The 50,453-nt window shown below is 30.7% G+C and carries 58 protein-coding genes and 2 tRNA genes; 40 read left to right on the top strand and 20 right to left on the bottom strand.

Annotation, left to right across the window (positions count from 1 at the left end):
* A partial coding sequence (locus AC3ATN_RS06505) for a hypothetical protein (protein WP_487532458.1) occupies positions 1–267 on the bottom strand: 267 nt, incomplete at its 3' end.
* A 166-nt stretch (positions 268–433) separates the two neighbouring features.
* Here AC3ATN_RS06505 and AC3ATN_RS06510 point away from each other — a divergent pair.
* Positions 434–1,162 carry a ThuA domain-containing protein gene (locus AC3ATN_RS06510; RefSeq protein ID WP_487532459.1) on the top strand — a complete coding sequence of 243 codons (729 nt, stop codon included), beginning with the start codon at positions 434–436 and terminating at the stop codon, positions 1,160–1,162.
* A 1-nt stretch (position 1,163) separates the two neighbouring features.
* On the opposite strand, the gene AC3ATN_RS06515 is transcribed toward AC3ATN_RS06510, so the two are convergent.
* The 4 genes from AC3ATN_RS06515 to AC3ATN_RS06530 form a co-directional block, all read right to left on the bottom strand.
* The gene (locus AC3ATN_RS06515) at positions 1,164–2,168 is read right to left on the bottom strand and encodes an NADP-dependent oxidoreductase (RefSeq protein WP_487532460.1); all 1,005 of its coding nucleotides are present in this window, start codon (positions 2,166–2,168) and stop codon (positions 1,164–1,166) included.
* An 8-nt stretch (positions 2,169–2,176) separates the two neighbouring features.
* Positions 2,177–3,061, bottom strand: coding sequence for a DUF1295 domain-containing protein (locus AC3ATN_RS06520; protein ID WP_487532461.1), 885 nt, complete (start codon positions 3,059–3,061; stop codon positions 2,177–2,179).
* Positions 3,062–3,126: 65 nt separating this feature from the next.
* A complete protein-coding gene (locus AC3ATN_RS06525; protein ID WP_487532462.1) occupies positions 3,127–4,242 on the bottom strand; it encodes a pyridoxal phosphate-dependent aminotransferase in 1,116 nt (371 codons plus the stop codon).
* Positions 4,243–4,253: 11 nt separating this feature from the next.
* Complete coding sequence (locus AC3ATN_RS06530; RefSeq protein ID WP_487532463.1) at positions 4,254–5,867, bottom strand: amidohydrolase; 1,614 nt, start codon at positions 5,865–5,867, stop codon at positions 4,254–4,256.
* Positions 5,868–5,988: 121 nt separating this feature from the next.
* Between AC3ATN_RS06530 and AC3ATN_RS06535 the strand changes: the two genes are divergently transcribed.
* Together AC3ATN_RS06535 and AC3ATN_RS06540 are read left to right on the top strand one after the other, a co-directional pair.
* Complete coding sequence (locus AC3ATN_RS06535) at positions 5,989–6,726, top strand: DUF6503 family protein (protein WP_487532464.1); 738 nt, start codon at positions 5,989–5,991, stop codon at positions 6,724–6,726.
* Between the two features lie 4 nt (positions 6,727–6,730).
* Positions 6,731–7,753 carry a polysaccharide deacetylase family protein gene (locus tag AC3ATN_RS06540; RefSeq protein ID WP_487532465.1) on the top strand — a complete coding sequence of 341 codons (1,023 nt, stop codon included), beginning with the start codon at positions 6,731–6,733 and terminating at the stop codon, positions 7,751–7,753.
* 8 nt (positions 7,754–7,761) lie between these two features.
* Here the strand turns inward: AC3ATN_RS06540 and AC3ATN_RS06545 are convergent, their stop codons facing one another.
* Positions 7,762–8,370, bottom strand: coding sequence for an alpha-ketoglutarate-dependent dioxygenase AlkB family protein (locus AC3ATN_RS06545; protein ID WP_487532466.1), 609 nt, complete (start codon positions 8,368–8,370; stop codon positions 7,762–7,764).
* A gap of 131 nt (positions 8,371–8,501) precedes the next feature.
* Between AC3ATN_RS06545 and hutH the strand changes: the two genes are divergently transcribed.
* The 9 genes from hutH (at position 8,502) to AC3ATN_RS06590 (ending at position 17,629) form a co-directional block, all read left to right on the top strand.
* Positions 8,502–10,001, top strand: coding sequence for a histidine ammonia-lyase (gene hutH, locus AC3ATN_RS06550; RefSeq protein ID WP_487532467.1), 1,500 nt, complete (start codon positions 8,502–8,504; stop codon positions 9,999–10,001).
* Positions 9,998–11,998 carry a urocanate hydratase gene (hutU, locus tag AC3ATN_RS06555; protein ID WP_487532468.1) on the top strand — a complete coding sequence of 667 codons (2,001 nt, stop codon included), beginning with the start codon at positions 9,998–10,000 and terminating at the stop codon, positions 11,996–11,998. Before hutH ends, hutU begins: the two co-directional genes overlap by 4 nt.
* A complete protein-coding gene (hutI, locus tag AC3ATN_RS06560) occupies positions 11,995–13,233 on the top strand; it encodes an imidazolonepropionase (protein ID WP_487532469.1) in 1,239 nt (412 codons plus the stop codon). Before hutU ends, hutI begins: the two co-directional genes overlap by 4 nt.
* 3 nt (positions 13,234–13,236) lie before the next feature.
* Positions 13,237–14,196, top strand: a complete 960-nt coding sequence (gene hutG, locus AC3ATN_RS06565) for a formimidoylglutamase (RefSeq protein ID WP_487532470.1) — start codon at positions 13,237–13,239, stop codon at positions 14,194–14,196.
* Positions 14,197–14,255: 59 nt separating this feature from the next.
* Positions 14,256–14,948: a hypothetical protein gene (locus AC3ATN_RS06570; RefSeq protein ID WP_487532471.1), complete on the top strand. Its 693-nt coding sequence runs from the start codon at positions 14,256–14,258 to the stop codon at positions 14,946–14,948.
* A gap of 111 nt (positions 14,949–15,059) precedes the next feature.
* The gene (locus AC3ATN_RS06575) at positions 15,060–15,497 is read left to right on the top strand and encodes a RidA family protein (RefSeq protein ID WP_487532472.1); all 438 of its coding nucleotides are present in this window, start codon (positions 15,060–15,062) and stop codon (positions 15,495–15,497) included.
* A 2-nt stretch (positions 15,498–15,499) separates the two neighbouring features.
* A complete protein-coding gene (locus AC3ATN_RS06580) occupies positions 15,500–15,961 on the top strand; it encodes a VOC family protein (RefSeq protein WP_487532473.1) in 462 nt (153 codons plus the stop codon).
* Between the two features lie 374 nt (positions 15,962–16,335).
* Positions 16,336–16,869, top strand: coding sequence for an NADPH-dependent FMN reductase (locus tag AC3ATN_RS06585; RefSeq protein ID WP_487532474.1), 534 nt, complete (start codon positions 16,336–16,338; stop codon positions 16,867–16,869).
* Between the two features lies 1 nt (position 16,870).
* Positions 16,871–17,629: a pirin family protein gene (locus tag AC3ATN_RS06590; protein ID WP_487532475.1), complete on the top strand. Its 759-nt coding sequence runs from the start codon at positions 16,871–16,873 to the stop codon at positions 17,627–17,629.
* Here the strand turns inward: AC3ATN_RS06590 and AC3ATN_RS06595 are convergent.
* Positions 17,619–17,987 (bottom strand): DoxX family protein, encoded by a 369-nt coding sequence (locus AC3ATN_RS06595; protein WP_487532476.1) that lies wholly within the window; start codon positions 17,985–17,987, stop codon positions 17,619–17,621. The two genes, AC3ATN_RS06590 and AC3ATN_RS06595, sit on opposite strands and share 11 nt — an antisense overlap.
* A gap of 105 nt (positions 17,988–18,092) precedes the next feature.
* Here AC3ATN_RS06595 and AC3ATN_RS06600 point away from each other — a divergent pair, with 105 nt between their 5' ends.
* Both AC3ATN_RS06600 and AC3ATN_RS06605 read left to right on the top strand, forming a co-directional pair.
* On the top strand, positions 18,093–18,599 hold the full coding sequence (locus AC3ATN_RS06600) for a nuclear transport factor 2 family protein (protein ID WP_487532477.1): 507 nt from the start codon (positions 18,093–18,095) through the stop codon (positions 18,597–18,599).
* Between the two features lie 68 nt (positions 18,600–18,667).
* The gene (locus AC3ATN_RS06605) at positions 18,668–20,908 is read left to right on the top strand and encodes an aminotransferase class III-fold pyridoxal phosphate-dependent enzyme (protein ID WP_487532478.1); all 2,241 of its coding nucleotides are present in this window, start codon (positions 18,668–18,670) and stop codon (positions 20,906–20,908) included.
* Here the strand turns inward: AC3ATN_RS06605 and AC3ATN_RS06610 are convergent.
* From AC3ATN_RS06610 to AC3ATN_RS06620, 3 genes are read right to left on the bottom strand one after another with little or no spacing between them, the layout of a single operon-like run.
* Positions 20,901–21,458, bottom strand: coding sequence for a nitroreductase family protein (locus tag AC3ATN_RS06610; protein WP_487532479.1), 558 nt, complete (start codon positions 21,456–21,458; stop codon positions 20,901–20,903). The genes AC3ATN_RS06605 and AC3ATN_RS06610 overlap by 8 nt on opposite strands.
* A 3-nt stretch (positions 21,459–21,461) precedes the next feature.
* On the bottom strand, positions 21,462–23,276 hold the full coding sequence (locus AC3ATN_RS06615; RefSeq protein ID WP_487532480.1) for a SulP family inorganic anion transporter: 1,815 nt from the start codon (positions 23,274–23,276) through the stop codon (positions 21,462–21,464).
* Between the two features lie 3 nt (positions 23,277–23,279).
* Entirely contained in the window at positions 23,280–23,915 is a 636-nt protein-coding gene (locus tag AC3ATN_RS06620; RefSeq protein WP_487532481.1) for a carbonic anhydrase family protein, read from the bottom strand.
* Between the two features lie 190 nt (positions 23,916–24,105).
* Here AC3ATN_RS06620 and AC3ATN_RS06625 point away from each other — a divergent pair, with 190 nt between their 5' ends.
* Together AC3ATN_RS06625 and AC3ATN_RS06630 are read left to right on the top strand one after the other, a co-directional pair.
* Positions 24,106–24,354 (top strand): hypothetical protein, encoded by a 249-nt coding sequence (locus AC3ATN_RS06625; RefSeq protein WP_487532482.1) that lies wholly within the window; start codon positions 24,106–24,108, stop codon positions 24,352–24,354.
* A gap of 247 nt (positions 24,355–24,601) precedes the next feature.
* Positions 24,602–24,673, top strand: a tRNA-Arg gene (locus tag AC3ATN_RS06630).
* 135 nt (positions 24,674–24,808) lie between these two features.
* Here AC3ATN_RS06630 and AC3ATN_RS06635 read toward each other — a convergent pair.
* Together AC3ATN_RS06635 and AC3ATN_RS06640 are read right to left on the bottom strand one after the other, a co-directional pair.
* Positions 24,809–25,393 (bottom strand): nuclear transport factor 2 family protein, encoded by a 585-nt coding sequence (locus tag AC3ATN_RS06635; RefSeq protein ID WP_487532483.1) that lies wholly within the window; start codon positions 25,391–25,393, stop codon positions 24,809–24,811.
* A gap of 123 nt (positions 25,394–25,516) precedes the next feature.
* Positions 25,517–26,293 (bottom strand): 2OG-Fe(II) oxygenase, encoded by a 777-nt coding sequence (locus AC3ATN_RS06640; protein ID WP_487532484.1) that lies wholly within the window; start codon positions 26,291–26,293, stop codon positions 25,517–25,519.
* Positions 26,294–26,366: 73 nt separating this feature from the next.
* Here AC3ATN_RS06640 and AC3ATN_RS06645 point away from each other — a divergent pair, with 73 nt between their 5' ends.
* The 6 genes from AC3ATN_RS06645 (at position 26,367) to AC3ATN_RS06670 (ending at position 29,468) form a co-directional block, all read left to right on the top strand.
* Complete coding sequence (locus tag AC3ATN_RS06645) at positions 26,367–26,978, top strand: class I SAM-dependent methyltransferase (protein WP_487532485.1); 612 nt, start codon at positions 26,367–26,369, stop codon at positions 26,976–26,978.
* Positions 26,979–26,988: 10 nt separating this feature from the next.
* Positions 26,989–27,234, top strand: coding sequence for a 4a-hydroxytetrahydrobiopterin dehydratase (locus tag AC3ATN_RS06650; RefSeq protein ID WP_487532486.1), 246 nt, complete (start codon positions 26,989–26,991; stop codon positions 27,232–27,234).
* Positions 27,231–27,899 carry an SGNH/GDSL hydrolase family protein gene (locus AC3ATN_RS06655; RefSeq protein WP_487532487.1) on the top strand — a complete coding sequence of 223 codons (669 nt, stop codon included), beginning with the start codon at positions 27,231–27,233 and terminating at the stop codon, positions 27,897–27,899. The genes AC3ATN_RS06650 and AC3ATN_RS06655 overlap by 4 nt, the downstream gene beginning before the upstream one ends.
* A 9-nt stretch (positions 27,900–27,908) precedes the next feature.
* A complete protein-coding gene (locus AC3ATN_RS06660; protein ID WP_487532488.1) occupies positions 27,909–28,157 on the top strand; it encodes a hypothetical protein in 249 nt (82 codons plus the stop codon).
* The gene (locus AC3ATN_RS06665; protein ID WP_487532489.1) at positions 28,147–28,698 is read left to right on the top strand and encodes a CAP family protein; all 552 of its coding nucleotides are present in this window, start codon (positions 28,147–28,149) and stop codon (positions 28,696–28,698) included. Before AC3ATN_RS06660 ends, AC3ATN_RS06665 begins: the two co-directional genes overlap by 11 nt.
* 140 nt (positions 28,699–28,838) lie before the next feature.
* Positions 28,839–29,468, top strand: a complete 630-nt coding sequence (locus AC3ATN_RS06670) for a recombinase family protein (RefSeq protein WP_487532490.1) — start codon at positions 28,839–28,841, stop codon at positions 29,466–29,468.
* Between the two features lie 25 nt (positions 29,469–29,493).
* Here the strand turns inward: AC3ATN_RS06670 and AC3ATN_RS06675 are convergent, their stop codons facing one another.
* The 3 genes from AC3ATN_RS06675 to AC3ATN_RS06685 form a co-directional block, all read right to left on the bottom strand.
* Positions 29,494–29,781 (bottom strand): TIGR03643 family protein, encoded by a 288-nt coding sequence (locus tag AC3ATN_RS06675; protein WP_487532491.1) that lies wholly within the window; start codon positions 29,779–29,781, stop codon positions 29,494–29,496.
* Between the two features lie 302 nt (positions 29,782–30,083).
* Positions 30,084–30,287, bottom strand: coding sequence for a hypothetical protein (locus AC3ATN_RS06680; protein WP_487532492.1), 204 nt, complete (start codon positions 30,285–30,287; stop codon positions 30,084–30,086).
* 24 nt (positions 30,288–30,311) lie between these two features.
* Positions 30,312–30,572, bottom strand: coding sequence for a YkoF family thiamine/hydroxymethylpyrimidine-binding protein (locus AC3ATN_RS06685; RefSeq protein ID WP_487532493.1), 261 nt, complete (start codon positions 30,570–30,572; stop codon positions 30,312–30,314).
* A 327-nt stretch (positions 30,573–30,899) separates the two neighbouring features.
* Here AC3ATN_RS06685 and AC3ATN_RS06690 point away from each other — a divergent pair, with 327 nt between their 5' ends.
* The 3 genes from AC3ATN_RS06690 to AC3ATN_RS06700 all read left to right on the top strand — a co-directional run bounded on the left by AC3ATN_RS06690 (position 30,900) and on the right by AC3ATN_RS06700 (position 34,412).
* Positions 30,900–31,574 carry a DUF2490 domain-containing protein gene (locus AC3ATN_RS06690; protein ID WP_487532494.1) on the top strand — a complete coding sequence of 225 codons (675 nt, stop codon included), beginning with the start codon at positions 30,900–30,902 and terminating at the stop codon, positions 31,572–31,574.
* A gap of 858 nt (positions 31,575–32,432) precedes the next feature.
* Positions 32,433–32,624 carry a cold-shock protein gene (locus tag AC3ATN_RS06695; protein ID WP_487532495.1) on the top strand — a complete coding sequence of 64 codons (192 nt, stop codon included), beginning with the start codon at positions 32,433–32,435 and terminating at the stop codon, positions 32,622–32,624.
* Between the two features lie 186 nt (positions 32,625–32,810).
* Complete coding sequence (locus AC3ATN_RS06700) at positions 32,811–34,412, top strand: GMC family oxidoreductase (protein WP_487532496.1); 1,602 nt, start codon at positions 32,811–32,813, stop codon at positions 34,410–34,412.
* A gap of 359 nt (positions 34,413–34,771) precedes the next feature.
* Here the strand turns inward: AC3ATN_RS06700 and AC3ATN_RS06705 are convergent, their stop codons facing one another.
* On the bottom strand, positions 34,772–35,377 hold the full coding sequence (locus tag AC3ATN_RS06705) for an IMPACT family protein (RefSeq protein WP_487532497.1): 606 nt from the start codon (positions 35,375–35,377) through the stop codon (positions 34,772–34,774).
* A 95-nt stretch (positions 35,378–35,472) separates the two neighbouring features.
* Here AC3ATN_RS06705 and AC3ATN_RS06710 point away from each other — a divergent pair, with 95 nt between their 5' ends.
* The 4 genes from AC3ATN_RS06710 to AC3ATN_RS06725 all read left to right on the top strand — a co-directional run bounded on the left by AC3ATN_RS06710 (position 35,473) and on the right by AC3ATN_RS06725 (position 38,835).
* Positions 35,473–35,829 carry a DUF2237 family protein gene (locus AC3ATN_RS06710; protein ID WP_487532498.1) on the top strand — a complete coding sequence of 119 codons (357 nt, stop codon included), beginning with the start codon at positions 35,473–35,475 and terminating at the stop codon, positions 35,827–35,829.
* A gap of 104 nt (positions 35,830–35,933) precedes the next feature.
* Entirely contained in the window at positions 35,934–36,104 is a 171-nt protein-coding gene (locus AC3ATN_RS06715) for a hypothetical protein (protein WP_487532499.1), read from the top strand.
* Between the two features lie 645 nt (positions 36,105–36,749).
* Entirely contained in the window at positions 36,750–37,421 is a 672-nt protein-coding gene (locus tag AC3ATN_RS06720) for a hypothetical protein (RefSeq protein WP_487532500.1), read from the top strand.
* Between the two features lie 4 nt (positions 37,422–37,425).
* Positions 37,426–38,835, top strand: a complete 1,410-nt coding sequence (locus AC3ATN_RS06725; protein ID WP_487532501.1) for a BspA family leucine-rich repeat surface protein — start codon at positions 37,426–37,428, stop codon at positions 38,833–38,835.
* Positions 38,836–38,972: 137 nt separating this feature from the next.
* On the opposite strand, the gene AC3ATN_RS06730 is transcribed toward AC3ATN_RS06725, so the two are convergent.
* Complete coding sequence (locus tag AC3ATN_RS06730) at positions 38,973–41,180, bottom strand: CRTAC1 family protein (RefSeq protein WP_487532502.1); 2,208 nt, start codon at positions 41,178–41,180, stop codon at positions 38,973–38,975.
* Positions 41,181–41,342: 162 nt separating this feature from the next.
* Between AC3ATN_RS06730 and AC3ATN_RS06735 the strand changes: the two genes are divergently transcribed.
* The 3 genes from AC3ATN_RS06735 to AC3ATN_RS06745 all read left to right on the top strand — a co-directional run bounded on the left by AC3ATN_RS06735 (position 41,343) and on the right by AC3ATN_RS06745 (position 43,205).
* On the top strand, positions 41,343–41,765 hold the full coding sequence (locus AC3ATN_RS06735) for a hypothetical protein (RefSeq protein WP_487532503.1): 423 nt from the start codon (positions 41,343–41,345) through the stop codon (positions 41,763–41,765).
* A gap of 199 nt (positions 41,766–41,964) precedes the next feature.
* On the top strand, positions 41,965–42,633 hold the full coding sequence (locus tag AC3ATN_RS06740) for a Tat (twin-arginine translocation) pathway signal sequence containing protein (protein ID WP_487532504.1): 669 nt from the start codon (positions 41,965–41,967) through the stop codon (positions 42,631–42,633).
* 167 nt (positions 42,634–42,800) lie between these two features.
* Complete coding sequence (locus tag AC3ATN_RS06745) at positions 42,801–43,205, top strand: MerC domain-containing protein (RefSeq protein WP_487532505.1); 405 nt, start codon at positions 42,801–42,803, stop codon at positions 43,203–43,205.
* A gap of 316 nt (positions 43,206–43,521) precedes the next feature.
* Here the strand turns inward: AC3ATN_RS06745 and AC3ATN_RS06750 are convergent, their stop codons facing one another.
* A complete protein-coding gene (locus tag AC3ATN_RS06750) occupies positions 43,522–43,830 on the bottom strand; it encodes a hypothetical protein (RefSeq protein WP_487532507.1) in 309 nt (102 codons plus the stop codon).
* 153 nt (positions 43,831–43,983) lie between these two features.
* Here AC3ATN_RS06750 and AC3ATN_RS06755 point away from each other — a divergent pair, with 153 nt between their 5' ends.
* The 6 genes from AC3ATN_RS06755 (at position 43,984) to AC3ATN_RS06780 (ending at position 48,507) form a co-directional block, all read left to right on the top strand.
* Positions 43,984–45,609, top strand: a complete 1,626-nt coding sequence (locus AC3ATN_RS06755; RefSeq protein ID WP_487532508.1) for a SulP family inorganic anion transporter — start codon at positions 43,984–43,986, stop codon at positions 45,607–45,609.
* A gap of 100 nt (positions 45,610–45,709) precedes the next feature.
* Complete coding sequence (locus tag AC3ATN_RS06760; RefSeq protein WP_487532509.1) at positions 45,710–45,943, top strand: hypothetical protein; 234 nt, start codon at positions 45,710–45,712, stop codon at positions 45,941–45,943.
* Between the two features lie 178 nt (positions 45,944–46,121).
* On the top strand, positions 46,122–46,643 hold the full coding sequence (locus AC3ATN_RS06765) for a DsrE family protein (protein ID WP_487532510.1): 522 nt from the start codon (positions 46,122–46,124) through the stop codon (positions 46,641–46,643).
* 41 nt (positions 46,644–46,684) lie between these two features.
* Entirely contained in the window at positions 46,685–46,900 is a 216-nt protein-coding gene (locus AC3ATN_RS06770; protein ID WP_487532511.1) for a Kazal-type serine protease inhibitor domain-containing protein, read from the top strand.
* Positions 46,901–47,126: 226 nt separating this feature from the next.
* Positions 47,127–48,362 (top strand): M14 family metallopeptidase, encoded by a 1,236-nt coding sequence (locus AC3ATN_RS06775; protein ID WP_487532512.1) that lies wholly within the window; start codon positions 47,127–47,129, stop codon positions 48,360–48,362.
* Positions 48,363–48,378: 16 nt separating this feature from the next.
* Positions 48,379–48,507, top strand: a complete 129-nt coding sequence (locus tag AC3ATN_RS06780; protein ID WP_487532516.1) for a hypothetical protein — start codon at positions 48,379–48,381, stop codon at positions 48,505–48,507.
* 69 nt (positions 48,508–48,576) lie between these two features.
* On the opposite strand, the gene AC3ATN_RS06785 is transcribed toward AC3ATN_RS06780, so the two are convergent.
* Entirely contained in the window at positions 48,577–48,720 is a 144-nt protein-coding gene (locus tag AC3ATN_RS06785) for a hypothetical protein (protein ID WP_487532513.1), read from the bottom strand.
* Between the two features lie 59 nt (positions 48,721–48,779).
* Between AC3ATN_RS06785 and AC3ATN_RS06790 the strand changes: the two genes are divergently transcribed.
* A complete protein-coding gene (locus AC3ATN_RS06790) occupies positions 48,780–49,175 on the top strand; it encodes a hypothetical protein (protein ID WP_487532514.1) in 396 nt (131 codons plus the stop codon).
* 86 nt (positions 49,176–49,261) lie between these two features.
* On the opposite strand, the gene AC3ATN_RS06795 is transcribed toward AC3ATN_RS06790, so the two are convergent.
* Positions 49,262–49,336: transfer RNA gene (locus AC3ATN_RS06795), tRNA-Val, on the bottom strand.
* Between the two features lie 312 nt (positions 49,337–49,648).
* Here AC3ATN_RS06795 and AC3ATN_RS06800 point away from each other — a divergent pair.
* On the top strand, positions 49,649–50,272 hold the full coding sequence (locus AC3ATN_RS06800; RefSeq protein WP_487532515.1) for a BspA family leucine-rich repeat surface protein: 624 nt from the start codon (positions 49,649–49,651) through the stop codon (positions 50,270–50,272).
* Positions 50,273–50,453: the final 181 nt, after the last annotated feature.

Consider the following 50,453-nt stretch of genomic DNA (forward strand, 5'->3'; position numbering starts at 1 on the left):
ACTTGTTCCTGTATTATTTCCTCCACCGTCTGTAGTATTGGAACTTGTTCCTGTATTATTTCCTCCACCGTCTGAAGTCGAAGAGGTTGTGGTACTGCTATCTGTGGATGTTGTATCTGTAGATTGTTGAGTTATTGCTGTAAAAGTGGATACACCTAATTCCTTAAAAGAAGAATGTTTTGTAAGCGGAATTTCTACATTTGAAATCTTATCATTTGACCAAGCAAAACTCGTTAAAAGAACGAATAAATAAAGTATTTTTTTCATGTGTAATTTTTAAATTTTCAGATAAGATTTGGGCATAGTTATACAATATAACATAAATTAAAAACATGAACATCATTTAAACACTGAATTTATACTTGCTGCTTACAACTACCTGTGTGTGAGATTAAATAGCTAAATTTAAAAAAGCTAAATCAAACATAAAATCATGAAGATCATAATCTTAACCTTACTTTTTCTTCATACAGCTCTGTTTTCTCAAATAATAAAACCTGATAAAAAAATACTTATTTATTCCTACACCAAGGGATATGTTCATGAAGATGCGATTAAAAAAGGAGCTTTATTGATTGGAGAAATTGCTAAAAATAACGAGTTTAATGTGGAACATTCTAAAACTCAAGAAACCTTCAAGGCTGACGAATTATTAGATTATGATGCGATAATTTTTTTATGCACAACACTCGATGTTCTAAATGATGAACAACAAAAAAAAATGATAGAATTTATTCAGGCAGGAAAAGGGTTTGTTGGCGTTCATGCTGCAGCAGATACTGAATATGATTGGCCATGGTATGGAAGATTAGTTGGTGCATATTTTATTAGTCACCCCAAAGGAACTCCAAAGGCAACAATTAAAACAACCTCTAACAATCCATTTTTCACCTCTCATCTCGAAAGAAAATGGGAAATTAATGACGAATGGTATAATTACAATTTCAGGAATTCAAATATAATTCCACTTTTGATGTTGGATGAAAAAACATATGAAGGAGGTCAAAATGGAGAAAATCATCCCATTACTTGGTATCATGAATTTGAGGGAGGTAGATCATTCTATACTGGACTCGGACACAAGGGAGAAATATACGAAGACATACGATTTGAAAAACTTTTAGAAAAAGGCATACTATATGCAATGGAAGGAATAAAATAAACTATTCTTTTATTTTTAAAATTAGTTTTCCCATTTTATCTCCAGAAAATAACCTTAGAAAGGTTTCTCTAAAATTTTCAATACCATCAAAAATATCCTCTTTATAAAATAGTTTGTCCTCCATAATCCAGATAGCCATTTGTTTCATTGCCTCGGAGTATTTTGGCGCGAAGTCAAGAACAACCATCCCTTTCATTGAAGCTCGATTAACAAGAAGTGATAAATAGTTTTTAGGACCTTCTATACTTGATTCAGAGTTGTATTGAGAAATGGCTCCACAAATAACAACTCTTGCTTTTTTTCTTAAAAAAGCCAAAGCGGAGTCTAAGATCTCCCCTCCCACATTATCAAAATAAACGTCAATTCCTTTTGGACAATGTTTTTTTATCTCCTTAAATACATTTTCATTTTTGTAATCAATAGCCCCGTCAAAACCCAGTTTTTCAATTAAATAATCACATTTAGTTTTTCCACCAGCAATTCCGATAACTCTACATCCTTTAATTTTTGCAATTTGACCAACTACACTTCCAACAGCTCCAGCAGCTCCGGAAACTAAAACTACATCTCCTTCTTTAACTTCTCCAACTTCCAATATTCCAAAGTAGGCAGTCATTCCTGGCATTCCAAGAGCTCCTATGTAATAAGATAGAGGGGCTTTTTCAGAGTCTACCTTGTAAAAATTTTCCCCTTTTGTTATACAATAATTTTGAACACCTCCCCAGCCAGTAACATAGTCTCCTTTTTCAAATACTGTTTTTCCTTTCGTTTTAACAACTCTTCCTACCGAACCTGCTCTCATTACATCCCCCAATTCAACTGGAGGAATATACGAACGTGTTTGGTTCATCCATCCTCTCATTGCGGGGTCTAAGGAAATATACTCCTGTTCTATCAACATTTCACCATCTTTCAGCTCAGGTAATTTAGACTCCACAAGCTGCCAAGTTTCATTGTCTGGTGTCCCAGTGGGTCTCTTTTTTAAAATCTGCTGCTTGTTTATCATATTATATTTCAATTTTTAAAAATTCTTGGGAAGAAGATTGGAGTATTCTTTTTATAATCTTGATATTTTTGACTATCCCCCCATCTAGTATCTGCAATTTCTTCTAATAAATTTACTCCACTAATTTTATTTAAAAGTAAATAAACAAAAACAGGTGCAATGCATGCTAAATATTGCAGACCCGAAAAAGTAGGGATTGCAATTATTGTAACTCCTAACCATAAAATTAATTCTCCAAAATAATTAGGGTGTCTAGAAAATGACCACAAACCAGAGCTAATAAAGTTTCCTTTATTTTCAATATTAGTGTTAAATTTTGTCTTTTGAATGTCTGATATTACTTCAGTAAGCCATCCAATTAACCACAATAATACTCCTGGAATAAAATAATTAATGTTAGTAGGTTGATTTGAACTTACCATAACAATAACAGGTAGTAGACATATAAAAACCCATAAACCTTGCAGAATCCAAGCTATCATAAATTTGAAAAAGTTTATTTTAATTTCATCAAAACGAATATCTTTTCCTTTGCGTTTTACTCTTAAAAATAAAAAAGTACTTAATCTCAAGGCCCATATACCTACAAGAACTAAAGGGATTAATTTTGAATAAGAAAATAGTTCGTTTTTTGTGATTAAATTATAGGCTAAAAATATCAATACTAATAAAAAGGTTAATCCACCAGTGAGATCAAAGTAATGCTCTGTTTTTAAAATAAAAGAAGGTAAAAAAATCACTATCTGAATGCCAAAAATAATACACCAACTTTTTAAAGTAATTGAACTCCAAAAATCAATACCACTAGAAATATCACCAGTAAAAAATGCTAGTGCAAGAGAAAATGAAAGCACTAAGCTTAAAAAAAGTAAAGAACTAAATGTTTTTTTCATCTACTAGGGTGAATAGCAAGCCCAATATACCTATAAAACAATCCTTGGGTCTTAATTTGTAATAATTAACTTTCTTTATAAACTTCTTTAAGAGCAGAAGTGAAAGCTTGAACCTCTTGCAGAGTTCCAACGCTAATTCTACACCAATCAAAAAATGGAGGAAATGGCCTTCCTATTCTAATACCTTTATCTAGCATTTGTTTCCCTAATTTATCAATGTGTTTTTTAGAATGAAAGAAAACAAAGTTTGTGTTTGAAGGAACATAGTTTAATCCAAGATCATCCAATGTGTCCGTAATTAATTTTCTCCCTTGTTTTATTTTATTCAATGAAAAATCGTAAAATTCTTGGTCTTCAAGAGCTTTATCTGCTCCTGCTATCGCCAAAACGTTACTCATCGCAACAACGTTTGATCGAATTTGTTTTGCCAAATGAGGGGGAGCAATCAAATAACCTATCCTAAGTCCGGCAAGTCCATAAATCTTTGAAAATGTTTTTGAAACAATAACATTTTCTCCCTGTCTAACTAGTGTGTCCATCGACGGATAATCATCTTCTTGAATAAAATCATAATATGCTTCATCACTAAAAATAATTGCTTTTTTACTAGCAGAAATACAAAAATCTTTTAACGATTGTTTTGGTATAACCGTACCTGTTGGATTATTTGGATTACATAAGAAAATTAATTTTGTGTTTTTGTTTATCTTATTATTTATTGCATTTAAATCATAGCCTTTGTTTTCTCCTACAGGAACCCAATTAATTTTAGCGCCCCATTGTTCTGCAAAAGTCATCATTGCAAGAAAAGTAGGTTGTCCAGCAATTATCTCTCCTCCTCCCTGGGTGAAAGTTAAGCCTGTTATTTTAAGACCCTCCGTTGAACCACCAGTAATTATGATACTTTCAGGATCAACACCGTGTTTTTTTGCTAGCTTAACTGCAAGTGCGTCTGAATAGGAATATGGATATCTACAGCCATGATCAAAAGCCTTAATTACTGCTTTTTGAACCATTTCTGAAGGTCCATATGGATTTTCATTTGAGCTTAACTTTATTGTTTCTAAAAATGGTCGAGGATTAAACTTCTTAATCTCCTGATTTGAAAGCATTAATTCTGGGGCCAATAAAAGTCCTCCTAAACCAACGGAAGAACGTAACCAATCTCGTCTACTTTGCATAATTTTTTATTTTAATTTTCTTTTGTTTTAAGTGTAGGGTATGAAACCCCTAGTTGCTCCAAGTAAGAATCGTACTTGGTTTCATCATAATAAAATTTTTCAAGTTCATTTCTGTATTTCCCCATTATCGCTGTGTTTAATTCAATTGGAGGGGGGTCATTAGCTGAAATCATTGGCTTGTATGTTTCTTCTTTTTTTTGGATGTTTTCAAAATAATCCTTAGCTGAGGAAAGTAAATTGGGTTGAACTAAAAAATCTAAAACTGTCATTGCTACCACTTTAGCTCCTGCTGTAGCTCCTTTGTGAGCGATAGGAGTAGCCATAGCAATAGCATTAGACCAGTGATGTCCTTGAAGTCCAGGTATGTTGGAAGGGAATCGAAGTGTAACGGTTGGGACTGTCCATGAAACATCCCCTATATCATCCGAACCACCACTAACCATGATTTTTGATGGTTTACCAATAGGGTATAATTCAGTAGCTAGTCCATTGTTGTTATTTGATTTTACCTCTTTCTGAACAGCCTTAGCTAAGGTTTGATCTTCTTCTGACCACAAAGGCAATCCAACGTCTTGGATATTTTGATACATAGTTTCAGCGATCACTTTATTAAAATGTCTTGGCCAAGCTGTGCCTAAAACTCTTGATGTAACTTTTGTATCAGTCATCATTGCAGCTCCCTGGGCAATATTATTTGCATCATTATACATTTTCATTATTCCATCGTACTTAACATCTCTCAAGTAATACCAAATAGATGCTTTTGAAGGAACGACATTTGGTTGGTCTCCAGCATCAGTGAAAATTGAATGAGATCTTTTCAGGGGGTGCAAATGTTCTCTTTTATAGTTCCATCCAACATTCATAAGTTCAGCTGCGTCTAGTGAGCTTCTACCTCTCCAGGGAGAGCCCGCCGAGTGAGCCGCTTCTCCATCAAATGTATATTCAACTGATATAAGTCCAGTTCCTGTTGCCTGACCCCAAGAAACTTGAAGATTACTGCTAACATGAGTAAAAATACACATGTCAACTCCTTTAAATAATCCATCTCTAACAAACCAAGCTTTTGAAGCGACTAACTCTTCAGCTATTCCAGGCCATAAAAGCAAAGTGCCTTTAATCCCTTCGGATTTCATTATTTTTTGCACGGATAAAGCTGCTGTAATATTAACGGGGATTCCAGAGTTATGACCTTCTCCGTGCCCTGGAGCTCCATCCACCATTGGCTTATGATATGCCACGCCAGGATATTGAGATGCTTTAGGAATACAATCAACATCACTTCCAAGCGCTATGACTGGTCCTTCACCATTTGACCACTTAGCAAACCAAGCTGTTGGGATTCCTGAAACCCCATATTCAATTTCAAAGCCATTAGATTTTAGGATATTGGTCAAGTATTTTGAAGATTCTACTTCATGAAATCCTAATTCAGCAAAACTAAAAATTTTATCAACCATAATCTGAGTTTGTTTATGGTTGTCATTAACAATAGTCTCAGCTTCGGCTTTATACTTTTTTAATTTAGATTTAGAATATTTTTTTTGAGCAGTTACATTTGATGAAATTAATAGGATTAATATCAAGTGTAAAAGATCACGAAAGGTAAAATTGTTTGTTGTCATTTTATTAGTATTAAAATCTTAGTTTATCTAAAAATATGAAAAAAACATCTAATCCCTGCATGTAATTAAAACCTCATGTTTAAATCTTAAATGATTATTTTGCATAAATATTGAGTTTTTTATGAAATATCTGTTTATACTGTTATTCTCAAGTTCGATTATTTACCTCGCTAGTTTAGATAAACTAATTGAATCTGATTTAGATAGCATAAGTCAGATAGATGGACAAGAGCTAATAAACAGGAGTATTTTATATCACGATCCAAATAGTTCTTGGGGTACATTTAATGGAATTATGAATATCACAATGACAAGACCCGATAGGCCTGAAAGAAATAGTGAAGTTGAGATTGATATAATAAAATCTTATTTCAGATCTAAAGTTGTTCAAGATAATATTACTGTTGAACAGGTTGTGGAAAATGATGTATGTAAAATATCTCTTAATGGGAAATATACTTTTTCTGAAGATGAGATAAAAAAACATAAGTTAACCTGTGGTTTTGCATTAAAAATGAGAAATTATTACACGTATCTTTATGGTCTGCCAATGAAGTTAAAGGATCCAGGAACAATTATTAATCCTAAAGTAACTACTAAAAATTTTAAAGGAAAGGAGTATTTAGTTTTAACGGTAGACTATGAAGAACCTGTTGGAAAAGATCGTTGGTATTTTTATTTTAACCCCAAATCATATGCCCTTGAAGTTTACCAGTTTTTTCATGAAGAGAGTAAAAATGACGGTGAATATATTTTGCTTTCAGAAGAAAAAGAAATAAGTGGTATTAAAATGCCAAAAATTAGATCATGGTTTTATAATGAAAAAGATAAATTTTTAGGAACAGATACCTTAAATTAATTCTATGAAAAAAATTCTTAATAATAGACTCTTTCTTCTTGTTATGGTCGGAGTTTCAATAGGTTTGAGCGTTCGGCTTTATTTTAATTTTAATGATATCCCCATTTATGATCTTAGACTTGCATTCAACTTTATATTTAACAATAAAAGCATTCCTCAATATAAAAATCTTTCTGAAAAATTGGGTTATGAGAAAAATGATAAGCTATTAATTATTCATGCGGATGATCTAGGTTTATCCAAATCGGTCAATGAGGCTTCCTTTGGAGCGTTAGATGAAGGATTTGTTAATTCTGCAAGTGTTATGATTCCTGCTCCAAACACCAAAGAGGTTGCAAATTACTTTCAGAAAAATCCACAGACTGATTTAGGTCTTCATCTAACATTTACAGCAGAATGGAAAGATTACAAGTGGTCTGGTATTAGTACAAATGATTCAATTCCTTCTTTAATAAACGATAAAGGAGATTTTTACGAAAAGAAAAAAACTTTTATAAAAAGAGGCGATCCCAAGGATGTGAAAAAAGAATTACAGGCACAAATAGATTATGCCAAATCCATTGGAATAAACCCCACCCATATTGATAGCCATGAAGGTGCCTTGTTTTTTTCACCTGAATTTTTCCAAATATATTTAGAACTAGGAGAGAAAAATAAACTTCCTGTTTTTGTGCCTCAGATTTTAGCACCTCATTTTGATAGTCGTTTTTTAAAACCAAATAATTTAGTCGTAGTAAACAAAATGTACATGGCTGAAAAAAATATTTCATTTAATGATTGGTCAAAATATTATATAGATGTTCTAAATAATCTGGATCCTGGGTTAAACGAAATAATAGTTCATCTTGGATATGATAATATAGAAATGCAGGAAATTACTTCTAAAAGAGTTGCCTATGGTTCTAAATGGAGAAATCTAGATTATGATGTTGTTTCTAGTGCTGAATTTAAAAAAGTCATAACTGAAAATGATATTAAATTAGTGACTTGGAAACAAATAAAAAATTTAATGTACCCTCTTAATTAGATGTTTTTTTAGAAAATTTTTCTGTAAGTAAGATTGATTCTTTCATTAATTTTTCTTGAAGTTTTCGGGACTTGATGAAGCCAGTTGTGCTGCATCGATCCCGACATGATCAATAAACTTCCATGCTCAAGTATAATTTTTAGCCTATCTGATTTATTGACTTTATGCTTTAAATGAAAGGCCCTCTCTTGGCCTAAAGTAATTGACCCTATTACTGGATTTAAACCTAATTCCTTTTCGTTGTCGGCATGCCACCCGTTACTGTCTTTCCCATCTCTATATAGGTTCATTAAAACAGTGTTGAATTCATTTGTATAAACATTACTGATTTTGTTTTTTAAATAAATTAGCTCTTCTGTCATGGGTTTTGACTGCATTGTGATATTAGAATAACTGTATTGATTTTTCAAAACACTATGTAAAGAAGTCAGTCTTGGTTGCATATACGTTTTTCCGAAAACTTTAATTGGATCCTGTTGCCAAGGAATCGTATTTTTAAATATCTTAAATAGTTTATTTGCTTTATTTAAGTCTAAAAAATGTGGATAATAAAATAGCTCTCCGTCAGGAATTTCAGGATTCCATACGTTTTGAGAATTAATTCTAGATTTACTCATAAGAAAAATGTTAATTTATAATTTTATAGATTGAAACTTTGTAGTTTATAAATAAATTTTGAGGAAAATAAAGTATAATTTTAATATTATAAAAACTAAAAACAACTTTTTATTTTAATAAAAAATGAAGAATGCCAAAAAATAAAGACAATAATATATCACTTGATGATATTTATTTTTTTATGAATAATCCAAATGAATTTAAATTCACTGATTTTACAAAAAAAAGAATTATTCAGAGTTATGAGCGTGTTCAAAAAATGGCTTTGAGTGAAAAGGCAGTATATGGAATAAATACTGGTTTTGGCCCACTTTGTACCACAAAAATATCAAGTGATGAAACAGAGTCTTTACAGAAGAACCTTTTACTAAGTCACTCGGTTGGAGTTGGAAACCCAATAGCACCTGAGCTTTCCAAGCTAATGTTAATCTGTAAAATTCAATCCTTATCAAAAGGCTACTCTGGAATTCGTTTAGAAATATTAGATCGACTGATTTATTTTATTCAAAATAATCTAACTCCTTTTGTTCCAGAAAAAGGATCTGTTGGGGCTTCTGGAGACCTCGCCCCACTTGCTCATTTATTTTTACCCCTAATTGGAAATGGATTCTTTTGGGATGGTAAAGAAAAGATTAATGCTGCATCCGTTTTAAAAAAACATAATCTAACTCCTTTTTCCCTTCACGCGAAAGAAGGACTTGCTCTTATTAACGGTACACAATTTATTTTAGCCCATGCTATAAAAGCAATTTCAAAGCTAACTTATCTTTTAAATTTAGCAGATCTAGCCGCAGCAATGTCGTTAGAAGGTTTCCAGGGAAGCTTGGCTCCTTTTAAAGAAGAGCTTCACGAATTAAGACCCTTTGCTGGTAACAAAAAAGTTGCAAAACGTATAAGGGGTCTGTTAAAAAATTCTCAAAACTCCGATTCACATAAAAATTGTGATCGAGTTCAAGATCCCTACTCAATTAGATGCACTCCTCAGGTACATGGAGCATCAAGAAACGCATTAAATCATGTTAAAGAATTGGTTGAAATCGAAATCAATTCTGTTACTGACAATCCAGTGATTATTGATGATAACACGTCAATATCTGGAGGCAACTTTCACGGGCAACCTTTAGCAATTGCTCTTGACTATTTAAAGGTTGCAGCAGCTGAAATAGGTAATATTTCAGACAGGAGAAGCTATTTGCTTTTAGAGGGTTTACACGGACTGCCTGTAATGCTTACAGAAAATCCTGGCCTTAATTCAGGATTCATGATCACTCAGTATACAACTGCAGCATTAGTTTCTGAGAACAAATCATTATGCTTTCCTTCATCTGCAGATAGTATTCCAACGGGAATGGGTCAAGAAGATCATGTTTCTATGGGTAGCATATCAGGCCGTAAATGTCTTGAGGTAATTGATAATCTTGAGAAAATAATTGCTATTGAATTGTTACATTCTGCACAATCATTAGAGTTTAGACGTCCAAATACATTTTCTTCAGCTATTGAAAAAACACTCTTAATTATTCGAAAAAACGTTAAAAAGTTAGAAAATGATAGGGTTTTAAGTACAGACATTGAGATAGTAACAAAGCTGATTGAAAATCAATCTTTAAATGTATATCCTGAATTATGACTTTTAAAGAAGCAATTTTACAAGGAATCCCTGAACAACTTCCAATAAGTAAATCATTTGATTCTAGTCTTAACCCTGCGCCTAAAAGAAAGCAAATTTTAAATCTAAGTGAGAAAAAGTTGGCAATTAGAAATGCCTTGAGATATTTCCCCAACAAATGGCACAAAGAGCTTAGTCTAGATTTTGCAAAAGAATTAGAAGATTTTGGAAGAATCTATATGCTTCGCTTTAAGCCAGAATACACGATTTATGCTAGACCGTTAAGTGAATATCCGGCAAAAATTGATGAAGCCAAGTCAATAATGTTAATGATTCAAAACAATTTGGATATAAATATAGCTCAACATCCTCAGGAACTTATTACCTATGGAGGTAACGGGGCGGTATTTCAAAATTGGGCTCAATATTTGTTGACCATGAGGTATTTAGCCACAATGAATAAAAATCAAACGCTACATCTTTATTCTGGACATCCTATGGGGTTATTTCCGTCCTCTAAAAAATCTCCAAAACTTATAATAACTAACGGAATGATGATTCCTAATTATTCTAAACCCGATGATTGGGAGAAATTTAACGCTTTGGGGGTGACTCAGTTTGGCCAAATGACTGCTGGATCATTTATGTATATTGGTCCTCAAGGAATAGTTCACGGAACAACTATTACTTTAATGAATGCTTTTAGGAAGGTTTTAAAAGCAAAAGAATCTGTTAAAGGGAAAATTTTTCTAACATCCGGTTTAGGGGGGATGAGTGGAGCTCAACCAAAAGCCGCAAATATAGTTGGATGTATATCAATAACTGTTGAGGTCAACTCGTCCGCTGCAAAAAAAAGATACGATCAAGGCTGGGTAGATGTTCTTATCTCCAATATTCATGAGTTGGTTGATTTTGTAAAAAAATCTCAAATTCTTAAAAATACAGTATCCATAGCATACATTGGTAATATAGTAGAGGTTTGGGAAATATTTTTAAAAAAGGATATAAAGATAACGATTGGTTCAGATCAAACCTCTCTTCACAACCCTTGGTCTGGAGGTTATTATCCAATTGGTATTAGCTATGAAAAAGCAAACAAAATGTTGAAAGACGAGCCTGTGATTTTTAAGGAAAAGGTTCAAGAAACACTAAGGCGTCATGCGCGAGCTATAAAGCTTCATGTTGAAAAAGGAACTTATTTTTTTGATTATGGAAATGCTTTTTTATTAGAAGCTTCTCGGGCTGGTGGAGATGTTTTAAATCATGATAAAACAGATTTTTGTTACCCTTCATACGTTCAAGATATTTTAGGTCCCATATGTTTTGATTATGGTTTTGGTCCATTTAGATGGGTTTGTGCATCGGGAGATCCGAAAGATTTGGAAATAACTGATACGATTGCAAAAAATATATTGTTGGGTATAAAAAAAAATGCTCCAGAAGAAATCCAAGGTCAATTAGATGATAATATTAAATGGATAGAAGATGCTCAAAATAATAAACTAGTTGTTGGGTCTCAAGCCAGAATACTGTATGCAGATGCGCTAGGTCGAATTGAAATTGCTAAAGCATTTAACACTGCCATTTCTCAGGGTAAAATAGGTCCAATTATTCTTGGCAGGGACCACCATGATGTGAGCGGTACAGATTCTCCATACAGGGAGACATCTAATATTTATGATGGTAGCAAATTTACTTCAGACATGGCTATTCATAATGTAATAGGAGATAGTTTTAGGGGTGCTACATGGGTTTCCATTCACAACGGAGGAGGAGTAGGCTGGGGTGAGGTAATTAATGGAGGTTTTGGAATGCTTCTAGATGGTTCTAAAAATTCAGAAAAAAGATTAAAAAAAATGTTATTTTTTGACGTTAATAATGGAATTGCTAGGAGAAGTTGGGCCAGAAACAGGCCTGCTATTTTTACTATAAAAAAAGAAATGGATCGATCAAAAAACCTAGATGTAATTATTCCAGAAATTGTAGACGATAAAATCTTAGATTCTTTATTTAAATGAAAATACTCTTTAAAAACATTAAAGGACTTCTTCAGACTCTTAGTGAAACTAAAAATTACTTGAAGGGTCATGAGATGAAGAATTTATCTCAAATTAGTAATGCCTATTTATTAATAAATGATGATAAAATAATTGACTTTGGTGAAATGAATGCCTGTCCAACACTACAGGTGGATAAAATCATCAATGCAAATGGGAAATACATACTACCCTCTTGGTGCGATTCTCACACCCACATTGTTTATTCTGGTTCAAGAGAAAAAGAATATGTTGATAGGATTAATGGCAAATCATACGAGGAAATTGCAAAAAATGGAGGGGGAATATTAAATTCTGCGAAAACCCTTAAAAATACTTCTTTTGATAAATTATACAACGAAAGTGCAAAACGTCTTGAAGAAATTATAAGTCTAGGAACAGGAGCTATTGAAGTTAAATCAGGCTACGGCCTTCATCTTTCCGAAGAAATAAAAATGCTTGAAGTCATTAAAAAATTAAATGAAAATTATGAAGTCTCTATTCAGCCAACATTTCTTGCAGCGCACGCAGTACCTGATGAATATAAAAACAGAAAAGAGGAGTACATAAATCAAATAGTTCGTGAATGGATCCCATCTGTTTCTGAGAAAAAATTAGCTAAGTTTATAGATGTTTTTTGTGAAAAAGGATATTTTAATCTTGAGGAAACCAGATTAATCCTTGAGGCTGGTAAAAAACACCATTTAGTCCCAAAAGTTCATGTTAATCAATTTAATTCCTTTGGAGGAGTTAAGCTTTGTAAAGAAGTTGATGCTCTAACAATTGATCATCTTGAAGTTCTAAGCAAAGATGATTTAAAGATTCTGAAAGGTAGTAGCATGATGCCTGTTGCCCTTCCTAACTGTTCTTTTTTCCTAAATATTCCTTATGCACCTGCGCGAAAAATCATTGACAATGACATTCCTTTAGCTTTGGCTTCTGATTTTAATCCTGGATCAGCTCCATCTGGAAACATGAACTTCGTGGTTTCTTTAGCGTGTTCTAAAATGGGAATGACTCCTGAAGAGGCTATCAATGCAGCCACTATAAATGGAGCATATGCTATGGGGCTTTCAAAAGAATTAGGAAGCATCACTGTTGGGAAAAAAGCTAATATTATATTAACAAAATCAATTCCTTCATTTTCCATGATTCCTTATGCTTTTGGGTCCAATTTAATTGAAGATGTTTTGATTAACGGAAAATTTATCAAGTAAACTTTGAATAAAATAGATCAATACTATCGTCCGCCTAATAAACAAATGTGGAAAGGACGCATGTCATCTCCTGATTCTCCAAATGAATACTGGCATGAACAGGTAGCCCTAAGGACTAAAAGTAATATTTCAGATTTACATGGTAGTATCGCTCTATTAGGATATGCTTGTGATGAAGGAGTTAAGAGGAACAATGGGAGGCAAGGAGCTGTGGATGGACCTAACGCCATTAGAGAACAGTTGGGAAAACTCTCATGGCATTCAAAAAAGAAAGTTTCTGACTATGGTGACGTATTATGTTATTTAAACAATCTAGAAGTCACACAAAAATTATATTCAGATATCGTTCAAGAAATAATTGAATCTGGTCAATTAACAATCGGTTTGGGCGGAGGGCACGACCTTGCATATGGACATTTCTGTGGAATACACAGAGCCATTAAAAATGGAATGAAATCTAAAATTGGCATTTTAAACTTTGATGCACATTTCGATTTAAGACCCCCTTTAGAAGGCCCAAATTCAGGGACTCCATTTTATCAAATACTAAAAGAGTTTAAAGACGACGTTAAATATCTTGCTTTAGGTATTCAGAGGCCGTCTAATCCATTATCTCTTTATAAAATTGCTTCTGAATTCAATGTAGATTTCATACCAATAGAAGATTGTAAATCAATTAATATTAGTAATGTTTGTGGAATAATTGATGATTGTTTTAAACAATGTGAATCGATTTACATAAGTATAGATCTGGATGGTTTTAGCTCGTCAAACGCACCGGGAGTAAGTGCTCCTGGACCTTTTGGTTTTTCTACGAAGTTTTTTCAACTTATTTTCGAATATTTATTAGAAACGAAAAAAGTTATAGCCATCGATGTCGTGGAGCTCAATCCAATTTATGACGTTGACTCAATCACCGCTAAACTTGCATCTCAGATAATAGATTTAGCCGTTAGTAGATGATTTTTTTTAAGTTTGAATGAAGCTTATAAAACTTTTTTTTACAATTAAAAAAATGAAATATGAAAAAATTAATAATTAGATATTTTTTAGAGTTTTGCGTCATTATTCTTGGAATATCTATCTCCTTTTATATCGAAAAACAAAATGCTTTGGATTATAAAAAAGAATTAAAAAATCAATCTCTAAAAAAATTGATAAAAAATGTAAATGAAGATTTAATAGACAGTAAGTTTAACTACGAACAACACTCTAAGGCTTCATTATCTGGGGAAATAATATTAGAAAGAGGCAAAGATTTATATAAAACAAATAAAGACTCTTTAGGTTATTATTTAACTGTAGCTGCTGTTATTAATACCGTTTTAGTTGATAACCAAGAAGAGTATAATGCTTTAAAAAATTCAGGATTAATTGAGTTAATTGATAATGATACTCTCGTGTCTTATTTACAAAGCAAATATTCACGTCATAATTTTTATAAAAAATTGGAATCAGTGATTAATGAGCTTTCTTATAAAGCTTCCAATATAGTATATGATAAAGTAACTTTAGAAAACAAAAAAAGACTTTGGGGCCAGCCAATTTATTGGTCACCCTATAAACAAAATTCAAACTATTTATCTGTTAAGGATATAAATTTAATATATCATAAAAGAGGATTTCATGAATATTATGCAAAAGTAATTAAATCAAGTATTAAGATGGATTCAATAATTATTTTAACGTTAAAAAAAGAAATTCTTTATGATTAATAAACTTGATTCGAAAGAATTCAATCAAACCAATACGAAATAGTTATATTTAAAAAATGGATGTGAATTGAATCGTGTTTATATCTTTAAAAAACTTATAACTATTTATATATGAAAAATTTTCTTTTTTACATTATTCTTTTATCAACAAGTTTTTCTTTTAGTCAAACAATTGAAAGAATAAACAGTCCCGAACATCTTGAGAAAAATTATCCTTTTTCCGAAGCCACAATTGTTAACAATGTGATCTACCTATCTGGAGAAGTTGGAACACTTCCAAATGGAAAGTTAATTGAAGGTGGAATTACTGCGGAGACAAAACAAATACTTACAAATATTAAAAATATATTAAATAAAATGGGGGCTTCAATGGATGATGTTTTTAAGTGTACATGTATGCTGTCTGACATATCAGAATGGGGAGAAATGAGTGCTGAATATGTTAAACATTTTAAAAAAGATAAGCTTCCAGCCAGAAGTGCTTTCGCAGGTAGTGGTCTAGCTCTAAATGCAAAATTGGAAATAGAATGTATGGCTCTAAAAAATTAAAAATGAAATATTATATTATACTTGTACTTTTATTACCTCTTAGCTGTATGGAAATGCCAACTAATGGGTCTGAAACGTTTAATTTATCTGGCAATCATTTTGCTATAGCGGTTAAGGATCTTAAAAAAACAGGGGATTTTTATGCAAATACTCTTAAAATAAATGAAATTGATATTTCATCGACAGGTCTTCCTCATCGATGGTTTAAATTAAATAAAGGACTGGAAATTCATTTGGTTAGCAGTGATAAAACTCTCCCTAAAAAAACTAGAAATAATCATTTAGCAATTCAAACAAATAATATTAATGTTGTCGCTTCTTACTTAAAAGGAGAAAAAATTGAATACTATGATTGGCTAGGAAATTCAAATACTATCCAGGAAAGATTTGATGGAGTTCTCCAAATTTATCTTACTGATCCAGAAGGGAATTGGATTGAAATAAATCAAAAAGCAAAATTATAGAAAATTTAAAAATACTAATTTTCACCACAAACACTATCATTATATTCTTTTTTGGCTTCTATTTATTAAAATGGGAACCAACTGTCGTTGGAGTTTTTAGAGAAATACTAATTCTTCCAGCTTTTGTAATGCAATTATGCTTAGCATTTTATATCACAGTTATGTTATTAACTAAAAAGATGAAGCCAAACATCTTTTCCGTTGTTCATTTAACTTTAACTTTATTATTAATACTTTCTTTTCAGCTATAAAGAATTATATTTTGATATTTTATAAGTTCCTGCTTGGTTAAAAAAATATACTCTTACTTTATTGAAATTAAATGATTAACTAAATAATCATACGTATTTTTGTTTAAATTAAAATTATCGGTAATGAGAAAAATTGTTGCTTTTGGTGCTAGTTCATCAAAAAAATCAATTAATAAAATGCTGGCAAATTTTGCAGCTAAACAAATTGAAGATGCTGAAGTTAATTTATTGGATCTAAATGATTTTGAAATGCCGATTTACGGTATAGATTATGAGAATGAAATTGGTATTCCTGAACAGGCCCATGAATTTAAAAATGAATTGAGTTCTGCTGATGGGATTATAATTTCTTTCGCTGAGCATAATGGAGCTTATACTGCTGCTTTCAAAAATATCTTTGATTGGATTTCAAGAGTTGAAAAAATCGTTTGGTTCAACAAGCCAATGTTTTTATTAGCGACCTCTGATGGTGCAAGAGGAGCAATTACAGTTCTTAAAATGGCTCACGATAGAATTTCAAAAGGAGGTCAATTAGATATACCTAGCTTTTCCCTTCCAAATTTTATCCAAAATTTTGATTCTAGTTTAGGTATAACAGATGAAAAATTGAAAATTGAGTTCGACTCGTGTATTAAGTCATTTAGCGAAAATTTATAATATGTCCCTAGAAATTTATCCTGTTAACAGTCAAGCAAAAGGTGATTTTAATAATGGGGAAATCTTAGAAAATAAACCAATTGGGTTTCCTGGTGATGGTGGAAAATTAAAGCCTTACTCAAATATTTTTTATTGGGCAAACGCATGGACAAGTTCAAAAAAAAGTACAATTGGGCTTCATCCACATCAAGGATTTGAAATTTGCAGTTTTGTATTAAAAGGGCAAATAAATCATTATGATACAAAGCAAAAAAAATGGATTTTGTTAAATCAAGGAGATGTTCAAATAATCAGATCTGGAAGTGGCATATCTCATGCTGAGGAATTAATGGAAAATTCTGAAATTTTTCAAATCTGGTTTGATCCTGATTTATCAAAAACACTTAAAAAAAATGCTACATATGATGATTACAAAAATGATTCATTTGAAAAATTTGAATCCAATAAAGCAACTATAAAGTTGATTAAGAATTCTAGTTCTAAGATGCAAATGGATTCGGAGGGGGTATCTATTAAAGAATATTTTATTAAAAAAGAGGCTAATAATTTTAGTATTGATGTTTTAATCGATAAAATCCATTCTTTTTTTATTTTGGAAGGAAGTATTCAAATTGAAGATAATCTTTGCTCGGCTGGGACTTTTTTTAAAGTATCAAATACAAATAAGATAGAATTCAATATTAATTCTGATGTAAAAATTTTTGAAATCATAACTCCATTGAAACTAACTCACAAAACTTACGCTAGTACTATGATTTAGAGTGCCAATAAGCCAGGCCTAGAAATAATAATTGAAATGGCGCTCTTATAATTGCAGTTTGTCTAGTTATTCCAAGCACATTTTGGGCATCTTGACTTTGAATTAAATAAATATTTGCAGGGAATACGGCAAATAAAAGAATAATGAGTCCCCAAGCAGAATACTTTCTATATTTGGTCAACAGCCCTATTCCAAAAATTACTTCAAAAAAACCACTGATGTATACTGCTTCAATTTTCCAGGGGAAAGATGAAGGCATGATCGCCATGAAATAATTAGGATTATTAAAATGCTCAATTCCAACATATGCATAAGAAATAGCCATTAAATATATTGTTGCCTTTTTTATATATCTCATTTTATAAAAATACACTTCTAATCAAGAAACAGGTATTTTATAATTAAAATATTATATTAATACTCTTTTATTGAATACTTTCGTTGGATAATTAAAAATGAAAAAATGAAAAAATTACTACTTATTGCAATAGCATTATTTGCTATTTCATGTCAAAACACTCCTGATATGAGTCTCTATAATACTAACAAGGAAATTGCTGAAAAGTGGATTAGAACATACGAATCCCCAACTAATTATGAATTATTTGAATCATTAGTTGATAAAAATATCGTTTTTCAATCTCCTCAATATGGAGTTGGAGAAGTTGGATATGACGAAATCTTAGCTCAAGCTAAATATTATATGTCTGGTTTTGAAAATGTGACATTTACTCCTAGAGCTTGGCTTCCTGGAGTTGATGAAACTACCTTAATGGCTGATGGAAGTGTTCGAGTTTATGGAACATGGAAAGGGAATAGTATCGAATCAGGAAAAACATTTTCTCTTGATGCATATCACTATTTCAATGTTAAAGATGGTAAAATTATTGAATCTGGAGATTACTTTGACGCCACAGGAATGGTTGTGGCTACGCAACCTGACCCGGTTGAAGAGGCTGCTGCTGAATAATTCATATCTTATCTAAAACTTAAACCCTGCCTATTGGCGGGGTTTTTTGTATTTAGTATATTTAAAACATGAATGATTTATTAGAATCTCATTTCGGCATAATCCCTCTTAAAGTTGAGAAATTAAATGGATATGACAGCATAAATTATTTGGTGAAAACAAACGATAATAAGTATCTATTCAAAACATATAATACCCTAGAGCTTTTGCCTTTTTTAAAGGCTGAAACCGAAGCTTTAAAGTTTTTAGATAATAATAAAATATTTAATTCGCCAATGCCAATAGAGTTTTTAGATGGCGAATATGTAAAAAAAATAACTTACAAAGGGCAAGAAATTTTGATTCGACTTTTGTCTTATATAGAAGGGGTTTTTATAGGAGAAATTAAGTCTTCAACTGAAATTACAAATTCACTCGGTATTTTATTAGCCAAATTAAATTTAAAACTTCAGTCATGGGATAATTCTGTAATTAAAAGTAAAGAGTCCGTGTGGAATTTAAATTCCTTCACAATGTGCAAGGAGTCCATTTACCTAATTGAAAAATATTCAGACAGAAACTTGGTTCACTATTTTTTTCAGCAATATGAGTTTGAGGTCATACCACATGAACAAAAATTAAGAAAATCAATAATTCATAATGATGCAAATGAATGGAATTTACTTGTTGAAAATAATTTAGTTACTGGTATAATTGATTTTGGAGATATTTCATATTCTGATTTAATAAATGAATTAGCAATAGCAATTGTTTATAATTCCTATAAAGAGTCAGATTACTTATTCTGGGCAGAAAAACTAGTAGCATCGTACAATTCTATAATCCCATTAGAAGAAATTGAAATTAAGATTCTTTATTATAAAGTTGCTTTGAGACTATGTGTTAGTGCTTGTAATTCTGCGAAAGCTAAAAATACAAATCCTGAAAACAAGTATGCAATACATAGTGAGTCAAAAATATTAAAGATGTTGAGAGAGTGGATTAAAATTAGTCCATTTCGTGCAGAAAATTTTTTTAGAAAAGCCTGTGGTTATAAGAAATTGATACCAACTGAAAAAGCTTCTTTGATATCAAGAAGAAAAGAAATTTTCAGCACTAGTATATCGCTTAGCTATAAAACTCCTATTTTGTTTAAAAAGGCTGCATTTCAATACATGTATGATGAACAAGGGAATACATTTTTAGATGCTTATAACAATATTCCTCATGTTGGACATTGTCATCCAAAAACAATTAAAGTAGGTCAAGATCAAATGTCAAAATTAAATACAAATACCAGATATTTGTATGATTCTCTTTATGATTATTCAGAAAAATTACTCGCTAAATTTCCAAAAAGTCTGAATAAAATTTTCTTAGTAAATTCTGGAAGTGAGGCTTCTGATTTAGCAATCAGAATTGCCAAATGGTATACTAAAAAAAATAAGCTAATGGTGGTTGAGCAAGGATATCATGGACATACTCAAATTGGGATTGAAATAAGTGATTATAAGTTTAATAATTCCAAGGGTATTGGGCAACAGGAACATATTTTAAAAATACCTCTTCCGGATTATAAAAACAAGATAAAGTCAGTTGATCAAATAATTCATGGATTCGATAACCAACTAAATAACAATAGGAATAACGTAGCTCTTTTTATAAGTGAAACAATTTTAGGGTGTGCTGGACAAGTTCCCCTTCCAAAAAATTTTTTAAAAAATGTTTACTCCAAAATACGAGATCAGGGTGGTGTTTGCATTGCAGATGAAGTTCAGACTGGGTTTGGTAGAAGTGGAAATCATTTTTGGGCTTTTGAAGATCAGGATGTTGTTCCTGATATGGTTATCATTGGAAAGCCTATGGCAAACGGTCATCCAATGGGTGCTGTAATAACATCAAAAAAAATAAGTGATTCTTTTGGAGAGGGCGTTGAGTTTTTTAGCTCCTTTGGAGGAAACCCTGTTTCTTGTGAAATAGCTAATACTGTTTTAGAAATTATAGAAGAAGAAGATTTGCAGTCAGAAGCAAAAGAAATAGGAGAATATTACATGAAGAAGTTGAAAAGTTTAAAAAAGGATAGTTATTTTATAGGAGAGGTCAGAGGTAAAGGTCTTTTTTTAGGTATTGAGATAATCACTAAATCTGGCAACCCTAATCCTATTCTCGCTCAAAAAATTAAAAATGGTTTAAGAGATAAATTTATTCTTGTCGGAACAGATGGAGAGTTTAACAATGTAATCAAAACCAAACCTCCCCTATGTTTTAATAAACAAAATGTTGATCAGGTTATATTAGAATTTTCTAAAATTATTAAAAAAATTAATTAAACCTTTCGATTTTATCTTCAAAATTACCAGGCGTTCTAGGTTCTATTTCAACTGAGTATTTTCCCATGTAAAAAAATCCAAGACATTTTTCACCTTCCTTTAGAGTAATATGCTCTCCTAAATAATTCATTAACGAAGGGGAGCTCCAATACGAACCAATACCTATACTACTTGACATAAGCCACAAGTTTTGGACTGCCATTGATACAGAGGCCAATTCTTCCCACTCTGGGATGGATTCCTTTGGATCTCTCTGCATACAAATAGCTATTACAACAGAGGATTTATTAATTTTTTCTTTAATTTTTTCATACCTAAACTTAGAAAAAGTTTGAGTTGTTTCTTGATATTTACCAGCTAAAAAATCACCTAACTTTTGTTTAGAGTTCTTTTTAAAAACCTTAAATCTCCAGGGCTCTGTTTTTCTGTGAGTGGGAGCCCAATTGGCAGCTTCTAAAATTTTATTTAACTCCTTTTCATTTATTGGAGATTCATTATACAGATTTGGCATTATTGACCTTCTGTTCTTAATTATTTTATAAATGTCCATTGATTAAACAACATTGTCTTTTAGCCAGACAAGGCTTTCGTCAAAATTTGAAAAAACTTGTTCAGCAGGTATCAAGTCAGGTATTATATCTATTCTCTCCATCATATACTTGGGTTGTTCAACTATATTTACAAGTAATACTTTCTTGCCAGAGTTAATCAAATCAACTAAAACATCCTCCATTGCATATAATCCTGACTGATCAATGTATGGCATTTTGTTAAGACGAATAATGACAGTTGTAGCGTTTTCAGGTATTTGCTTAGCTAATTGTTGAAAATCCGAAGTAGATCCAAAAAACAAAGGTCCTTCAATATGTTTTATAAATACATTTTTAGGAACATTTTTTTCATCGTCCCAAGGAATTTCTTCAAGAGGAATAATTGATGATCTCTGAGCGGTTAAGTCTCCAATTTTTTTCATAAACATCAAAGATGCAATTATAAGACCTATACCAACAGCATATACAAGGTTCCATACAGATGATAATACCAATACAATCAACATTATTGCAACTTCAGCTCTAGGCATGTATGGAATTGCTTTTAACCCTTTATAGTCCATCACACCAATTCCAACCGTAATCAAAATTCCAGCTAAAACTGCAGCTGGTATTAAAGAAGCAATAGGTCCTAGGGCTAATAAGATAATAAGCAATACAATTCCAGCAATCATCCCTGAAATTCTTGTTTTACCCCCTGCATTTATATTTACAACCGTTCTTATAGTTGCTCCTGCTCCTGGGATTCCACCAAAAAGAGCACCAATAGAGTTACCTATTCCCTGACCAATAAGTTCCTTATTCGGTTTGTGTTTTGTCTTTGTCATATTATCAGCTACTACCGATGTTAGAAGTGAATCAATTGCTCCCAACAAAGCAAGAGTAAGTGCAGTAAAAAAGTATGGAGTAATACTGCTCAAGTTAAATCCATAAAATATTTTAAAGTTAGGTAATGGCAGTCCGCTAGGTATTGTTTCAATTGTTCTATAGTCTAGTTTAAATACAATCGCAATTCCCGACATTACAAGAAGGGCTACAAGAGTGCTGGGAATAGCAGTCGTTATTCTTTTGAAGCCATAAATAATTATTATGGTACCTAGGGCAAGTAAAAGTTCTAAAATATTAATGTTTGTAAGTGAATTAGATAAAAACCTGATAGATCCAATTACACCTGAGGCTTCTGCTCCCGCAAGAGCTTTTGACTCTTTTAATATATCTTCTTCAGGAATATTTTGCGCTCTTTTGATTGTTTCTGTAATTTCTTCTAAAACAAGAATTCCTTCTTGCATTTCTTCATGTAATATATTGTCTAATATTAACTCTTCTGCTCTTGGCTTGAAGCTTTCAACAAATTCTTTGTCTTCGGTTGGATAATATCCAATTGCAGGTGCTATTTGTGTAAGAAGAATTATGACTCCTATTGCCGTCATAAATCCTGAAACTACTGGATATGGTATGTATTTGATATACTTACCAAACCCCACAACACCCAGGCAAATTTGTATAAGTCCAGATAATAAAAAAACTGTTAAAATCGACGGCAAAGCTTTAGACACATCTCCATCGTTTAAGGCTACAATACCCCCAATTACAACCATACTTACCGCTGTCATGGGAGCTGTAGGGCCAGAGATTTGTGTTTCAGTTCCGCCGAATAAAGCAGCAAAAAAACTTACAAAGATAGCCCCATATAATCCAGCACTAGGTCCTAATCCAGAACTAACTCCAAAAGCTAAAGCAAGTGGTAAGGCAACTATTCCTGCAGTAAGCCCACCAAAGATATCTCCCTTAATATTAGAAAAATTTAATTTATTCATTATTTAATTTTTAAAATTTACAATCCCAGTTTCTACATCATACATGGCTGAACATATCGAAACCTTATCAGAATCAATCATTTCTTTCAATATACTGCTGTGTGATTTAATATCGTTAATTGAATTATTTAAATTATTATTAGCGACAGAATTAACAAAATGAATATTGCTGGAATTCCTCATTTCCGATTGATCTGTCTTTGTTTTGTCAATGGCTGGTTTTATTTTTTGTAAAAGGTGCGTTAAATTTCCATCTTCCAATCCATCACATGCTCCTTTAACTGCACCACAAGATGTATGACCGAGAATAACTATTAATTTTACTCCTGCATACTTACATGCATATTCAATGCTACCTAAAACATCTTTGCTTATAACATTACCGGCAACACGCGCGCTAAAAATATCTCCAATTCCTTGATCAAAAATTGTTTCAACTGGTACTCTAGAATCAATACAACTTAAAACAATTGAAAATGGATACTGTCCATTTGATGTGTCAGAAATTTGAGATTTATAATCTCTTTCTACGAAGTTTTTATTTAAAAATCTCTCATTTCCTTTTTTTAAAAAGTTTAATGCTTCTGCGGAAGAAATTTGGGATTGTGATTTTTTTGTTTGAGCTTTAATATTATTCATTTGTAGGTTCTTAGTTGATTGCATTGCTAAAATAGATAAGAAAAATTAAAAAAAAATTAAAAAAAAATTAAAAATATGTTAAAATCTGTCTTGTTTTTAACTAATCTAAATATAAAATACTGATATATATTTATTTATATTGGTTCTAACCGCAATGCATTTTACATTTATATAAATTAAACTTAAAGTTATGTCTATAAGAATCGGTAATAGTTGCTCAAATTGTGATAGTATTCAATCAGATAATGTTTGTCAAATACATTCAGTCTCTGTAAATCCAACATATACATGTAATAGTTTTTCTATGAAAATATCTATAAAAAATGACGCTAGTTGCGTTACATGTGCACGTTACGAATCCCCAACATGTGCTAACCCTAAGAAAGCTGCTCCCAAAATGTCCTGTTCTCACTGGGCTCCTAGAAATGCTGTTGCTTAATATTATTAAATAAAAAGCCATGATTTGTTAAATTCTCTGGGTTTGATATTCTGAAAAAAACTTAAGACATCCCTTGTTTTACTATATCCTAGAATAAAAGTCTGGACAATTTTCGGTTTAATAGTTTCAATAGTTTTTGTTAGGCTTACATGATTTGAATGATTGGAAAAATTTAAAATGTTATTTTTCAAACAGGTTCATTCAAAATCTAATAATTACTTTTGATGGGTTTATAATAAAAAAATTAAGCCCCGTAGTTCAAAGGATAGAATAAAAGTTTCCTAAACTTTAGATACAGGTTCGATTCCTGTCGGGGCTACAAGTATTTTCCGTTACTAAAAATTCTAAGTCAAATTTGACTGACCAAGATTTAAAAGTTGAATTCATTAAAGTCTAACCAAAAAAAAACCAAGCCTCAGTAGGCTTGGTTTTTTAATTTTAAAATTATTAGCTACTATTTATCAGCTAAATATTTTTGAATCTGAACTTGCATTCCATTAACATCCATCCAGTCAGATAACTCAGCAATCTTTCCGTCTGAATTAAAGTTTAAAACTCCGTAGTACTTATTATAAACCTTAGCTCCTGACTCCGTATGAGTCCCTGACCAAGTTCCGTAAACTCTCATTCCATATGGACTAGAAGACGCTCCTTGATCTCCATCTCCTGATGAAAATGCTGAACCTGCCCAAAATGCTGGTGCGTTTGAATTTACTAACCCTTCACCTTCTGAAAAAATTATATTATCAAATTGATCAAAATAAAGTTGAAATTGTGATTTTGCATCATCATATCCAAGAATTTGATTTCCATTATATGCTGGAGGACTCCATTTTAAAGAATCTGCCATTGTAGCCATTAAATCTTCAATATTTTCTTCCTTAAAAGCTTTCCTATAAGCACTAAACGTTTCAATTTGGTTTTCAAAAATTGCCTTATCATCAGTAGAAGAAACATCCATTTTAACTTTTGTATCTACACTAGAGTTACACGATATTAAAATCAATGTTAATGTGACTAAACTAAATATTTTTTTCATTTTAAGTTTTTTTATTAAATTCAAAATTACAAATTTTAAATGAATAATAGCTTTTAAGTATTAAAAATCAATACGTTATAGTAATAAATTGTTTTTTTTTGCAATTAAATCTCCTTCAAAACTTTAAGCTGTTCTTCCAAAAAAAGTTTTTCTAGACTGCTCTGAAAGTGGGACACCCTCAATATTATTATAATTAAATGTGACTAGTATTCTTTCACCTTCAACAACCTGGGTCACCCTATGTAGTGACTTGTTTCCCTTAAAAATCATTAGATCACCCTCGAAAGCTGGCTGAACATTTGGCTCAATTTTATTGTCAAGAATATCTTCAACTAGTTGATAGTTTTCTGATCCGTCGTCACTGTAACGCATATCAGTAAAATATTGGTAATTGCCTCCTTTTTCACAGTTTTTAATTAGTAAAGTAATGGTGAAGTCAGAATTATCGAAGTGCCAGTCAAGTGCATCTCCAGACTCGTAGTAGTTAATGTTAACACTTGATAAGTCATCGCCATAAGGGTAAAGATTTGAAACTCCCAGTAAAGAAGAAAAAAACTTTTGAATTTTAGAAGAATTATATATCTGCATTAAATAGGATTTATCTGAAATTAAATCATTTGCTACGCACTTTTTAGTAGTCCTCATTATTCTATTTCTAGCACTATTAACTTCATACGATAAGTCTGTGGGTTTAACATAAACATTGTACTCTGAGCTACTATTATATGCGTCTGACTTTAATGAATTAGCCTCAACAACCATTTCTTTAAGAATTTTTTTAGATATAAAATCTTTGAAAACAAGTATTCCTTTATCCCTTAAAAGCTGTGAAAATTTATCTGTCGACGAAAAAAAAAATTCATCGTATTGTTTGCTTAATAGATCACTAAATTTTACCATTTTTAATGTTTTATCATTTAATCTAAAATTATAAAAATCTGAATTAATTATATACATTTAAAAAAATATTTATATGAAAAAAACTCCAATAGAAGTTTTTAGTAATTGGGTCGAAAGTGGTAAAGATTTAGGAATGGAAACCGGACACAGTAAGTCTGTAGATAATATGCTTGATTATGCCACCAAAAATCAAAAAAACTTCAGTTTTATTGATGCTGGATGTGGAAATGGCTGGGTGGTACGAAAAATTTCTAAAAATTCTAAATGTATATCTGCAACAGGAATCGATGGGTCTTTAAAAATGATAACTAAAGCAAAAAAATTAGATGCTTTTAATGATTATGTATGTGAAGACTTAAATAGTTGGATGCCAAAAAATAAAGTTGATATAGTTCATGCAATGGAAGTTTTTTATTATTTCGAAAGACCTGATAAATTAATCCGCTATATTTATTCTAATTGGCTAAAAAATAATGGGAGATTAATAATTGGGATAGACTTCTATTTTGAAAACACTGTTTCACATACATGGCCAGAGGATACAGGAGTTTCAATCATGAAACTATTAAAAGAAAACGAGTGGGTGAAATTTTTTAATGAAACAGGCTTCAAAGATGTAATTTCATGGAGGGTTGGTGAAAAAGAGGGTTGGAATGGAACTCTTATTATAACAGGTGTTAAATGATATAAAAATTATGAAAAATTGGATAATAAAAGACAATAAGCTTTTAAAAGAATTTAAGTTTAAAGATTTTAATGAATCTTTAATTTTTATAAATAAAATAGGTGCTGAAGCTGAGTCATTAAATCATCACCCAACAATTATTAACACGTATAACTCTGTTGTTATTGAGTTGTGGACACATACTGAAAACAAAGTAACTGAGCTTGATTATATATTAAAAGAAAAAATTGATCAAATACGTTCATCAATTTTATGATAAAAAATTATTATTGTAATTCATTATTGATTTTATTTTTATTATTGGTAAATACAGGTTGCTCTGAAAATTCTAATAAAATAAAATACCTTGCTCTAGGAGATAGCTATACAATTGGTGAGGGGGTTGAAATAGGTGAAAGATGGCCAAATCAACTGGCATTAAGGATTGGGAAGAAATACAATTCTCAGGTAGATCTTGAAATAGTAGCTAAAACAGGATTTACTTCGGCTGAATTATTAGATACAATCAGCAAAATAAATATTTCGAAAAATTATGACTTTGTTTCTCTTTTGATAGGAGTTAATAATCAGTATAAAAATTTAGACATATTACTTTTTCAAAAAGAATTAAATATTTTAATGGATAAGGCAATCAACTTTGCGAGTGGCAATAACGAAAAAGTATTTGTTTTGTCAATTCCAGATTGGGGAATTACTCCATTTGGGGTAATTAAAAAAAGAAGTAATGTAAGTGAGGAGATTGATGCCTATAATAAATTAGTTTATGAAATGAGTTCTTCTAAAGGAATTCAATATTATGATATTACAGATATCTCAAGAAAAGTTAATGAGATTGACGATTTATTAACTGGTGACAAACTCCATCCAAGTCCATTAATGTATTCCATGTGGGTTGATAAAGTCATTGATTTTTTTGATTAAAATTATAAAATGAAAAAAGTATTTTTTGGATATTTGACCACTAAAAATAAAATTATTACACGAATTATATCCTTTATTTTTATAATTTCTTCCCCTATTTTTTATTACAAAACTACCGATGGCCTTTTTGTTGAAGATGTTTTGGCTATGTACTTTTATGGTTCAAGTTTAGAGGTGTTTTATTTTTGGGGAAGCAGTTTTATTATTATAGTTTTGATTAGTGTCCTTCTTTCTAAAAATAAACAATATGAAAATTAATACTATGCTTTTTTTACTCATCCTTATTTTTAATGTTAACTGCTCAAAAGACTCAATTAGTATTGATGGTTCCTATTTATCTGAAGATGACATTACTTTAGCTTTAAAAATCCACAATGATGCAAGGTCAGATGTTGGAGTGCCAAATCTTAATTGGTCGAATAGTCTATCTGAAGATGCCTTAGAATGGGCCAAAATAATGGCTGAAAAAGAAGATATGTTTCACTCATCTAATGCTAGTAGACCTGGTCAAGGAGAAAATTTATATTATTGGTGTTGCAGTACTGGTGAAATCGAATCTTTTAGCGCTACTCCTGGAGGAGACGCATCACAGTTATGGTACAATGAAATCTCTGATTATACTTACTCAGAAATTGGATCTCCTTTAAACGCTGATGTAATGATAGGTCATTATACTCAAATGATATGGGATTCAACAACTGAGGTTGGAATGGCTCAGGCCAAAAGTAAATCGGGTAAGCTTTTTGTAGTTGCAAGATATAGCCCTCCAGGAAACTGGGTAGGAAATTTTCCATATTAATTAATGTAATAAATTATAACATATTAAAAATAGTGTATTATTATTATTATGATATAATTTATAATATATATTTATAACACTATAAAAATATTATATCTATTTTTATAGTGTTATATTTTATTATATCTTTAAAGAAAAAATTGAAGGCGGCAAAATACATTAAACTTGAAACTTCTGACCCAAACGACTCACGACAAACAATAAAACATACTCCTGATGGTTTAAGATATTTAGAAGTGGTGGATAAGTGTAGCGATAGAATTGCTTTTTTAGACAGAGAGCTTGGAAAAAATATAATCAAACTTGCATCTTCTAATGAGATTGACACTCTTTTGGTTTATACAATAAGCTTTCTAGGTAAAAATGGGCTTGATATCTTGAATACTATAAAAACACTAATCATTCTTAACATTAATATTAAGGCTGAAAAAGAAGGCTTAGAGACACTGAATGCCGACGGAAGCATCAACAATTCTATACTTACTTTGGTCAACATGATGAGTTCAATTTATGAACATGAAAAAAATATAAAAATCCAAAAACAAAAAAAAGGAATAATCTTCGCTAAACAAAAAGGGGTTTATGAATCCAACGGAGGTTATAAACCAAAACTTAGCTATTCTGGGTTTATAAATAAAGAAAAAAATAAAAATTGTTTAATAGAGTTACAAAAAGGAGAAAGTATTCGGAAATCAGCTGAACTATCTGGAGTATCCTTAGGGACTTCAGTAAAAGTTAAAAAGCTTGCTGAAGAAAATGGGGATCTATAAAAACTAAGTATATAGATTAAATCTTTTAACGTTTTGAAACTTTATTATTAGAAATTGATCTTTGACGAGAACATTTAAACCTATCGATTTCAGATTCTCTTATTTTTACATGCTTCGTTTTCCTTCCCTGAACTCTTTCTCGCCACAACCGAAAACTCTTTGGCTTTAGCTCATTTCGCATCAACTTAATAACATCTTGTTCTTTTAGTCCAAATTGAGACAAAATAGCATCAAAGGGTGTTCGATCCTCCCAAGCCATTTCAATAATTCTATCTACTTTCTCAACAGGAATTAATTTTAAATCTTTTTTCATAATAACTTGATTTTAAATACAATATTCGCCTATGATATTTTCTTATTGTTATCTAAAAAATAGGAAACGCCTACTAGAATTATTCCTAAAATGAAAAGCATCTCTTTATTCTCCAGTAAAAAGTCGAATAAAGCCAATATTATACTTATTACAACAAGTGAAGCCCCTATATACTTTGAAATATATTTCATTAAACCTTTTATTAAAACTTAATAGTTACTAGAAGTCTATAAACAACATAAACACCAATTATCGTCCATATTATTCGTCTATTTTTAATGTACCATTCCATTGTTAAAGTTTTATTTAGAGTCTCTATCAATATTCAAAATTACAGCCAATAATATAGAAACTGCAATGATTAGCAATCCAATAATAAAAAAATGATCTGAAGGCTTAGCCCCTTCTAAAAAGCCTTCCCCTAACTTTTTGTCAATCAGATAAATAAATGATCCCAGCGGAAATAATATTAGGATAAAAGCCCATTTGCTTTGAATTTTTTTCATAAATAAAAGTTACGAATTTTATAATCAAAAATCCGGCTTATAATCACTCCTATCTCCCTTGATTAATTTTAAATATAGCATTATTGATTTTTCTTGAACAAAAACATCCTTAATCTCTTTATTTAAAAGACTCATTAACTGGTCGTACTCCCCGTAAACTTGAGTACTTAATGGGTTTTCCAAAACTTTTAAGTTTAAATGTCTAAGAGATTTAATAAATTTCTTAATTACAGGAATATAGTCGTCCTTAAGAGGTATTAGAGTTATTTCAGCAGAGATATTCATTCTATTGATTTAATTAAATTATTGTTTGTTTACGAAAGTAAATAATTATGACTTTTAATATAATCCCCCAATCCTTTTTTTTGAATTTGTAAATTTTTGTTTCGATTTCAATAGAGATGTAAGTGTTGAATTTAATTCATGTTTAAATTTATTTATTTTCTCTTTATCTCTAATTTTTTTGCCTGCATTGAAAGAGTTTTAAGAAGATACTTTTTCATTGGGTTTCAATTAAATAAAAATCTAATTTAATTTTTAATTAGCACTAAATAACTTTTTCTTTTAATTTTGAGGCATATTAATTTTAACTAACAGAAATTTATTTTTGAGATGAAAAAAATAAAATTAACTTTTTATTTGTTTTTTACTGCTGGCTGTTTATTCCAGCTAAAAGCTCAAGAGCGTCAAGATAACGCCTGGAAAGCTTTGTTTACTGATTTTAGCCTAACTGCAAGTAAAACTGTTCGTTTAGAGACGCATATAAGAACAAAAAGATTTTTTACTGAGAATGATCAATATTTAATTCGACCTTCAATAATTTTTAAGCTCAATAAATATTCAAGTTTTGCAACAGGTGTGTCATATTTATCAACTAATATGCCTGATAACCGTTTAATTGAAAACAACATCTGGCAGCAGTTTAGTTTTTCGCTCCCTATTAATCAAGTTAGCTATTTTGGTTGGATTCGTCTGGAACAAAGATGGAAAAAAAGAGGAAATCTTCCTCAAGATTTTGGCTCAAGAATCCGTTTTAGATCTGGCTTTCAGATCCCAATCAGAACAAAACTATCTTCGACTCATTTAGTTGTTTTTAATGAAGTTTTTCTCTTAATTGAAAAAAACTTTCCATACCAATATGATCAAAACTGGACGTTTTTTGGTTTTCAGCAAAAATTATCAAATAAATTAAGATTATTAAGTGGCTTCCAAAGAAACTCAATTAATAAAAAAGGAGGTTTTTTACATAAAAATATTTGGTCAACTTTACTTTTTTACAAATTATAATTTTTAAAATTTTAACAAATATTAATTAAGTTAAATCATTAGCTTAAATGCAGTATGATTGTATTTTTTTATGAACTATATTCGCGAAAAAATTCTTTTATCTAATCCTATTATTTCAAAAATTTAATGAATAGTATATTAATAGTTGTCTCGCTATCTGTGTGTACCTATACAATATTGAAAATTAAAGAAATCATTGACCCTTCACTGACACTAGCATTAATGACCGTAATGTTCCTCTTAGACGGTGCAATTTTATATGGATTTCACCTTTTGGGCTCTAACAACAAAGAAATCTCGGTAGGGATATTATTTGGAACAATCATTAAAGTGCTTTTGCTTCTTTTTGATGAATCGAACGGAAAGAAGTAAAATAAAAATATTATAATTAGGGGGTATTCCAAAGATAAATTGCGAGTGCAATAAGACAAATAATGTTTATAGCCATTGCTGTGTAAAAAATTTTCTTGGATGGTTTCAACTTTGTTATTTAATTTAAAATAATAAATTATTTTATATCTCTTTTAATCAAACTACATATTTTGAAATAAACTAACGATAAATAACCATAGATTTTTCCATAATAAATAAAATAAATGGCCTGATATAAGGCCTATTGTAAGGACTTTTTGACTTTTATTACCTCCGCCAAACAGACCGATTTTTTTTACCAAAAAAAATGACCCCAAGACACTTATTACGATCCAGATGAAAAAAGCAGCATAATCAATGAGTGTAAAAAAAGAAATCATCGTCTTTAAACAAATGTTTATTTGTCAACAATTTATAATTTTTTATACATAAATCACTAACAAAATTAAAATTTATATATTTGCAGTTCAAATTAAAAATATAATAATGAATAACGGAACAGTAAAATTTTTTAACAACAATAAAGGCTTTGGATTCATCACTCCTGATTCAGGAGATAAAGATGTTTTTGTGCATGCTAACAATCTAATTGATGACATCACAGAAGGAGACAAAGTAAGTTACGAATTAGAGTCAACTGAAAAGGGACCTAGCGCAATAAATGTGAAAGTAGCATAATTGCTATAAACATACCTTTACACAAAAGCCTATCATTTATGATAGGCTTTTTTTATACCCTTACTTAAGCAATTCTTCTTCTAGCCCCTACTGGAAATTAATAATAGAAAAAGTAAAACTTGCTTAAAAAAACTTCTATTTTTATATCTTATACATATAATATTCAATTCCATATTAGGAAATAAAATGGTTAAGTACGATTACATAATTATTGGAGCTGGTTCAGCAGGGTGTGTTTTAGCAAACCGACTCTCTAAAGATTTCAAAAATCGAGTTCTGTTAATTGAGGCCGGGGGGCCCGACGATAAAATTGAGATAGGTATTCCTGCTGGGTATGCTAATCTTCATCGATCTAATGTTGACTGGGGTTTCTGGACTGAACCTCAAAAGTTCGTTAATAATAGAAAAATATATTTACCAAGAGGCAAAACTTTAGGCGGCTCAAGCTCTACAAATGCAATGGCATATGTAAGGGGGAATAAATCAGACTATGATCATTGGAAAAGTTTAGGAAATAAAGGATGGTCCTATGATGAAGTTCTTCCTTATTTTAAAAAATCAGAATATAACGAGGATATTAATAATAAATACCACGGGGAAAAAGGATTATTAAATGTCTCTTATGCAAAAGGTTTTCAGACTCCATATGCTCAAGCTTTTATTGATGGTTGTTCTGAAGTAGGAATTCCAAAAACAGATGATTATAATGGCAAACACCAAAATGGAGCTAGTCTTCTTCAGTTTACAATAAAAGATGGGAAACGCCATAGTGCTGCATCAGCTTTTTTAAAGCCTGCAATGAAAAGAGAAAATCTAAATATTCTCACGTGGGCAAGAGTTAAAAAAATATTAATAAAAGACAAAAGGGCTATTGGTGTTGAGTTTTTAAATAAAAAAGGGGAGTTCAAAAAAGAGTTTGCTCATAAAGAAGTTATCCTATCCGCTGGAACCTTTCAATCTCCTCAAATACTTATGCTTTCTGGAATTGGAGATGCTAAAAAGTTGAAAGTAAGTGGTATTAAAGTAAATAAAAATCTCAAGGGTGTTGGAAGTAATTTACAAGATCATTTAATAGTACTTGTGTCAAGTCTTTCCAAGAATCAGGAAGGCTTTAATCATCATTTAAAACCAATGAATCAATTTTTTGACATTCTAAACTATTTTATTAATAAAAAAGGTCCAATGACTTGTAGCATATTGGAAGCTGCAGCTTTTTTTTCAGTCCACAACTCTATTAATCCAAATCTTCAATTCCACTTTTCTCCTCTCCAAATTGGAAGTGATTACACAACAGATGTTTATAATCCAAAAACATACCCTAAGATAGACGGATACTCAGTTGTACCTACACTACTTAAACCAAAAAGTAGAGGATACGTTGATATTAAATCAGCAAATTTTATGGATGACCCTATAATTCAACCCAATTTTCTTTCAGATGAAGAAGATTTAAAAATCTTAGTAACCGGAACTAAAAAAGCACTAGATGTTTTAAACTCCAATGCATTCAGCCCGTTTAGAAATGAAAATAATCTACCTAAAGATAAATCTGAAAATGGAATTATAGAGCATATCAAAAAATCTTTAGAAACGGTATACCATCCAGTAGGGACAAATAAAATGGGTGACGATAAAATGGCTGTTGTAGATGCTGAATTAAAAGTTCACGGATTGTTGGGCCTCAGGGTTGTAGATGCCTCAATTATGCCAACAATAGTTTCTGGCAATACAAATGCTGCATCGATAATGATTGCGGAAAAAGCTGCAGATATGATATTAAAATCATAAAATATAATTCCTCAAAATTAATCCTCTAATTACTATTAACCAAAAATTAAATAATTCGTGGTCTTTTGCTTCACTAGAGGATTAAAATTAAGTAAAATAGTATATTAAAAATATAAAAAAGTAAACAGTTAAATATCCTCTGTAATAATTCCTAATTTTTAAATACTCTTTGTTTTCTGGGTACAGATTGAAAAATAATCCTAAAATTTCTTTTTTAAATATAGGCTTAATATTGATTTTCCAATCATTTGTTTGATAAATGATTTTTCTAAATTTACTCCTAAAAAAGGAGCTTGGAATTCCCCAAAAAAATAAAAGAATCAATAAAATTGCTTTTTTGCTCAAAAGTTGATGTTTATTTAAATCTCTATTTGTAAAAACTCAATTTCTGGGTTTTGTCTAAAATGGTTACAAACTATTAAGTTATTATTTTTGGTTGTAAATACTTTAAAAACATAATATTCGTCCATTTCTCTTCTTGATATTTCAAGGTCATATTTTTTAACTGTACGCATAACAAAATTAATTAAAGGAAACTTAAATTTAATTTGAATTGGAATAATTATTTCTTTTGTAATAATATTATTTGCCTTTATAGTCAATTTAGCACATTCTTTATATGCAGAAATCAACCCTCCAATACCTAATTTAGTTCCTCCAAAATATCTAACTACAATAATTAAAATATTAGTGAGGTCGAATGACATTATCTGACCGTATATAGGGGTTCCAGCACTATTTCTTGGCTCTCCATCATCATTTAATCGGCAGGTTTTATTTGAAATCCCTATCTGATATGCATAACAAAAATGCCCGGCAGTATGGTGTGTTTTTTTTAGGTTATTTATATGTTTTCTAACCAATTCAACTTCATGTATCGGGAATGCATAGCCAATAAACTTACTTTGTTTTTCTTTCAACAAAAACTTAGAGCTTACATTAATAGTTCGATATGTGTTTTTCATTAATTTAAATATACTGAATAGTCCTTTTTTAGTTGTAATTAATAGTTTTTATATCTTGTGATTTTAATCATAACTTTTTAATTGACTGTTTAATTATGGAACTGAACATACTTGGTCAAAATCTAACTGAATGTTGTTTGAATCCTTTAACAGGCTATTTTAGAGATGGTTCTTGCAAAACAAACAATCTAGATCTAGGAACCCATACTGTCTGTGCGATAGTTAATCAGGATTTTCTTGAATATTCTGCTTCCATGGGAAATGATCTCATGACGCCCCAACCACAATGGGATTTTTTTGGATTAAAACCAGGAGACAAGTGGTGCTTGTGTGTTTTACGATGGCTAGAAGCAGAAAAAGTGGGTAAGGCACCTCCTATTGTTTTAGAGGCTACTCATGAAAAAACATTACAATTCACTTCATTAAAATTATTGAAAAAATATGGTATTTAATAACTATCTAATCCTAAGAGTGTGTATTTTAGACTGAGTTTATTATTTTAACAAAAAGATATTTAATTTTAAAACACATAGGTATATAATTAAAAATATAAAACATGAAACAATTTATAACAAAATGGTATCCAGTAATTTTAGCTTTCGCATGTATGTTATATTCTATTGGATTTGGTATTGCTGGCATGACTGATGAAGCTCAATATTCAGCTCATTGGCCTGGAACAATTTTATTGTTTGCAATAGCAATTAGACAAAGAAGAACATCATGAGCATAAGTTTTTTTATAGTGGGAGGTGTCATTTTCTCTTTATACATATACCTTACCTTGTGGAATATTTTCTATTCTAGTAGAAAACAAAGGCAAGAGAATTATCCAAAAATTTCTAAAAATCAAGATAAGAAGTCTGAAGAAAGTTGATTACGAGTACATTTGAAATGCGAAAAAACTTAAATTACTTTAAATTTATTCAAAGTAATTTTAGATATGTTTTATATTGGGATGTACTACCAAAAAACATATATGGCTAATAACAGCCCTCCAATTAAAAACGAAAAACATCCTGTAAAGAAGCATCCTTGATAAATATCTTTTTCTCTTATCATCTCTTCGGCCATAATCAAATATAGCTCAAAAATAAATTCAAGATTATTTTAAAAGTTTAGACATATTTTTTTTGATATGTATTTTACTATTTTTTATAGTTTTTATTAATCATATAAATAAACAAGGGTGGAACAAAAAAAATAAAAATTATTCCAAAAAATACATATAGGAAATAACCTAAAATACCCGAGAAGATTAAAGCTAACAAGTATTTGTTTTTCATATAATAATATTAAAATCATTGTCCCAATTACTCGAAACTAAGGACGAAGTATTAGGATGTTTTTTATTTGTTACTTTTATAAAATATATGAAAAAAGTTCTATTTTTTTGTCTTTTGATTACATCTTTTCATGTTTATTCTCAAAAAGAATTTAGTAATGTGGTTTTAAACAGAACTTCTAATCGTAGTCCTTTTAGAGGCTTTGCTATAGGGTTTTTAGTTCAAGGCCAATTAAAATATCCGTATCCATATTATGGCCCTGAAGTTAATGGTTTGTATAATGACGGTGCTTATCATTATATGATTGATTTTTATATAAAAAAATTCTTGGTTGGCTTTCAAGTGACGGATGAGTATTTATATCTCCAAAAAAATGATTCCAATGCTGTTTGGAAGCCGAGAGGCTTTAATGGTAGTTTTACTTCGCTCACAAGAGCTTATTGGATTTCATTAGGGTACAACATTTATGATGAGTTTAATTTTAAATTAAGTATTGGTTTTAGAAATGGCCCAAAAAAGAGTTTTCTTATGACCAGTAAGTCTCCGTCTGAAATTGCTGTTGGGTTTAATTATAATGACCCCTCTAATTTACTTAATGAGCCCGGAGAGATGATGGATGGATATTCTGAAATTGATTTTTCAGCATCAATAAATTATCCTATAAAATTGTATAGAAAGATAGCTGCTGTTCCTGAGATTGGATATTCTTTTAAACACGGAGGGTTGATAACAGGCATGAGTTTTCTATTTTTAAATTAATAGTATGAAAAGATTATATTTTTTTGTTTTATTGCTTTTACTGAATGGTTGCTTTGATCGTGTTTTATCTGATGATGTTTTTGAAATTACTAAGGCAAAATCACCACCAATTATTTTACTTATTGGCAGTCCTATAATTGATATAGAATTAGGCGTTGGTTTTGTTGATCCTGGATTTACTGCTACAGATTTAGACGATGGCGATCTCACATCTTTAGTAATTGTCTCTGGAACAGTTGACACTTCAATTACTGGTGCTTACCCTATAACATATACTGTAATAGATAGTGATGGTAATTCCATTTCAATAACTAGAACTGTAGTTGTAAGTCTAGATATACCTCCTGTAATTACTTTAACAGGTTCTCCAACTATTAACATAACCCTTGGAGATGATTTTACAGATCCTGGAGCTACTGCTAAAGATAATAAAGACGGAGATCTAACTGCTTCTCTAACAACTTCTGGGACAGTAGACACATCTAATGTGGGAACATACTCTATAGTTTATTCTGTTTCTGACTCTGGGGGTAATTCAACTTCTTTAATAAGAACAGTAATTGTAGGAGAGGCGTTAATATATTTTGAAACCGGTACCTGTAAGTGTCCGTTGGCATCAATAGGCCAGACTCAAACAATAAATGGAATAGTCTATATTGTTGTTGATAATAACTCTCTAAGATCTCAAGTCACAAACGCTAATTATAATTTATGTACGACATTAGTTACTGATATGAATGGACTATTTGAAGACAATTCATCTTTCAATTCTAGTATTAGTTTTTGGGATACTTCAAATGTAATCAGTATGATTGGGATGTTTAAAAATGCAAATACCTTTAACCAAGATATTGGAGGTTGGAATACTTCAAAAGTCACTAATAACAATAGTATGTTTGAAAATGCTACTTTATTTAATCAAGACATCGGAAATTGGGATACCTCAAGTATAATAAATATGCAAAATATATTTTATAACGCTAATTCATTCAACCAAGATATTGGAGCTTGGGATACTTCAAGTGTTATGAGTTTAGGTTATATGTTTAGAAAAGCTACATCATTCAACCAAGATATTGGAAATTGGAATACTTCAAACGTGATTAATATGTATAGTCTCTTTGATGGAGCTGAATTATTTGATCAAGATATTGGGGGTTGGGATACTTCTAATGTAGCTAGTATGCGTTTTCTTTTTAGAGGAGCTACTGCCTTTAATAAAAACATTGGGGCTTGGAATACGTCTAGTTCAAATATTATGACGGGTATGTTTTTTAATGCCTCTTCCTTTAATCAAGATATTTCAAGTTGGTGTGTGAAAAACTTTGTATCTAAACCTAGGGATTTTTCAATAAACTCACCTCTTACTGAAGAGAACAGCCCCCTGTGGGGAGGGGGGACTTGTTTAGATTGATTTTTTTGTGTGTTTGCTTAATACAAATAAGTTTATTTACAGCTGAGAAATTGTTTTTTAAATAATGCTGGTCTTTGACAATTTGATATTTAAATTGATTAGGCCAATAATAAACTTTCAGAATTGAGGATTTATTATTAATGATGATTTGTTGAGTTTTTTGTAAAATTGATCTTATTATACGGCTTTAGTACTAGTTTTTTTTGTTCTTCATTGAGTTTGTATTTTTTATTTACCTCTACTTTTTTAAAAATCTGCTCTTCTGAATTTGGCCATCTTATACTTAAATTATCTATTAGTTCACTTTTACCTAATCCTATTTCAGCTTGCAAGCTATTTGAGCCAAAACTTCCACCCGTATTAATTGAATGAAATACAGTTCTCCCATCGTCTAATTCGAGCTTTATCTGTGTCCCTATTGCGCTCCGATTTGACTGAACACCTTCTAAATTAATTACAATCCAATTATTTTTTGAAATGGGGTTTTCATAGCAAATATTAGGATAATTGTCTCCTTCATAAGCTCCTCCAAGAACGGCATAAATATCTTGATCCCCGTCATTATCCAAATCTGCAAAACCTACACCATGACCTTTTTGAATATGACCAAATCCTCCGGCAGAGGTTACTTCTTCAAAGTTAATACCGTCTTGATTTCTAAACATTCTGTTTGGAACAACAGAGGTGAATTCAGGAGAACCTGTACCTATATAAAAATCTGGCAACCCGTCATTGTCAAGATCACCAAAATTACTTCCCATACCATACAAGCTAAGATCAATATTAAAAGATTTGCTCTGATCACTAAAAGTTTCATCTCCATTATTAATATATAATTTTGATTTATTTGTGAGCACCTCTTTCCCTTGAGTTTCTCTTGCAAAATCACCAGATAGATTTTGTAAGTTGCGCTTATCGTAACTCGCAACAAAAATATCATTGAATCCATCATTGTTTACATCCCAAAACCATGTTGGAAAACTGAAATTAGGACCTTCAACCCCAGCTGTTTTAGTGATATTTTTAAATTTTCCAAGATCATTTCTTAATAATAAATTTTTTCCACCCATCACAGAAATATAGAGATCTGGCCATTTATCATTATTAATATCACCAAAGACAACACCCTTTACAAAACCTTCTATGGAGCCTAAATTATAATTTGCAGATTGTTCTAAAAACCTTCCGTTTTTTTGATTTATAAATAATTCGCAGGGATGAGACAGATTTTCATCTGATTCATTTCCTATAAAAAGATCAAGAAATCCGTCATTGTTTACATCAGCCCAAGCTGCTGTTTGAGTTGGGTGAAAAGATAGTAATCCTGCTTCTTTTGTTACATCAGAAAAAGTTCCATCACCATTATTTTTTAAAAGTGAATTTGGATGACTTCCTCCCTCACCAAGCCAGGCTCCTCTCAAAATAAAAATATCAATATTTCCATCATTATTATAATCTGCATGGATACAGTTGAGCCCACTAACTATGCCTTTTAATCCAGCATTTTCAGTATTATCAATGAAACCAGTGCCTGTGTTAATAAATAGTTTGCTTTGATCAGTCATCCCATAGGAAGTAGTGAAAATATCAATTAATCCATCATTGTTGAAGTCATCGAGGCTAACTCCTCCTGACAAACCATCTTGAGCAATTCCCAAATCAATTCCTACCTCTTCAAATAAGGGGAAATCTTTTTTTTCCCGATCCCAATTTGGATAATTTATGAGATATTTTTTTGGAACATTATCTGGATACTCTCCAACGGTCATATGTGCAAGATTTAATAACCATTTGTATTTTTCACTGGGGAATTTTTCATAAATCAGAGAGTAAATTTCTATAGCTTTATTGGATCCATTTTTTTCAATGTGGTAGGCTTCACTTCTTAGAGGTAAAATACAAGAATATGCATTGTGGTTGTTTTGACAATTAGTAACCTCTCCAAGTCTAAAATATGCCAAAGCTAGCAACTCAATAATTGGAAGTAAATCTTTATTTATGAGATCTTTATAAGAGATTTTTTGTCTTATAATTAGGTTTTCAATTTCATCAATACATATTTCATTATTACCCGATTTCAAAAGCTCTTGACAATATTTATACCAGTATATTATTTTTTCTTTAGGAGCAACTTTGGAGATTTGTGATTGATAGTGATTAGCAAGTTTCTCATTCCAATGATAGTAATTTAGTGGATTTCCCTGTTCGTTAAGGTCTTTTAAAGTGTTAACCATTGAAAACTTAACAGAATCATTTTCTTTTTGAATTCGAGTATAGCTTGTTTGACTATAAACCTTATTGCTCAAAACAATAAGTAGTGTTAAAAGAAAACATTTAATATTCATACTCAAATTATTCTTTGAAATTTTAGATTACTCATATAAAAATTTGATTGGTGAAAGATATTAAAAAGTAAAACAAAATCAATTAAGTGAACACTATCGGAATATAAATTCAGATATTTCTGTAAATTATTTTTTATATTATTTTAGTTAAAATTTTAAACAATGAAAAAACTATTTATTTTTTTACTTTTCGCTCCTCTAATTTCTCTAATTAATTGTTCAAAAGATGATCCCCAATTTGATCCAATTTCAGGAGTTTGGCTTAGTGAAAGTAACACTGACAATACTGATGGAGATACAGTCTACTATCAATACGCACATAATTTTACTGATGGACAGTTTGGTGTAAAAACAAAATTTTCTATCAATAGTGTTGAGAATTCTATATCTGAAAAAGGGGGGGCTTGGAAAAACAATGACCCAAACTGTAAGTTAGAGGACTGTCCTGGTGCAAATTCTATAAATCAAGAATACACAATAAATGGAGAAATTGTTTTTATTATATTCTCTAATAACTTCAATTCGCTAACCTGGAATGGTGTGAGATTTGAAAAAAAAGATGAAATCTTCTACAGTGATTTTTAATATAATATGTTTTATTTGACTTATTATTTTGCTTTTAAATACTGTTAAGAGGTGAGTGCTGATATTCATTGACAAAAAAATCTATACGGATGGTTCTCAGTTAAAATAAAATATAGATAATCTCCCTAACATCATTATATGGTTTTTATTAAAAAATAATTTTATATTTATTTTTTAATAAAACTATTAAACCAAAATTATGTCTCAGTCAAGAAGATCCTTTATTGCAGCATTAGCTTTAGGAACTACAGCAAGTGCATTCCCTTTACTTGAAGAAATTGAAAAGCTAGATTTGAATTTAGAAATTACTGATAATGAGGTTTCAGATGCAAATAAATGGGTGGCCAAAGTAAAAGGAACTAAAAAAATTGTGTACGACGGTACTTCCTTTAATAAAGGTTTTCCTGTGCACTGGAACTGGGCGTTTTATCAGTCCAACATCGACATGAAAGTTCCTGAAAATGAAATAACGGCAGTTACTGTTTTTAGATCGTTTGGGATTTCCCCAGCTTTTAAATCTGCCCTTTGGGAAAAATATGCTTTTGGGGAATTCTTCAAAATAACAGATAAAAAAACCGGAGAGCCTTCCGTTAGAAATTTTATTGATTTTCCCGAGAAAGGAGATTTACCAGCAGGAGGGACTACAGGTATCTCCGAAATGCTTGAAAAGGGTTCAATGTTTGCTGTTTGTGGAATAGCTACAAAAATCATTAGTGGTGTTGTTGCAAAAAGAATGAATTTGAACGCTGATGAAGTGTTTCAGGATTTTAAGGACCATGTTATCGAAGGAATCCAAATTGTCCCAACTGGAGTATGGGCGCTTGGAGAAGTTCAAGCCAAGGGATGTGGATATATTTTTGCAGGATAAATTTCTGTATGTGGAGTTATGAAAGAACCAAATAGACGATACGAAAGATCATAAACTATGGAAATAATTTGGCTCGATAATTATAAACTGAGGCACAAACTACTTCACGTTACCTCAATTTAAATTTTTATTGTTTCGAAAATAGCGTTAAATTCGGGCTTAGGATTATGAAAACGATTAAATTAAATTCAGACCACTTAGGAGTTATCTCCGGTTTACTTTGCATTGCACATTGTGCTTTTACACCAGTTCTTTTCTTATCACAAACACAATTTCTAAGTTTTGCATGGGAGAATCCAGTCGCATGGAAATCCTTTAATTTTTTGTTTTTAATTATTTCTTTTACAGCTATTTGGCAATCCATAAAAAACTCTACTAACTCATTTATTAAGTTGTCATTATTTGTAGTTTGGGTACTTCTTTGTGTATTTATTTTGAATGAGCTGTTTGAACTTTATATTATTCCAGAATTATTCACCTATTCAGCCGCAATACTTCTTTGTGGATTACATCTTTATAATTTAAGTTTTTGTAGATGTAAGGAGGATGATTGTTGCATTCATAAAACATAACATAATTATTACTGCAAAATTTATAAATTCAATAAGAAAAAAAACACTAAGATGTTATTGGATGTTTTTTGTTTAAGGATTCATGATTATAACATTAACTCAGAATAGAAAAAGTTTATTAAGCTTTAACAGTTTTTAAATATGAATATATTGTAATTTTAACATTGAGTTGTGTGGTTCTTTTTTCCTCACTACTTTTTTATCCCTCTAATTAATTTTAGAGGGATTTTTTAAATATTTTATTGAGATTAAATACTTAGGAGTTTTTCCTAAAAAAAAATTCAGGTGTTTTGGTTTACTATCCCTTTTTTTAATTTCAATAAGAAGTCTTTATTTTTTTCAAAGATTTGTAGGGACGAATTCTTGATAGATTTTCACCATCAATTTTCACAATAGTTTCTCCTTTTATTGAAAATTCTTTTTTTATGCACTTATAAAAGGTACTTAAATCAATTTTGATTCTAAAGCTATCGCTCAAGATTGATTCAGTTAAAAGTCTTTTTATGAAATAGTCCCTTTCTCTAAAAGAATAGTCAACAACCAAAATATTAATAACAGAAAGAGCCTTTTTATTGACCTCTAATTCATCTAGATCTATTTTATGTCCTTGACTAAAAGAAATCATTGGAACTAAAATTAGAAGGGGTATATGTAGCTTTTTAATTAACTCAAATTTAAAAAATACTTAAGTTTTATATTCTTAAGCATAATAAAACTTTTTTTAACCCTCAGTCCTAAGGTTTAAATTAGATTTGCAAATTCATTTTTAACAATAAATATGTTCGAATTTGTAAGGAAGCGTAAAAACAACGTGTTAAATGATTTTTTAAGTGGATTCACTGTTTCTCTAGCTTTAGTTCCAGAGGCTGTTGCTTTTGCATTTGTTGCGAAGGTTGATCCTTTAGTAGGTCTTTATGCTGCTTTTATAATTGGTCTAATTACTTCAGTTTTCGGAGGGCGTCCAGGAATGATCAGTGGAGCTACTGGAGCCTTAGCAGTGGTAATGGTTAGCTTAGTAGCGGAAGGAAATAATTTAGGTTCTTCAAGTGACGATCTAGGTTTATATTATCTTTTTGTTACCGTAATTTTAATGGGAATCATTCAAATTATTGCAGGGTTGCTTAAGCTGGGAAAGTTTGTGAGATTGATTCCTCACCCTGTTATGATGGGCTTTGTAAACGGCCTGGCTATTGTAATTTTTATTTCTCAATTAGGAATGTTCAAAACAGTAGATGAAGGAGAAATTATTTGGATGAAAGGAGAAGCATTATGGTCAATGATTGGTTTGATAACTCTAACAATGCTTATTATGTTTGTTTTACCACTTATAACCAAAAAAATTCCTGAAGCTCTTATAGCAATTGTAGTTGTTTCTATCTTAGTTTTTATTGGTGACTTTGAAGTCCCAACTGTTGGAAGTTTTATTAAAGATGGTGGTGGAGAAGGTTTGAAAGGAGGACTTCCCACATTTCAATTGGAGATCTTTAATAAAATACCCTTTGACCTTGAAACGTTAATTTTTATAGGGCCCTATGCTTTAATTTTGGCTGCGATTGGACTTATTGAGTCTTTAATGACTCTAAATTTAATTGATGAGTTAACAGATAGTAGGGGGAATTCAAACAAAGAGTGTATTGCTCAAGGAGCTGCAAATGTAGTGACTGGTTTTTTTGGAGGAATGGGTGGATGTGCAATGATTGGACAGTCCATAATAAATATTAAGGGGGGAGGTAGGGGTCGTCTTTCAGGAATAGTAGCCTCTTTATCTCTTTTAGCTTTCATACTTTTCGGTTCTAGTTTGATTGAGCAAGTTCCGATTTCGTCCTTAGTTGGAGTTATGTTCATGGTTGTGTTTGGAACTTTCGCATGGTCTAGCTTTAGAATAATGAATAAAATTCCATTCTCTGATGTTTTTGTATTGGTTTTAGTTTCTACTCTTACTGTTGTTTTTGATTTAGCAATTGCTGTTATAGCAGGAGTGATTGTTAGCGCGTTAGTTTTTTCATGGGAAAATGCCAAACGTATTAGAGCAAGAAAACGAATAAAAAAAAATGGCACTAAGGTTTATGAAATATGGGGACCCCTATTTTTTGGAAGTATAGCTGAATTCAACAATAAGTTCGATATTAAAAAGGACCCTTCTACAATTGAAATTGATTTTATTGAATCCAGGGTATGCGATCATTCTGCTATTGAGGCTATATATAATTTAGTAAATAAGTACAATCATGAAAAGAAAACTATATTATTAAAACACCTTAGTAAGGATTGTAAAGTGATGCTTTATAAATCTAATCCTTTATTTAAAGAAATTATTCTAGAAGCAGTTGATGATCCTAGATATCATTTAGCTGAAAATCCAGAAACATTTGATAAGGGTTTAAAAGAGTTTAATGTTTTATAGAATATTAAACATCAACAGCTTTCAAGCAACTTTATATCTTACAGTTTAAGAAGATTTAATCCTAACTTTAAGGCAAACATAAAATTTAATACTAGAAAATATGAATAGTGAAACCTTCCATAAGCTTGAAAAGTTTAAGAATCAAATAGATTTAAAAGTTAAGAGCGGAAAACATTCTCATTATGTTTTGGAACAATTTGATGCTATAGCAGAATTATTTGGATTAAGTGAAAATTTATTAATAGATGATTCTAATGAAGAGCACTATGATAAATTGAGTATATATTTAATTAATAGTCTAGTTAAAGAAGTTTATGAGGAAAACGCTTTATAAAAATTCTTTAGTGTTTAATTCAAAATGTTGTATCGATCTACTTTCAAATCACAGATACCTCTTTTAAAATTTAATGAATGTGGTTGTGGGTTGTAAAATACCCTTTTTAGAGCCCTAATAAAATACATGTTTAAAACTGTTTTGTATATTGCTTGTAGTTAATTGTAAATCAATAAAAATGAAAAAAATAAGTATACTTTTTCTATTGTTTTCGTCAGTTGTCATGGGTCAAGAATGGGTAACTCCCATAATTGATGGTTATGGAGAAATCAAGTATTCAAAAAATGTTGCGGTTCAACCAGATAATAATTTAGAATACAAAATTGTTTATAAAATCACTACAAGCGAAACAAGAGAGGGTATAAATAAAGGGCTAAATGGTATAGCTCACGCTATAAATATGCTTGGCTGTAAAAATATTTTAAAGGACGATGTTAAAATTGTAGCTACAATTCAGGGGCCTGCAACATCAATAATATTGACAGATGAAGCACACCAAAAAAAGTTTGGTAAAAAAAATCCAAATACAGAGGTTATAGATCTTTTATCTCAATATGGGGTAAAGTTATTCGTTTGTTCTCAGGCTACCGCTTATAAGAAAATAGATAGTTCAAAAATCAATAAAAATATTACTGAGGCTCTTTCTGGATCAAGTGTACTTCTTAATTATCAATTAAATGGGTATGCTCTGATGCAATAGTTTACCAAAGTCAATTTTGTTTCTATTCTAACCCCACTAATATGAAAAAACCACTTTTATTATTAATACTTTTTGTTTTTTTATTGTCTTGTAGCTCTAAAGATGATTCTTGTGTTACCGACCCACCTGACTCCGAAGTAGTATGTATTGAAATTTATCAACCTGTATGCGGTTGTAATAATGTAACTTATTCTAATAATTGTTATGCCGGTGCAAGTGGAGTTTCAAGTTGGACTCAAGGTGAATGTTCAAAATAAACTACCGTTATGTCTTCTTCTTTTAAATCGGATGTTTTTAATTTATTACATTTAAATAAAGTAGTCTTAATGAAAAAAGTTCTTGATAAATATCAACTGCATAATTAATACGGTTATTATGATTGCTCTTATGATAAAAAATATTTGAAGAGAAAAAGCAATAACTAAACCACAAGCATATCTTCTTCATCTGAAATAAGCTTAATAATTTTAAAAAAACTAATCAATGATTAAATCAATAAATCCATTAAAATATTGTGTAATTTTTTATTTTATTATTGGTTGTGTTTCAGCACCTAAAGTTATTTTTAAGGAATATGTTGACACAAAAACTAAATCAATTAGTTTTCAGAAAAAGAAAATCTTCTCATTTGATGAATCGGGGGTATATTTTTCAAATGATTTTGAAGGTGCTCGTTTAAATAATGTTAACCAGCAAAACGACAGCACCTATCTTTTATCTTTTCTGCCAGAGAATACGCCAATTAATCCTAGTCCTTTTTATTCCTTTAAGGTTTGGAGCTCCTCATCTAAAAAAGTTTTATTGAAGTTTCAATATCCTGAGGGATATAAGCATCGTTATGTCCCTAAAATCAAATTTAATGGTAACTGGAAAATAGTTGATACATTAAATTTCAAATTTGATCAAAATATTAGTACACTAATTCTTAAGATAAATGAAACACCTAAAATTATTTCAGGACAAGAGTTACATACCAGTAGTATTATTTACAATTGGGTAAATGATTTAGTTAAGGGTAAAGAAAACTATGTGAGATTTAAAAAAATAGGTAAAACTAAATTAAATCGACCTTTTAAAGTTTTAGATATTTATAGGGGTTTACCAAAGAATAAACCCATTATTGTTTTATTAACTCGTCAACATCCACCTGAGGTAACAGGGTATTTTGCTTTTAAAGCATTTTTAGAAACTATACTTATAGAAAATAAATTATCATCAAATTTTTTGGACAACTATAGGATTTTAGCTTTTCCACTTATGAATCCAGATGGTGTTGATCTTGGGCATTGGAGACATAATGCTGGAGGAGTAGACACGAATAGAGATTGGTCTTTTTATAATCAACCTGAAATAAAAACTACAGTTGATTACATTACAAAAGTCCTTAATAAAAATAATTCAAAACTTATATTAGGACTTGATTTTCACTCTACATACAATGATGTTTTCTATACTAATATAGAACGAAAACTAACTGCATTACCCCAATTTTTACCTAAATGGTTTTCTTCTTTGGAAGAAAGAATTCCTGAATATAGAGTAAATGAAAAGCCGAGTAATAGTTTACAACCCACCTCCAAAGGGTGGTTTCTTAATGCGCATAAAGCTGTTGGTGTTACCTATGAAATAGGTGATAATACTCCAAAAGATCGGATTAAGTTAATCGGTAAAGAGTCTGCTCAAGCTATGATGGGAGTTTTGACAAACATTGGGCAATAAATAAAAATCCATAATTGTGGAAGAAAAAAAAGCTAAAAACAAAAAAATTAATCTGGGTGGATCTTATAAATTTAAGATTGCCAAAAAGTATAGCAAACCTAAAAGAAAAGGTGATAAAATTGCTAATAGAAGAAAGAAAAAATAGTTTAAATGTTATTTTTTTTCTCAATTATTCTTCAAAATTTTAATCCTTATTTATGTCTTAGGGTCTGTTTTATTGATTTTTATTTTCAAGTTTATCTAATCTATTTTCAATACTTTCTAGTTTCGAAAGTATCTCTTTAAAGTAATTTCTAGCCTCTATAGGACAATGCTCTTTAAAATGTTCTATGTTTTTTTTAAAACCAAATAATGCCATATTAATAAAGTTATTTAATTCTTATAAATTGAAATTTAATCAAAATAAAAATCAATCCAATGAAAAAATTACTTACACTATTAGCCCTTATATTTATTGTAACTCCAGTATTATCGCAAAATAAAGAACGTTTAAGCGTACACTATATAGATATTCCCCAAAGTTTAGTCCAGGATTTCAAAGATTTTAATGAAAAAAGAAATTTGATACTGGAAGATGCCGGTTTTGGTAAAGACTTTTACAAGCTATACAAGGTTAATGATTCTGACGAATCAAAAATGTACAAGTATTTTATGATTAGTCGATATACTAGTGACATGCACTACGAAATGACTCATAATGTGAGTAAAGAATATGATGAACTTGTTAAGTATTTTTGGGACTCTAATATGGCTAAAATATTCTCAATGGATGATAAAACTCACATCTATAGAAAAGTTTACAGATTAGAATAGAAAATTAAAGTTTGTTCTTGTGTTAATTAAATCTAGCTAAGTGGTAAAAGAATAAAAAAAAGCTCACTTTAATTTGTGAGCTGTTGTGGGTCTTACTGGATTCGAACCAGTGACTTCTACCCTGTCAAGGTAACACTCTAAACCAACTGAGTTAAAGACCCTTTTTATTAAATCAAAATTACACAATTAATGAATCCAAGGTAACAGATATGTCATTTATGTTTGCATGAGCACGTAACTTTAATCAGAATATAGGCCGAGTACACTTCAAGTGTTACCGATATGGGAGGGATGTTCGTGAGGCTAATGATTTATATCAATAACTGGTTGGTGTGTATTAAATATTTTGTCTGAATCGGAAGATTTTGCAAATACAGCACTAACAAAAGCTAACATGCCCATCTCGGGAACGTGAGCAAACTAAGTCTTCATCTTTTAAATCATATATTTATTATTTCCTTACTTTTAAAGCTATGAAAAAGCTACTTCTTATTTTACTGTTTGTTCCACTTGTTTATTGTTCTTCAGATAGTCCTGAAGAAGTAATTCAATCTATTTATTTAGCTACCAATGGAGTTACGGTACGATGTAATGATGCAACTGTTGGTGATACCACAACTATTGGAGATAAAGAATACACAGTAGTGGATGATACAACTTTAAGATCAATGGTTGCAAATGATGAAGATGTTACTTGCGCTTGTACTTCAAAAGTAACTAATATGAAGAGTATGTTTTATGAAAATAGTTCATTTAATCAAAACATTGGAAATTGGGATACTTCTGGTGTTACTAATATGAGAGGTATGTTTCAACAATCAGTATCATTCAATCAGAATATAGGTAGTTGGAATACTTCTAGTGTTACTGATATGGCTGTGATGTTTGCAGGAGCAAATAACTTTAATCAAGATATAGGAAACTGGGATACTTCTAGTGTGATTGATATGGAGGGAATGTTTACCAATAATAACATCTTCAATCAAGACTTAACAGGATGGTGTGTCATAAATATTACATCTGAACCAATCTATTTTGCATCTGCTTCAGAGCTAACAAACACTAATTTCCCCGTCTGGGGAACTTGTCCAGATTAGGCACATCCTATAAATTGTGTATTGCTTCACTAATTAGCATTAGTGGCATTTTCTTTTAACCCCCAGACATATCAACTACGGTAAGTTCAGATATTTTTAATTTCCTTACTTTTGTTAACTATGAAAATAAAGATATTAGCATACACTTTCTTAGGCGGAAGAAAAGAATACTTAAAAGAAT

Source organism: Candidatus Marivariicella sp., from assembly GCF_983056325.1.

What these genes read in the sequence shown, in the direction of transcription:
- AC3ATN_RS06580 (WP_487532473.1), top strand. Translation starts at nt 15,500, where the DNA reads ATGAAATATTATATTATACTTGTACTTTTATTACCTCTTAGCTGTATG.
- AC3ATN_RS06590 (WP_487532475.1), top strand. Translation starts at nt 16,871, where the DNA reads ATGTCCCTAGAAATTTATCCTGTTAACAGTCAAGCAAAAGGTGATTTT.
- AC3ATN_RS06720 (WP_487532500.1), top strand. Translation starts at nt 36,750, where the DNA reads ATGAAAAAAGTTCTATTTTTTTGTCTTTTGATTACATCTTTTCATGTT.
- AC3ATN_RS06650 (WP_487532486.1), top strand. Translation starts at nt 26,989, where the DNA reads ATGAAAAATTGGATAATAAAAGACAATAAGCTTTTAAAAGAATTTAAG.
- AC3ATN_RS06765 (WP_487532510.1), top strand. Translation starts at nt 46,122, where the DNA reads ATGAAAAAAATAAGTATACTTTTTCTATTGTTTTCGTCAGTTGTCATG.
- AC3ATN_RS06600 (WP_487532477.1), top strand. Translation starts at nt 18,093, where the DNA reads ATGAAAAAATTACTACTTATTGCAATAGCATTATTTGCTATTTCATGT.
- AC3ATN_RS06570 (WP_487532471.1), top strand. Translation starts at nt 14,256, where the DNA reads ATGAAAAAATTAATAATTAGATATTTTTTAGAGTTTTGCGTCATTATT.
- AC3ATN_RS06700 (WP_487532496.1), top strand. Translation starts at nt 32,811, where the DNA reads ATGGTTAAGTACGATTACATAATTATTGGAGCTGGTTCAGCAGGGTGT.
- AC3ATN_RS06575 (WP_487532472.1), top strand. Translation starts at nt 15,060, where the DNA reads ATGAAAAATTTTCTTTTTTACATTATTCTTTTATCAACAAGTTTTTCT.
- AC3ATN_RS06610 (WP_487532479.1), bottom strand. Translation starts at nt 21,458, where the DNA reads ATGGACATTTATAAAATAATTAAGAACAGAAGGTCAATAATGCCAAAT.
- AC3ATN_RS06775 (WP_487532512.1), top strand. Translation starts at nt 47,127, where the DNA reads ATGATTAAATCAATAAATCCATTAAAATATTGTGTAATTTTTTATTTT.
- AC3ATN_RS06535 (WP_487532464.1), top strand. Translation starts at nt 5,989, where the DNA reads ATGAAATATCTGTTTATACTGTTATTCTCAAGTTCGATTATTTACCTC.
- AC3ATN_RS06545 (WP_487532466.1), bottom strand. Translation starts at nt 8,370, where the DNA reads ATGAGTAAATCTAGAATTAATTCTCAAAACGTATGGAATCCTGAAATT.
- AC3ATN_RS06665 (WP_487532489.1), top strand. Translation starts at nt 28,147, where the DNA reads ATGAAAATTAATACTATGCTTTTTTTACTCATCCTTATTTTTAATGTT.
- AC3ATN_RS06635 (WP_487532483.1), bottom strand. Translation starts at nt 25,393, where the DNA reads ATGAAAAAAATATTTAGTTTAGTCACATTAACATTGATTTTAATATCG.
- AC3ATN_RS06695 (WP_487532495.1), top strand. Translation starts at nt 32,433, where the DNA reads ATGAATAACGGAACAGTAAAATTTTTTAACAACAATAAAGGCTTTGGA.
- AC3ATN_RS06655 (WP_487532487.1), top strand. Translation starts at nt 27,231, where the DNA reads ATGATAAAAAATTATTATTGTAATTCATTATTGATTTTATTTTTATTA.
- AC3ATN_RS06615 (WP_487532480.1), bottom strand. Translation starts at nt 23,276, where the DNA reads ATGAATAAATTAAATTTTTCTAATATTAAGGGAGATATCTTTGGTGGG.
- AC3ATN_RS06745 (WP_487532505.1), top strand. Translation starts at nt 42,801, where the DNA reads ATGAAAACGATTAAATTAAATTCAGACCACTTAGGAGTTATCTCCGGT.
- AC3ATN_RS06740 (WP_487532504.1), top strand. Translation starts at nt 41,965, where the DNA reads ATGTCTCAGTCAAGAAGATCCTTTATTGCAGCATTAGCTTTAGGAACT.
- AC3ATN_RS06515 (WP_487532460.1), bottom strand. Translation starts at nt 2,168, where the DNA reads ATGATAAACAAGCAGCAGATTTTAAAAAAGAGACCCACTGGGACACCA.
- AC3ATN_RS06595 (WP_487532476.1), bottom strand. Translation starts at nt 17,987, where the DNA reads ATGAGATATATAAAAAAGGCAACAATATATTTAATGGCTATTTCTTAT.
- AC3ATN_RS06750 (WP_487532507.1), bottom strand. Translation starts at nt 43,830, where the DNA reads ATGATTTCTTTTAGTCAAGGACATAAAATAGATCTAGATGAATTAGAG.
- hutU (WP_487532468.1), top strand. Translation starts at nt 9,998, where the DNA reads ATGACTTTTAAAGAAGCAATTTTACAAGGAATCCCTGAACAACTTCCA.
- AC3ATN_RS06640 (WP_487532484.1), bottom strand. Translation starts at nt 26,293, where the DNA reads ATGGTAAAATTTAGTGATCTATTAAGCAAACAATACGATGAATTTTTT.
- AC3ATN_RS06790 (WP_487532514.1), top strand. Translation starts at nt 48,780, where the DNA reads ATGAAAAAATTACTTACACTATTAGCCCTTATATTTATTGTAACTCCA.
- AC3ATN_RS06770 (WP_487532511.1), top strand. Translation starts at nt 46,685, where the DNA reads ATGAAAAAACCACTTTTATTATTAATACTTTTTGTTTTTTTATTGTCT.
- AC3ATN_RS06685 (WP_487532493.1), bottom strand. Translation starts at nt 30,572, where the DNA reads ATGAATATCTCTGCTGAAATAACTCTAATACCTCTTAAGGACGACTAT.
- AC3ATN_RS06525 (WP_487532462.1), bottom strand. Translation starts at nt 4,242, where the DNA reads ATGCAAAGTAGACGAGATTGGTTACGTTCTTCCGTTGGTTTAGGAGGA.
- AC3ATN_RS06620 (WP_487532481.1), bottom strand. Translation starts at nt 23,915, where the DNA reads ATGAATAATATTAAAGCTCAAACAAAAAAATCACAATCCCAAATTTCT.
- AC3ATN_RS06645 (WP_487532485.1), top strand. Translation starts at nt 26,367, where the DNA reads ATGAAAAAAACTCCAATAGAAGTTTTTAGTAATTGGGTCGAAAGTGGT.
- AC3ATN_RS06605 (WP_487532478.1), top strand. Translation starts at nt 18,668, where the DNA reads ATGAATGATTTATTAGAATCTCATTTCGGCATAATCCCTCTTAAAGTT.
- AC3ATN_RS06660 (WP_487532488.1), top strand. Translation starts at nt 27,909, where the DNA reads ATGAAAAAAGTATTTTTTGGATATTTGACCACTAAAAATAAAATTATT.
- AC3ATN_RS06800 (WP_487532515.1), top strand. Translation starts at nt 49,649, where the DNA reads ATGAAAAAGCTACTTCTTATTTTACTGTTTGTTCCACTTGTTTATTGT.
- AC3ATN_RS06510 (WP_487532459.1), top strand. Translation starts at nt 434, where the DNA reads ATGAAGATCATAATCTTAACCTTACTTTTTCTTCATACAGCTCTGTTT.
- hutH (WP_487532467.1), top strand. Translation starts at nt 8,502, where the DNA reads ATGCCAAAAAATAAAGACAATAATATATCACTTGATGATATTTATTTT.
- AC3ATN_RS06710 (WP_487532498.1), top strand. Translation starts at nt 35,473, where the DNA reads ATGGAACTGAACATACTTGGTCAAAATCTAACTGAATGTTGTTTGAAT.
- AC3ATN_RS06540 (WP_487532465.1), top strand. Translation starts at nt 6,731, where the DNA reads ATGAAAAAAATTCTTAATAATAGACTCTTTCTTCTTGTTATGGTCGGA.
- AC3ATN_RS06785 (WP_487532513.1), bottom strand. Translation starts at nt 48,720, where the DNA reads ATGGCATTATTTGGTTTTAAAAAAAACATAGAACATTTTAAAGAGCAT.
- AC3ATN_RS06530 (WP_487532463.1), bottom strand. Translation starts at nt 5,867, where the DNA reads ATGACAACAAACAATTTTACCTTTCGTGATCTTTTACACTTGATATTA.
- hutI (WP_487532469.1), top strand. Translation starts at nt 11,995, where the DNA reads ATGAAAATACTCTTTAAAAACATTAAAGGACTTCTTCAGACTCTTAGT.
- AC3ATN_RS06755 (WP_487532508.1), top strand. Translation starts at nt 43,984, where the DNA reads ATGTTCGAATTTGTAAGGAAGCGTAAAAACAACGTGTTAAATGATTTT.
- AC3ATN_RS06705 (WP_487532497.1), bottom strand. Translation starts at nt 35,377, where the DNA reads ATGAAAAACACATATCGAACTATTAATGTAAGCTCTAAGTTTTTGTTG.
- AC3ATN_RS06725 (WP_487532501.1), top strand. Translation starts at nt 37,426, where the DNA reads ATGAAAAGATTATATTTTTTTGTTTTATTGCTTTTACTGAATGGTTGC.
- AC3ATN_RS06680 (WP_487532492.1), bottom strand. Translation starts at nt 30,287, where the DNA reads ATGAAAAAAATTCAAAGCAAATGGGCTTTTATCCTAATATTATTTCCG.
- AC3ATN_RS06690 (WP_487532494.1), top strand. Translation starts at nt 30,900, where the DNA reads ATGAAAAAAATAAAATTAACTTTTTATTTGTTTTTTACTGCTGGCTGT.
- AC3ATN_RS06730 (WP_487532502.1), bottom strand. Translation starts at nt 41,180, where the DNA reads ATGAATATTAAATGTTTTCTTTTAACACTACTTATTGTTTTGAGCAAT.
- AC3ATN_RS06520 (WP_487532461.1), bottom strand. Translation starts at nt 3,061, where the DNA reads ATGAAAAAAACATTTAGTTCTTTACTTTTTTTAAGCTTAGTGCTTTCA.
- AC3ATN_RS06625 (WP_487532482.1), top strand. Translation starts at nt 24,106, where the DNA reads ATGTCTATAAGAATCGGTAATAGTTGCTCAAATTGTGATAGTATTCAA.
- AC3ATN_RS06585 (WP_487532474.1), top strand. Translation starts at nt 16,336, where the DNA reads ATGAGAAAAATTGTTGCTTTTGGTGCTAGTTCATCAAAAAAATCAATT.
- AC3ATN_RS06760 (WP_487532509.1), top strand. Translation starts at nt 45,710, where the DNA reads ATGAATAGTGAAACCTTCCATAAGCTTGAAAAGTTTAAGAATCAAATA.
- AC3ATN_RS06715 (WP_487532499.1), top strand. Translation starts at nt 35,934, where the DNA reads ATGAAACAATTTATAACAAAATGGTATCCAGTAATTTTAGCTTTCGCA.
- AC3ATN_RS06675 (WP_487532491.1), bottom strand. Translation starts at nt 29,781, where the DNA reads ATGAAAAAAGATTTAAAATTAATTCCTGTTGAGAAAGTAGATAGAATT.
- AC3ATN_RS06735 (WP_487532503.1), top strand. Translation starts at nt 41,343, where the DNA reads ATGAAAAAACTATTTATTTTTTTACTTTTCGCTCCTCTAATTTCTCTA.